Raw genomic sequence first — 57,671 nt, 5'->3', positions numbered from 1 at the left:
GCGCCCGGCACGGCGTCGCGAGCGGCCGCGGGCTGGGCCTGGAGGCGATGATCCCCAACCGGCTCTCGCACCTGATGGACTGGAACGGGCCGAGCCTGGTGGTCAACACGCTGTGCTCCTCCGCGCTGGTCGCGCTGCACAGCGCGGTGCAGCACCTGCGCTCCGGCGACATCGACACCGCCGTCATCGGCGGGGTCCACGCCGCGATCAGCCCGGAGTACTTCGCGTCGATGCGGGAGATGGGGGCGCTGTCGCCGCACGCGCGCTGCGCCACCTTCGACGACGCCGCCGACGGCTTCGTCCCCGGCGAGGGCGCGGCCGCGATCGTCCTGCGCCGGGCCGGTGACGCCCGGCGCGACGGCGACCGCGTCCGCGGCATCGTCAAGGGCGTCGCGGTCAACCACGGCGGCCGCACCACCCGCTACTCCGCGCCGAGCCCGAAGGCCCAGCGCGACGTGATCACCGCGGCGCTCGCCGACGCCGACGTCCACCCCGACTCGATCGGCATGATCGAGGCCCACGGCACCGGCACATCGCTGGGCGACCCCATCGAGATCGACGGTCTCACCCGGGCCTGGCGCCATCACACCGACCGCGCGCAGTTCTGCGCGATCGGGTCGGTCAAGACCAACATCGGGCACCTGGAGCCGGCCGCGGGCCTGGCCGGGCTGGCCAAGATCCTGCTGGCCCTCGAGCACGACACGATCCCGCCGACGCTGCACATCACCCGGCCCAACCACCACATCCGCTTCGAGGAGACGCCGTTCTACCCGGCCACGGAGCCGGTCGCGTGGCCGCGCGCCGACGGCCCGCGCCGGGCCGCGCTGTCGGCGTTCGGGATGGGCGGGGTCAACGCGCACGTGATCGTCGAGGAACCGCCCGCGCCCGACGGACGGGACCTGCCCGCGCAGGAGAGCCACGTCGTCCGGCTCACCGCCCCCACCGAGGACGGGGTCCGCGCGCTGGCCGCCGACCACGTCGAGCACCTGACCCGGCACCCGGACGCCCCGCTCGCCGACCTCGCCCACACCGCGACGCTGGGCCGCGCCCTGCACCGGTTCCGCGTCGCCACCCACGCGACGACGACCGACGAGCTCGTGGGGCACCTGCGCGAGATCGCCACCACGGGGCTGGCGCCGGGGTGGGCGCGACCGGGGCGTCCGGTCCCGGCGGGCACGCCCGTCGTCCGGCACACCGGTGCGGATGCGCCGCCGGTCGCGTTCCTGTTCACCGGTCAGGGCTCGCAGTACGCGGGCATGGGCCAGGGTCTCTACGCGGCCGAGCCCGTCTTCCGCGACGCGATCGACGAGTGCGCGGGGCACCTGCCCGGGCTGACCGACCTGCTCTACAAGGAGCGCTCGACGGAGCTCACCCGCACCGACAACGCCCAGGCCGGCATCGTCGCCACGCAGGTGGCGCTCGTGCGCCTGCTCGACGCGTGGGGCGTCCGCCCGGACCTGGTGGCGGGGCACAGCGTCGGCGAGCTGACGGCGGCCTGGGCCGCGGGCGTGCTCGCACTGCCCGACCTCCTGCGCCTGGTCGCGTGCCGCGGCGCCGCCATGAACGCCGCACCCGCGGGCGGCACGATGGCCGTGCTGCACGCCGACGCGGCCACGGCCCGGCACCTCACCTCGGCGTACCCGGACCTCGAGATCGCCGCGCACAACTCCCCCACCAGCACCACGCTGGCCGGGCCCGCCGACGTACTGGCCGGGTTCCGCGAGCAGCTCACGGCGTTCAACGCGACGCACGGCACCCGGTTCGCGCTCACCCCGCTGACCGTCAGCCACGCGTTCCACTCCCGCGACATGGCCGGTGCGGCGGCCCCGTTCACCGCGGCGCTGCGGGAGACGGCCTTCGGTGCGCCGCGCGTTCCGTTCGCCTCGACCGTCACCGGCACCCTGCACACGCCGCAGACCGCAGGCGACCCGTCGACGTACGCGGCGGCGCTCACGCAGCCCGTGCTGTTCACCGAGGCGCTGCACGCATTGCACGCCGAGGGCGTCCACACCTGGTGGGAGATCGGGCCGCAGCCGGTGCTCGGCGCCTTCACGGCCGCGCTGCCGGAGCCGGGCACGGTGCGGTCGACGCTGGCCCGCGGCGTCGACGACCAGTCCCACCTGCACCACCACCTCACCGCGCACCACAACACCACCGGCGCCGACCTCGACTTCGCCGGCGCGCAGCGCGGCAAGGACCGGCGCACGACGACCGCCCCCGGCTACCCGTTCGACCGCGCCCGCTTCTGGGTGCAGAACGGAACAGTCGACCGAAAGGGGATCAATAGCGCACCTGCCTAGCGTTCGGCCCGCACGCTCGTCGAGGGGAAGAGGCGGCACACGATGGCAGGCGAGTACGGGCTCAAACGGCACTTCGACGCGGGCGCGGCGCGGCTGCTCGGCGGCATGGTCGCCGAGCGGCACGCCGGGTTCGACGTCGAGGGCTACGCCGAGGAGGTGGCGCGCCGGATCCCCGAGCTGGAGCTCAAGGACCGGGTTCTGGTGCTCGCGGAGGGCCTGCGGGACCGCCTCCCCGCCGACTACCCCACCGCCGTCGCCGTCCTCCTCTCGATCCTCGGCGACGAGCTCGGCGAGGGCGGCGGGATGTTCAACACCAGCTGGTTCCTCATGCCGGTGGCCCGGTTCGTCGAGGAGTTCGGGCTCGATGACCCGGAGGTCTCCCTCGACGCCATCGAGGAGATCACCAAGCGGCACACCGGCGAGTACGCGATCCGCCCCTACGTCGAGCGCCACTACGACCTGACGATGGAGCGGGTCGCCCGGTGGGCCCGCGACCCCAGCCTCAACGTCCGCCGACTGGCCAGCGAGGGGGTGCGGCCGCGGCTGCCGTGGGCCCGCACCCTGCACCGCTTCGTCGACGACCCGCACCCGGTCCTGGAGATCCTGGAGCCGCTGCGCAGCGACCCGTCGGAGTACGTGCGCAAGTCGGTGGCCAACCACCTCAACGACATCGCCCGCGACCACCCCGAGGTCGCGCTGGCCACGGCCACCCGCTGGTCGCAGGAGAGCCCGACCGACGAGACGGCGTGGATCGTCAAGCACGCGCTGCGGGTCCTGGTGAAGAAGGGCGACCAGCGCGCACTGGCCCTGCTCGGCGCCACCGGCGGCGAGCACATCACCGTGCACGGGCTGCGGCTGTGGCCGCGCGACCTGCAGCTCCCCGGCACCGTCGCGCTGCAGGTCGACCTGGAGAACACCGACACCGCCCGGCATCGCGTCTCCGTCGACTACGTCGTGCACCACGTCCGCAGAGGAGGCCGCACGATCCCCAAGGTCTTCAAGCTCGCCACCGTCGACCTCGGGCCGGGCGAGCGGCGGACGCTGGAGAAGTCGCACACCGTCAGGGAGGTGACGACGCGCGCCTACTACCCGGGCGAGCACGTCGTCGACATCCAGGTCAACGGCCTCGCGCTGGCCTCCGACGCGTTCGAGCTGCGGACGTGAGCGCCGTGACCGCGGTGCACCTGGCCGCCACCGACCCCGCCGTCGCCGACCACCTCGTCGGCGGGCAGCCGGTCCTCCCGGCCGCCGCCCAGATCGACGCCGTGCTCTCCGCGTGCGCCGCGACCCGCCCCGGTGACCGCTGGTGGCTCGACCACGTCGCCTTCCTCGCCCCGCTGCGCGTCGGGCCCGCCGGCGTCGAGACCCGCACCGAGATCGCCGACGACGGCACCGCGCTGTTCCGATCCCGCGCACCGGGCGACGGGGAGTGGACGACGCACGGCCGCGCGAGCACGACCTCGGGCTCGCTGAACCTGCCGCGGTACCTCGACACCGCCGCCCTGCGCGCCCGCTGCACCGACGCCGTCCCGGCCGCGGAGATCGCGGCGTGGCGCGCGGCGAGCGGCATCGCCTACGGCCCCACCTACCGGGCGATCCGCTCCGCCCACCGCGGCGACGGCGTGCTGCTGGCCATGCTGCGCACGCACGAGACGGGTGCGCACGTCGTCCCGCCGTCGCTGCTCGACAGCGTGTTCCAGTGCCTCGGCCTGCTCGACGCCGGAGCCGCCGGCGCCTGCCTGCCGTGGTTCGTCGGCCGGATCGCGGTGCGGCGCCCGATCTCCGGCACGGTCCTGGCGCAGGTCGAGATCACGCCGGGCGAGGCGGCGAGCGGCGTGGTCCGCGGGCGCGCGGTCGTGTGCTCGCTGCAGGGCGAGGTGCTGCTGGAGCTGGACCGGATCGTCCTGAAGGCCGCCACCCGCGCTCCCGCCGACCCCGCCGCCGCGGGCCCCGCTTCCCCGGGCCCGGTGGCGGTGCCCCTTCCCCGCACCGCGCCCACCCCCGCCGGACCCGCGCCCGTCGCGGTCGCGGCGCTGCCGCCGGTCCCCCCGCCGCCCGCCACCGCGCCGCCCGCCACCGCGCAGCCCGCCACCGCGCAGGCCCCCACCGCGCCGGCCGCGCCAGAAGCGCGTGACGACCGAGAGCCCCGGGCCGAGGGGCGCCCGACCCGTGTCCTCGACCACCCTCCGACCGGCGACCCGTCGACGGACGCGGCGGCCACCATCGGCACCGTCCTCGCTCCCGGCTGGGAGGTCGTGACCCCGACCGCAGCGGCGGACACGGGCACCGTCCTGGTCGTCTCCGACGAGATCGACGGCGCCACCGGCACCGACGCCGTGCACGACGGGCGGCTCGCCGCGACCGTGGCGCAGGACCGCACGGGCCGCATCGTCTACCTCCCCCGCCCCGACGACGGCACCGCCGCGACCGCGACGCACGCCGTGCAGACCGCGTTCGCGCTGGTCCGCGCGCTGGCGGCGAAACCACCGATGGCGGGCCTGACGATCGTCACCCGCGGGGCGCATGGCCTCGGGGGCGGGGCGGTGCAGCCCTCGCACACGGCGCTGTGGGGGCTGGTGCGGTCGCTGCGGGTGGAGAACCCGCGCACCGCGATCCGGCTCGTCGACCTCGAACCCGACGCTCCGGCGTCCGTCGTGGCGCAGTTCGAGGACCCGGAGCTGGTCCGCCGCGGCGGCACCTGGTCCGCGCCCGTGCTCGCCCCGCCCACCGCGACGGGCCGCCCGTTCCCCGTCGACGGGGGGCGGTTCCTGATCACCGGTGGCATGAGCGGGATCGGGCTGCACGTCGCGGAGATGCTCGCCGACGACGGCTGCGCACACCTGACCCTCCTCGGGCGCACCGAACCCCGCGACGGCGAGCGCCGCCTCCGCATCGACCGTCTCGCGCGGCGCTGCGACCTGCGCATCCTCACCTGCGACGTCCGCGACCTCGCCGACGCGCTGCGCGACGTGCCCCGCTTCGACGGCGTCGTCCACTCCGCCGGGGTCCTGCGTGACGGACTGGCCCGAACGCTCACTTCTGAGCGGATCGACGAGGTCCTGGCGCCCAAGATCGGTGGTGCACACGCGATCGACGCGGCGTTCCCACCGGACCGCCGCCCGGGAGCGGTGGTGCTGTTCTCCTCCATCTCGGCGGTGCACGGCAACCTCGGCCAGAGCTCGTACTCCGCGGCCAACGCCTACCTGGACGGCTTCGCGGCCGCCCGGCGGGCGGGCGGTGAGTCCTGGTTCAGCCTCGGCTGGGGCCTGTGGAACGTCGGGATGGGCGAACAGATCGTGCAGGGAGCGGCCGCACGCGGGATCCCCGCGCTGTCGGCCGACGAGGGCATCGCGCTGCTGCGGACCGGCCTCGCCCTCCCTCCCGCCCACTACGTCCTGTCCGCTGCCCATCGACCGAAGGACGAACCGATGACGACCGTGGCTCCCGAAGGACGGCTGTGGCCGTCACTGGCCTCGATCCTGCAGACCACCCTGCACGTGCGGGCGGTCTCCCCCGACGACAACCTGCTCGAGCTCGGCCTCGACTCGATGATGGCCGTCGAGGTGGCGGCCGCGCTGTCCCGCGAGGGTCTGGAGGTCGACCCCGGCACCTTCTTCGAGCACGCCCGCGTCGACGAGCTGGTGGCGCACCTCGACACCCTGCCCCGCACCGGAGCGCCGGCGCCCCACGCCGCGACACCGGCGCCCGCCCCGGCCCTGCCTGCGGTCCCCGCACCCGCCTCCCCCCAGCCGGTCACCGCGCCCGTCCCCCACCAGCCGATCCCCCAGCAGCCGATCCCCCACCAGCCGGTCGCCCAGCAACCGGTCGCCCATCAGCCCGTCACCGCTCCCGGCGACGCCTTCGTCCCCGACTGGAACCAGTTCCGCGACCTCGACGGCCCCCGCCCGGCCGCGAGCGGCACCGCCCCGGCGCCCCCGGTTGCAGCCGCAACGCCCGCCCCACCGGCCCCGATCCACCCCCGCCCGGTCCCCACCCAGCAGCGACTCGGGGGCGGAGAAGTCCCGACTCGCGGGGTGGGGGCACCCCGGCCGCCGCAGGGTCCGCCCGGACCGTCCGGTGCCCCGACCCCGCGCCGCACCCTCCCCGGCCGCCTCGCCGACCGCCCCGACGGCACGTTCCTCGACCGCCGCATCGACGCCCTGTCCGCCGAGGACCGCACGATCGTCGCCCAGGACGACTACTTCTACGAGCCGGTGATCGAGGAGGCCGGCGGCTCGTGGATCAAGTTCGACGGCCGCTGGTTCCTCAACTTCGCCTCCTACTCCTACCTCGGACTGATCGGGCACGACTACATCGACACCCAGGCGGTGCGGGCGGTCGAGAAGCACGGCACCGGCGCCCACGGCGTCCGGCTGCTGGCCGGCACGCTGCACCTGCACCGCGAGCTGGAGCTCGCACTGGCCCGCTTCCTCGGCACCGAGGACGCGATCGTCTACTCCAGCGGCTACATGGCCAACGTCGCCACGGTCGGCGCGCTGGTCGGGCCGGGCGACGTCGTGATCGGCGACGTCTACAACCACGCCAGCATCCTCGACGGCTACCGGCTCTCCGGTGCGAAGGTGATCACCTACGCGCACAACGACCTCGACGACCTGGAGCGCGCCCTGCGCAAGGTCGGCGACGCCGGACGCCTGGTCGTCACCGACGCGGTGTTCAGCATGGACGGCGACATCGCGCCGCTGCCGCAGATCGTCGAGCTGTGCGAGCGCTACGACGCACCGCTGATGGTCGACGAGGCCCACAGCCTCGGCGTGCTCGGCGCGACCGGCCGCGGCATCACCGAGCACTTCGGCATCGACCCGGCCCGCGTCGCGGTGAAGATGGGGACGCTGTCGAAGACGGTCCCGAGCGCCGGCGGCTACGTCGCGGGCTCGGCGGACCTGGTGTTCGCGCTGAAGAACAACGCGCGCGGCTGGATGTTCTCCGCCGCGGCGACCCCGGCGCAGGTGGCGGCGGCGAAGGCGGCGATCGACGTGATCGCGGCCGCCCCGTCGATGGTCACCGAGCTGCACCGGCGCACCGAGCGCTACCGCGGGCTGCTGCGCGGGCTGGGCTTCGACACCCTCGCCAGCGAGACCCCCGTCGTCCCGGTGATCTGCCGCAGCGCCGAGCAGGCCCAGGAGATGGCGCGCCTGTGCCAGGCCGACGGCCTGTTCGTCCAGCCGATCGTCTACCCGGCCGTGCCGAAGGCGCTGCCGCGGCTGCGCACGATCGTCAACCTCAGCCACTCCGACGAGGACATCGACCTCGCCGTCGCCGCGATCGAGCGGGCCGGGCGGCGCATCGGGCTCATCGCATGAGCCCGCGACACCCCACCGAGAAGGAGATCACGATGGACGAGATCGACGGAGCGGCGTTCTTCGGGGCGGTCCTGCGCGCCGTGGCCTGCACCCGCAACCACAACGAGGACCGGGCCGAGTACGCCGCGGGCGTGCTGGCCCCGGCGGGGCGGATCCGCGAGTTCGAGACCGAGGTCGCCGGGCGTCCGCTGACCCGGTCCGACGCCGAGCAGGTGCTGTCCTGGCTGGACACGATCCTGCGCACCAAGCGGACGCCGGACGAGGAGCGCGAGCACCACACCTCCTACATCGCCCGCGTCTCGGGCCTGTCCCTGGTGCGCGCGGACGTGGCGGCCTGAGATGTCGCGCACCGGTCCCGCGTGGTTCAGCCACGAGCTCTGCTTCTGGCACGACCCCGGTGCCGGCTCCGGCCACGTGCCGGTCGGGCCCGGGGTGGAGCCCCTGCGGCAGCACGCGGTCGATCCCGACCTGCGTCGCGCCGAGGGACTGGTGCGCGTCTCCGGCGTGCTGGAGCACTTCGTCGCGCGCACTCCCACCCCCGCCACCGACGAGGACCTCCTGCTCGTCCACACCCCAGGCCACGTCGACCGCGTCGAGGCCGCATCGGCCCTCGGCGCGGGCGACGCGGGGGTGTACGCGCAGGTCAACCACCACAGCGCGCTGGCCGCCCGGCTGGCGGTCGGGGCCTGCGTGCAGGCCGTCGACGACGTGCTGGACGGGCGGCACGACCGGGCGTACTGCCTGGTCCGCCCGCCCGGGCACCACGCCGAGCCCGACCGGGCGATGGCGCTGTGCCTCTACAACAACCTGGCGATCGCCGCCCGGTCCGCGCAGCGCCGCGGGGTGGGGCGCGTCCTGGTCCTGGACTGGGACGTGCACCACGGCAACGGGCTGCAGGACGTCTTCTGGTCCGACCCCGACGTCCTCTACGTCTCGATCCACCAGGAAGGGCTGTTCCCCCCGGGGGCGGGCCTGGTGACCGAGACCGGCGGGGGCGCCGGGGCCGGCCGGAACCTCAACGTGCCGCTGCCCGCCGGGTCCGGGCACGGGGCCTACCTGGCCGCGATCGAGCAGGTCGTCGCCCCGGCGGCCCGCGCGTTCGGGCCGGACCTGGTCCTCGTCGCCGCGGGCGTCGACGCGGGCGGGCACGACCCGATGGGTCGGATGCTGGCCACCAGCCGCACGTTCCACGCGATGACGGCCGCCCTGTGCGACCTCGCCGACGAGCTCGCGGGCGGGCGGATCGTGCTGGCCCACGAGGGCGGCTACTCCGCCTGGTACCAGCCGACGCTCGTGCTCGCCACGGCCTGCGCCGTGGCCGGGCTGCCCGCCCCGGCCGACCCGTTCCTGCACTCGCTGGAGCACCTGCCGGGCCAGCGGGTCCGCCCGCACCAGAGCCGGGTCCTGCAGTTCCTGCGCGAGCACCACCCCCTGCTGAGCCCGGAAGGAGCGACCGTCCGATGAACCACTGGCTGCTGAAGGTGGGCGCGCGCCGCCGCTGCGCCGCCGCGGTCCGTCCGGTGGCGCGGGTGATCGGCCTGCCCCACGCGGGCGGCTGGCCCTCGGCGTTCCAGACCTGGCGCCGGGTGCTGCCCGAGCACGTCGAGCTCGTGGTGGCGCAGCTGCCCGGGCGCGGCATGCGCAGCGACGAGGCACCGCTGCGGCGGGTGGCCCCGATCGTCGCGGGCCTCGCCGACGCGGTCGCCGACCTGGAGCCGCTGCCGACGGTGGTGCTCGGGCACAGCTTCGGCAGCGTCCTGGGCTACGAGCTCACCAAGCGGATGGAGCAGCGCGGTCTCGCACCGGAGCTGCTCGCGGTCTCCGCGCGGCAGCCGCCGTGCTTCCCGAGCCGCGCCCCGTTCGCCCACCAGGGATCCGACGACGAGCTGATCGCGCACCTGGTGCGCATCGGCGGGGTGTCGGCGGACCTGCTGACCCGCCCCGGCCTCGTCGACACCGCGCTCGGGGCCATCCGGGCCGACCTCGAGGCCCTGGAGACCTACGACCGCCCGCCGACCGGCACCGCGGTCCCGATCCTGTCCCTCGGCGCGTCCGACGACCCCGTGGTCGTCGCCGAGCGGCTGCACCTGTGGTCGGTCGAGACGACCGGCGCGTTCCGACGTCGCATGTTCACCGGCGGCCACTTCTACCTCTACGACACGACGACCGCGACGACCATCGCCGCGGAGCTCCTCGCCGCCCTGCCCGACCCGGTCACCGCCGGGCTCGGACAACCCGCCTGACCCTCCCCGCCCCGACATACGATTGGATCGATCATGGACACGTCCACCTCCGCCGAGCCCCGCGCCGGCATGCGAGAGTGGCTGGGCCTGGCGGTGCTGGCCCTGCCCACCCTGCTCGTCTCCATGGACGTCAGCGTCCTGCACCTGGCCGTCCCCGCCATCACCTCCAGCCTGTCGGCCGACGCCGGGCAGATGCTGTGGATCATCGACATCTACGGCTTCATGATCGCCGGCTTCCTCGTCACGATGGGCACGCTCGGTGACCGCATCGGCCGCCGCAGGCTGCTGCTCATCGGTGGTGCGGCGTTCGGCGCGGCGTCCGTGCTGGCCGCGTTCGCGACCTCCCCGGAGATGCTGATCGCGAGCCGCGCACTGCTCGGCGTCGCCGGCGCCACCCTGATGCCCTCGACGCTCTCGCTGATCGTCAACATGTTCCGCAGCGACGCCCAGCGCGGCGTGGCCATCGCCGTCTGGGTCACGATGTTCTCCCTCGGCACGGCGCTCGGCCCGGTGGTCGGCGGCGCGCTGCTGGAGTTCTTCTGGTGGGGCTCGGTGTTCCTGCTCGCCGTGCCGGTGATGGTGCTGCTGCTGATCGCGGGCCCGATCCTGCTGCCCGAGTACCGCGACACCGACGCCGGCCGGATCGACCTGGTCAGCGTCGTCCTGTCCCTCGCCGCGCTGCTCCCGGTCATCTACGGCCTCAAGGGCCTCGCCACCGGCGCGTCGGTGATCACCTCGATCGCCGCGATCGTCCTGGGCGTCGTGTTCGCCGTCGTGTTCGCCCTGCGCCAGCGCACCCTGGCCAGCCCGCTGCTCGACATGACCCTGTTCAGGCAGCGCGCGTTCGCCGTCACCGCGGTGGCGATGCTGGCCTCGATGTTCATCGCGGGCGGCACCTACCTGTTCGTCACCCAGTACCTGCAGCTCGTCACCGGCCTGTCCCCGATGCAGGCCGGGCTGTGGCTGCTGCCCGCCGCGGGCGCGCTCATCGTCACCTCGATGCTCGCCCCGGCGCTGGCCGCGAAGATCAAGCCGCACTACGTGGTGGTGGGCGGCCTGCTGATCTCGACGGTCGGCCAGGTCATGCTGGCGACGCTCGGCACCGACGACCTGACGATGCTGGTCGTCGGCTTCATGCTGGTCTACGCCGGCGGCGGCCCGATGATCTCGCTCGGCACCGACCTGATCATCGGCTCGGCACCGCCGGAGCAGGCCGGTTCGGCCAGCTCCATCTCCGAGACCGCCACCGAGCTGGGCATGGCCCTGGGCGTCGCCGCACTGGGCAGCCTGGGCACCGCGGTCTACCGCGGCCTCGCCGTCGTCCCCGCCGGCACGCCCGCCGACCTCGCCGCGGCCGCCCAGGACACCCTGGCCAGCGCCGCCGCCGCGGTGCAGGGCCTGCCCGCCGAGGTCGCCGCCGCACTGCTCGACCCGAACCGGGTCGCGTTCGTCGGCGGCCTCAACGTCCTCGGCTGGGTCAGCGCGGTGCTGTCGATCGCGCTCGCCGTGCTGATGGTCGTCGGGAACCGGGAGACCCCCGCCACCGCCGAGACCCCGCTGGAGGTGCGCGACGAGGTGGGCGCCGTCTAGTCCCCCGCCCGGACCGGGCCCGGCACCGCGCTCCCCCGCGGTGACGGGCCCGTCGGCGTGCCCGGCGGCTCAGCCCTGACCGGCACCCGCGAACGCGGCCGCGAACTCCGCCGACGGCGGGATGGGCGTGATCACGTCGATCAGCACCCCGCTCGGGTCGGCCACGATGAAGTGCCGCTGCCCGAAGTCCTCGCTGCGCAGCTCCTGCTCCGGCACCAGCCCGCCGCGCACGACCATCCGCTCCCACTCCGCGTCGACGTCGGTGACCTCGACGTTGAGCAGCAGCCCCTGCACCGGCTTGCGGTACGCGTCGGGGACCGTCGGGTGGTCCTGGTCGAGCAGGGCCAGCTCCTGGCCGTCGGGGCGGCGGAGGCTGACGTACCAGTCGGCCTCGAACACCGTCTCGAACCCGAGCATCCCGGTGTAGAAGGCCTGCGACTCGCGGATCCGCGACGTGCAGAGCACCGGGTACATGCTGGTCAGCTTCATGCCGCCGACGCTAGCGACGTCCATCCCGTCATCGGTCGGGTGGTACCGGGCTCACTCACGGTGAGTGCAGGGCGCTCCGCTCGGCCCCGATCGTCGACCAGCCGCGGTCGACGTAGGGGAACCCGTCGAGCTCGGTGGTCTCCGGGCGCTGCTGGTAGTAGGAGCGGATCTCGACGATCCGGCCGTCGGGGGCGAAGACGAACCACTCCGCCCCGCGGGTCGCCACCCGCTCGGCATCGGGGGTGGGCCGCCAGAACATCGTCCACTCGATGACGGCCTCGGTGTCGCCCAGCAGCGCGTGGTCGACCACCCAGCGCGCCCCGATCCGGCCCGCGACCTTGCGCCAGTACCGCGCCAGGTGCTCGCCGCCGCGGACCGCCGTCGACCCGACGTTGGGCGCGAGGAACCAGTGCACGACGTCCGGGTCGAGCGTGCCCAGCATCTGCTCGACGTCACCGGCGGAGCAGCCGTCGTAGTAGCGGGTGATCGTCTCCAGCGCGCCCATCGCCCCAGTCTGGACGACCCGTATCCTGGGCGACATGGCCGGTGGGAAGCCCGACAAGGCGCCGAAGCTCGACAAGACAGCGAAGAAGGCCGCCCGGTTGGAGAAGCGGGCCGCCTCGAAGGCGCGCCGCCAGCAGATCTGGCAGGCGTTCCAGATGCAGCGCAAGGAGGACAAGGCGCTCATCCCGTGGATGCTCGGCGCCTTCCTGCTCTCCGTGGCGCTCGCCGTCGGCATCGGGGCGATCTTCGGGATCTGGCTGATCCTGCTGCCCATCGGCATCGCGATCGGCATCCTGGCGGCGATCAGCGTCTTCGGCCGCCGCGTGCAGCGCAACGTCTACACCAAGGCCGACGGGCAGCCGGGCGCCGCGGGCTGGGCGCTGGACAACCTGCGCGGCCAGTGGCGCGTCACGCAGGGCGTTGCGGGCACCACCCATCTCGACGCCGTGCACCGTGTCATCGGCCGTCCCGGCGTCATCCTCGTCGCCGAGGGGGCCCCGCACCGCGTCAAGGGCCTGATCGCGCAGGAGAAGAAGCGCACCGCGCGCGTCTCGGGCACCACCCCGATCTACGACGTGATCGTGGGCAACGACGAGGGGCAGATCCCGCTCAAGGGCCTGCAGCGCCATCTCATGAAGCTGCCGCGCAACATCACCGTCAAGGAGATGGAGACGATCGAGGCGCGCCTGGCCGCCCTCGGTTCCCGCGCCGCCGCGATGCCCAAGGGCCCGATGCCGGCCGGGGCGAAGATGCGCAGCGTGCAGCGCACCGTCCGTCGCCGCTAGGGCACCAGCGCCACCGCGATCCGCGTCACCGGCTCCGCACGACGTCGGGCTCCGCCCCGGGGGCGCCGACCGTCACCTCGAACCCGTCGGTCAGGTCCAGCGGGAACACCGCCACCAGCGGCTCGCGGCCGTGCGCAGCAGGGTGCGGCACAGCGCAGCGGTGTCCCCCGTCGAGAGCCGCCGCCCGCACCGGCCCGCGCAGGGCCACCGGGGCGCGGTCGGCGATCGTCACGTCGTAGCGCACCGCCCGGTAGCGCACCGCCCGGGCCTCCGCAGCAGGCCGTCGAGGCTGCGCAGCAGCTCCTCACGCCGGGCCGGCTCCGCGCGGAGCTTCTCGCGCTCCCCGGCCAGCACGGCGGCCACCGCGTCGCCGTCGAGGGCGCGCAGGACCTCGCGCACCACCGGAAGCGGCACGTCGAGGCCGCGGAGCAGCGCGATCGTGGTGGCCGTGCCCACCTGGCCGGCCCGGTGGTAGCGGTAGCCGGAGTGCGGGTCGACGTGGGACGGCACCGGGAGCTCCTGGGCGTCGTGGTGCCGCACGGCCTTCACGGTGAGCGGGGCCAGGCGCGCGAACGCGCCGAACACCGGGGTGCACGGGTTCCGCCACCCGCTGCGCCACAGCAGCACGCAGCTCCACCGGCGCCCCGGAACGCGCCGAGGCCGTCGAGACCGCCTCGACGGTGCGGCCCTCCGGGGCGGGGACGGCGAGGGTCCGGTGCCAGGCGTGCGGGGCGTCGAGGTCGAAGCGCAGCGGGTCGCCGTCCTGGGCGTAGGTGCCTTCCATCAGGATGTCGGTGAGATGTCCACGACCCGAACGCTCGGGCCTCCCCCACGGGGAGGGTCAAGCACGGGTCCGGACGACGATCGTGCGGGCCGCGCGGTCGTGCCAGCCGCGGCCGTCGGCGTCGCGCATCAGGGGCGGCAGCACCAGCGCGATCAGCGCCGTACGCAGCACCGCCCGCGGCACCCCGACGACCGGCTCGGACCCGATCGACGCCACCCGGATCCCGAGTGCCGTCATGCCCGCGCTCGCGCCGAACACCGCGACCGGCACGGCCGTGAGCACGAACCAGATCGCCAGCACCGTGAACGGCGACGACGTCACCTCGGCGCCGAGGAACAGCGCGGTGACCCCGTAGCCGAGCAGCCAGTCGACGGTGAGCGCGGCGAGCCTGCGGCCGAACCCGGCGACGGCGTTGGCCCCCTCGGCAGGCAGCCCGTACCGCTCCCCCGGGTGGTCCCCCGCGGGCGTCGTGGGCGACGAGCCGGGGAGCCAGGTGTCGATCCATCGGGGCATGTCACCAGCCTAGGCGAGGTGGATGTGACCCGAGCGACGGTTGGTCCCGTTAACCTCTGTGAAACGAGCGAGTGACCGCTGGGCAACACCGTCGTCCTAGCGTCGCCGCAACCCGAGAACCGTTCGAAGGAGTCACCAAGGGTGTTCAGCAACTCCGAAGAGGTCCTGAAGTTCATCAGTGACGAGAAGGTCGAGTACGTCGACATCCGCTTCTGCGACCTTCCCGGCGTGATGCAGCACCTCACCGTGCCCGCCACCGCCTTCGACCAGGATTTCATCGACGGCGGCATCGCCTTCGACGGGTCCTCCGTGCGCGGCTTCCAGGCCATCAACGAGTCCGACATGGCGTTGTTCCCGGACCCGGCGACGGCCCGCCTCGACCCGTTCCGCAAGCACAAGACGCTCAACATGAACTTCTTCGTGCACGACCCGATCACCGGCGAGCCCTACAGCCGTGACCCGCGCAACGTCGCCCGCAAGGCCGAGGAGTACCTGGCCGCGTCCGGCGTCGCCGACACCTGCTTCTTCGGTGCCGAGGCGGAGTTCTACATCTTCGACTCCGTCAAGTTCGGGTCCGACCCGCACCAGCAGTACCACCACATCGACTCGATCGAGGGCTGGTGGAACACCGGCCGCGACGAGGTCGGCGGCAACCTCGGTTACAAGGTCCCCTTCAAGGGCGGCTACTTCCCCGTCCCGCCGGTCGACCACTACGCCGACCTGCGCGACGACATGGCCACCAACCTGATCAACGCGGGCTTCGTGCTCGAGCGCGGCCACCACGAGGTGGGCACCGCGGGCCAGGCGGAGATCAACTACAAGTTCAACACGCTGCTGCACTCAGCCGACGACGTGATGCTGTTCAAGTACATCATCAAGAACACGGCCTGGCACGCGGGCAAGACCGTCACCTTCATGCCGAAGCCCATCTTCGGCGACAACGGCTCGGGCATGCATGCCCACCAGTCGCTGTGGAAGGACGGCGCGCCGCTGTTCCACGACGAGTCCGGCTACGGCGGCCTGTCCGACATGGCCCGCTACTACATCGGCGGCCTGCTGCACCACGCGCCGAGCCTGCTGGCGTTCACCAACCCGACCGTCAACTCGTTCCACCGGCTCGTGCCGGGCTTCGAGGCGCCGGTCAACCTGGTGTACTCCGCGCGCAACCGCTCCGCCTGCATCCGCATCCCGCTGACGGGCAACAACCCCAAGGCCAAGCGCCTGGAGTTCCGCTGCCCCGACTCGTCGGGCAACCCGTACCTGGCGTTCTCGGCGATGATGATGGCCGGCATGGACGGCATCAAGAACAAGATCGAGCCGGCGGCCCCCGTCGACAAGGACCTCTACGAGCTCCCGCCCGAGGAGGCCAAGGACATCGCCCAGGTCCCCACGAGCCTCGACGCGGTGCTCGACCGGCTCGAGGTCGACCACGACTACCTGCTCGAGGGTGGCGTCTTCACCCCCGACCTGATCGAGACGTGGATCAACTACAAGCGCGACACGGAGATCACCCCGCTCCGCCTGCGTCCGCACCCCTACGAGTTCGCCCTGTACTACGACGTCTGATTCCAGCGGTTTCCTGACCTGCTGAGCGGACCCGAAAACGGTGGTTGACCTGCGCAGATGCCTTTCGGCGTCTGCCATCGTCAACCACCGTTTTTCGTTCTCGTGTGCCACGGATGTGCCACACCGGAGATCAACACGGCATGACGAGGTGCGATGCGGGACCAGTCGTGGGGCCGACTGCGCTGGGTGACCGGAGTCGACTGGCCGCGCGGAAGGCCGTGGCTGTGGCGTGGTCGCCGCGTGGCCGCAGCCGGCAGCTGGCCACCGACGCGTGTCACCAGACCTCCGTGGGATCGGCAACAACAGCATCGAAGCGGCATCCGGACTGACCTCCGGGGTCAGGCGCGTTGGGTGCAACGATCACCAGCGGAGGTCCGAGCTGGTCACTGACTCACCGATCCTCCAGCCGGACGGCACGACCGGCCCACCGATTCAGCACGTCGCCCCACGGGACCCCTACTACTCCAGGGACGCACCCGTCTCCGACACTGCGCACGGCGGAGGGCCTGGCCACCGGATCAATCCAGACCGCGGTCGAGGCGACCTATCCGAGCTAGCTTGGCGAGGGACCGCCAAGCCCAGCTTGCGGAGCAAGATCGAGGCGCCCGCTCCGCGAAGTCACGCGGGCCTGCTCGTCGGCCATCCCGCGCAGCCGGACGGAGCCGGCCGTCGCCCGACTCGTGACCGCGCGGAGACGCGACCAGGACAGTCCGGCGAACCGAGCGGCGTGGACAGCGGCCTGGAGGCGTTCCTCGATTTCGGCGAGCTGCCTGGCCAGGTCGTGCACCGCGAGCTCGGGCAGGGCGCGGGCGAGGTGGCGTTGCCACTCGGCGAAGGTGGCGGTGCCAGATTCCCAGCCGTCGACGTCGTCCGAGGCGATGCCGCTCGCGCTGGGCCATTCGCTTCGCGGATAGAACTGCATTCCACGCCAGCCGCAGTCGCACGCCGAGCGCCAGCCGATGGCCTCGGCTGCGGTACGTGCCGAACTGCTTGCGGTCTCGGTGCCGTCGAGCAGGATGGACACGGGGTAGCCGGTGTGCTCATAGGCCGGCGCGTATCCGGTGTCGTGCACCCAGGCCATGTCCCTCACCCGCAGCCGCCTCGAGCCGTTGTCGTCAGCGCACCCTGAGGATCTGTCGCTGGGTGGGCGACTGCGTGGTCAGGGCGTGGTCGAGCCGTGGTCGAGCCGTGGTCAGTGGCGGCCTCCGGCTGGTGGCGCATCTGACGAACTCGGGGCTGGGTGGGCGGCCCGTGGCCGTGAACGCCCTGAACATGAGCCACGCGCCAACAACGCCTCAGCAGCGCGACGACCGGATGCTCCCAACGCAACGGAGGGAGGCACATCCGGTGACGACGGCAGAAGATCAACGCCCCGAGCACGGACGAGTCGGTGTTCGTGAACGGAGACGACGGCTGACCGTCGCCGGCGTAGCGGGCGGCGTCGGCGCGACCACGATCGCCACCGCGCTCGGCGCGGCGGACCGCGGCATCTTCGTCGGTCGAGCGGTCGACGTACTGGTGTGCCGGGCAACCGGCGACTCGCTGATCCGGGCCGGCCGCGCCGCCCAACTGGTCGCACAGGTGACCGGACAGCGGCCGGTGCTCGCGGTGACGGCAGCGGACGCGCGCGGCCCCAGCAGGCCGGTGACCACACGCCTGCGGCTGCTGGAACCACACGCTTGCGCGGTCGTCGTACTGCCCTACGTCCGCCGTTGGGCCGAGCTCGCCGCGCCGCTGGACGAGGTCCGGGGGCTGCTTGCTGCCCATCCTGCCGAGCTCCCCCGCCGGTTGCGCCGCTACGCCGACGCCCTGCGGGACCTCCGGGCCGCCATGGACGGCCGTTCCCCGGCCACGGCCCGCCCGGTCCCCGGGCGGGCCCCCCGGACCACGACAACAGCTTCGACGATCGGAAGGACACCATGATCACGTTTCGTGCATCGGTTCCGGACCCCGGCCCCGTCGCCCCGCCGGGCTTCGCCGACCTGGCGAGCGACCTGCTCGGTTGGCTCAAGTGGGGCGTGCTGGTCGCCGGCGTGCTCGGCATCCTGATCTGCGCCCTGATGCTGATCATCGGCCGCCGCAACCGGTCGGCCACCGCCTACGAAGGGCTCGTCGGGTCGGCATGGGTGATCGGCGGTCTCGCCCTCGCCTCGGTCGCGGCGCTGCTGGTCGGGGCGTTCCAACTATGAGCCGCGTTGTGGCCCCGGCGGTGTGCGCAGTCGCGGTGCTCGCCGCGTCGGTCAGCTGCGCGGCGCCGGCGACCGAGGTGGCGGCGGACCGGGTCGTGCTCGTAGCCGTGCCCGGCGGCACCGCCGCATCGTCCCAGCGGCACGGTCCGTCCGGAGAGGACGAAGAGCGGGCGTTCGAGTTCAGCCACGACGAGGTGGGCGCGGCGATCGCCGCGACGCACATCGGGCCCCGGATCGGCCCGAGCGCGGGCGCGGCCGTCGTCGAGGCGACCCTCGACGCCCAATGCTGGGGTGACCTCGCTACCGCCCGGGCGCGGTTCGCAAGCGCGCTACCGGTCCCGGACCAGCCCGGGCGGACGGATCTGATCCCGGCCGCGATCTTCTTCCGGGTGATCGCCGGCGACGGCCAGGGCGACCACGTTGTCGTGTCCCTGCTCGCCGACACACCTCAGGCCCGCGATCGCGGCGGGTACTCACGCGTAGACGCAGCGCTGCGCCGGGACGACGGCGACTGGCGCCTGCGCGTTCCCGTCCCGCGCCCGATCCTGCACCCCGACACGGCCGGACACGCCCTGTTGGGGCCCACGTCATGACCGCGCTCGCGCAGCCGCCTCCAGGGCCCGAGTGTGGCACGTTCGATCTGGGCTGCCAGGCCGGGCAGGCCGTCGGCTCGGCGTTCCAGGGCATCGTCACGGAGGTTGCCAAGGGCGCCGCCGAGCTGGTGGTGTCGTCGGCGGCGTGGTGGGTGGAAACCGACAGCGTCGACCCGCTCAACCCGGCCGTGGCCGCTGCGCAGGGTGCCACCCGCGATCTGATCTTGATCATCCTGGTCGGGTCGGTGCTGGTGCAGTCGATCCGGATCATCCTCTCCCGCAAGGGCGAACCGCTGATCATGGTCGCCACCGGACTCATCCGCTACGCCGTGGTCTCAGCCCTGGGGCTGGTCGTGTTGCAGATCGCGCTGCGCGCCGGCGACGCGTTGGCCACCGAGCTACTCGATGGCGCCGCAGGCAACTTCGCACTGCTGATGCAGGACGTCCTGGTCAACGGCGAGGGCGACGCGGTGTTCCTGGTCCTGCTGGTGTCGCTGATCGCCGCGGTGCTCTCGCTGGTGCAGTGGGTGCTCATGGCGATGCGCCAGGCCGGGCTGCTCGTGCTGGCGGCGATGCTGCCGCTGGCCGCGTCCGGGTCGTTGACCCGGTCGACTCGGGGCTGGTTGGACAAGATCCTGGTGTGGCTGATCGCGATGGTCGTCTACAAGCCCGCGGCGGCGTTCATCTACTACATCGGGTTCTCCTACCTGTCCTCGCCGAGCGCCACCGACGCGGGCAGCACCGGCACGATGATCACCGGGATCATGGTGCTGCTGCTCGCGGTGATCGCGATGCCGGTGCTGCTGAAGTTCTTCGCCTGGTCCGGCACGCAGATCGGTGGCGGGGGCGGTGGCGGGTCCGGGTTCTTGGGCGCGGTCGGCGCCGTGGCCATGACGCAGGGCTATGGGCGTGGCGCGGTCGACCGGGCCGCGGCGATGGAGGCGAACGGCCCCGGGTCCTACGCCACCTTTGGCCAGTACCCGCCCGTCGGCGGCGCTATGACGCCGACCGGCGCAGCCCCCACGGCCGGCGGAGTCAGTTCCGGTGTGGGCGCGGCCGGGGTCGCGGCGGCGGGCGTCGCGGCAGCCGGCACGGTCGGAGCAGCTGCCGTGCGCACCGTCGCTGGAGGGATGACCGGCGGCAGCGACGGCGGCGGTGACCCACGATGAGCATCGGTCGGGGGGCCGTTGATGACGGGCCCCGCCTCTACGGGAACTGGCGCGCCGAGCGGGGCTGGGGTATCGGGTCGCTGTCGACGACCGCGACCCTCGTGCTGTTCGCCGCGGTGCTCGTGCCGCTGCTGGCGGTGTCGGCGTTCCCGTCCGCGACGCTGCCGCTGCTGGGTCTGTCGGTCGCGGTGATCGGTGCGGTCGTGGTCCGGGTGGGCGGGGTCAGCCTTACCGACGTGGTCGTGCGCCGGGCCCGGTTCCACCGCGCCCGAGCCGCCGGCTGGACCGAGCTGTCGGGCGGGATCCTCACCGAGCACCCCCGCGGGACGGATTTGCCCGGCGTGCTCGCCCCCCTGCGCCCGCTCGATGTCGACGACGGCCGGGGTGGACGGCACGCGCTTTTGTGGCACCGCCGCACCGGCACGCTGACCGCGGTCCTGCGCTGCTCGCCGATCGGGCTCGACCTCGCTGATCCCGACCGCGCCGACTCCTGGGTCGCGGCCTGGGGCGCGTTGCTCGCCGACCTCGGGTACCTGCCGCTGATCCGGCACCTCGCGGTCACCGTCGACACCGCCCCGACCGGCGGCGCCACCGTGCGCGACCACATCGCCTCGGCGCTCGACCCGACCGCACCCGCCCTGTCGCGTCGGATCATGGCCGAGCTCGCCGAGCTCACCCCGGCCACCGCCGCCGAGGCCGACGCCAGGGTCGCGATCTGCCTCGACCCCGCACGCGCGACCCCACGCCCGGCCGACCTGCTCGCCGCCGCGGTCGAGGTCAGCCGGCGGCTGCCCGCGATCGAGAACCAGCTCGCTGCTTGCGGTGTGGCCGTGCTCGGCCGTGCCTCCACCGGATGGCTGACCACCCGCATCCGCGCGGCGTTCGACCCGCACCACCGCCCCCACCTCAACCAGTCCGATGCAGTGCTCGACTGGCGCGACGCCGGACCGGTCGCCGCCCGCGAGCGCTGGGAGACCTACCGCCACGAGGGCGGGCTATCGGTCACCTGGGCGCTGCGCGAGGCGCCGCGGCAGGCCGTCGGATCCGGAGTGCTGGTTCCGCTGCTTGCGCCGGGCGCGTTCCCGCGCCGCACGACGTGGCTGTATCAGCCCTACCCCGCCGAGCAGGCCGCGGCGAAGGTCGAGAACGAGGTCACCTCCGGGCAGGTCCGCCGCGCCTGGGCCGAACGGACCCGGCGTGATGAGACCCAACGCGAACGCGACGACCGCGACCGCGCCTTGCAGTCCGCCCGCGAGGAAGCCCAGGGCGCCGGAGTCGGCCGCTTCACCCTCTACGTCACCACCACCGTCCTGCACCACGACGACCTGCCCGCCGCGATCGCCGACGTCGAGCAACGCGCCGGCCAGTCCAAGCTGCGCCTGCGCCGACTGCGCGGTGCGCAGGCGGCCGGGTTCGCCGCCTCGCTCGGCATCGGGATCGACCCCGCCGACCTGCTCGCCCACCGCCGCGGACGCTGAACGGAGTAAACATGACCAGCGCAGATCCAGTGCCCCGTTCCTGGGGGTGGCCCGTGCGCGACGGCGGCCGGGCCGGGCACGTCGAGGGAGGCAACCGGTTCGCCGGCACCACCAGCCAGATCTGCGGCCTGTTCCCGTTCGCCACCGCGTCGGGCTCCGACGTGCGCGGCGTCCCGATCGGCCGCCACCTGCACACCGCCGAACCCATCGGGCTCGACCCCGCCCACTGGCTACGCACCGGGCTGGTGTCCAACACCGGTGTGTGGGTGCAGGGCCAACCCGGCATCGGGAAGTCCTCGATCACCAAACGCATGCTCGCCGGCCTCGTCGCGTTCGGCATGCGCGCGGTCATCCCCGGCGACGTCAAAGGCGAGTACACCCCGCTCGTCACGGCCCTGGGTGGGTCGGTATGGCACCTCGGCCGCGGCCTGCAGGCCCTCAACCCGCTCGACGCCGGCCCGCTCCGCGCGGCGCTGCTGACAGCCCCGGCGGCGGATCGCACCCGGCTGCTGGAGACCCTGCGGGCCCGGCGGCTGACCCTGCTCGAAGCGCTGATCACCATCGTCCGCCACGACGAACCCGACGTCACCGAACGCCGCCTGCTCGGGGCAGCGCTCGACCTCGCCGTCGACACCGCCGGCGACCGCGAACCGCTGATTCCCGACGTCCTCGCCGTCCTGCTCTCCGCCGCCACCCCACTGCTGACCATCGCGGCTACGCAGGACGACATCGAGTTCCGGCGCACGTCACGTTCGCTGGTCAACGCGCTCGGGTTGCTGTGCGAAGGCGCGATCCGCGGGATCTTCGACCGCTCCAGCAGCGCCCGCTTCGACCCCGACACCCCCGCCCTCTCCCTGGACATCAGTGCGCTCGACGACGATGACGACGACGTCGTCGCCGCGGCGATGCTCTGCTCCTGGGCCTGGTCGGCCGCGCTGGCCGATGCCGCTGCCTACGGCGAGCGGCGCCGCAACGTCGTGCAGGTCCAGGACGAGCTGTGGCGAGCGCTACGCGTTGCCCCCGGTCTGGTCGAGCGCTCCGACCGGATCACCCGCCTGGGACGGCACCGCGGGGTCGTGTCGTTCCAGGTCACCCACTCCTTAGACGACCTCGAAGCGTTGCCCACCGAAGCCGACAGGGCCAAGGCCCGCGGCATGGCGTCGCGCAACGGAGTGCTGCTGCTGGGCGGGATGGCGGAGCAGGAACTCGACGGGCTGCGCCGCATCACCTCGCTCAGCGAGGGCGAGGCCGCGTTGATCACCTCGTGGGCGGCGCCGCCGACCTGGCACGCCGGTCGGGTCCATCCCGGCCGTGGCAAGTACCTGATCAAGTCCGGGCAGCGGGTCGGGCTCCCGGTCGCGCTCACGCTGACCCCCAGCGAGATCGCGCTGCACGACACCGACCGCGCGTTCCGCCGGAGCACGCCGTGACCCCGGGGCTGCTGCGCGAGGCGGCCGCACCGTTGCTGCTGCTCGGCGCCATCGCCGCGACGGCCCTGCTCGCCGCTGACGTGTCGGTGGCGGCCGGAGCCGCCGCCCTCACCGGCACCGGGCACTGGACAGCGCCAGCAGTCGGTCCGGCCACGCTTTTCGCGCTGCTGAGCAGCGGCCCCGACGGAGTCCTGACGGAGAGCGCCAGCGCGCCGGTGTTCGTCACCGTCATGGTCACGTCCGTGACCCTGGAGGTGGCCGTTGCCGTAGTAGTGATCGTGCTGGTCGGCCGTACGAGTGGATCCGGCGGGCCGCAACGATCGCTGCTCCGGGCCCGGGAGCTGGGCGACCTCACCGGACAGCCCGCACGAGCCCGAGCACGGACGCTACGGCCCGCCGTCGACGAACTCGGCCCGTCGGATCAGGGGCTGCGGCTGCTGACCATCCAGCGCCGCGAGGTCTGGATGTCCTGGGAGGACGTCGCCCTGGTCATCATGGGCCCCCGGTCGAACAAGACCAGCGCCATCGCCGTCCCCACCGTGCTCGCCGCCCCCGGCCTCGTCGTCGCGACATCGAACAAGGCCGACCTGTGGGCGCTCACCGCAGAGATGCGGGCGAACGCCGGCCCGGTGCGGACGTTCGACCCGCAGCGCATCGCCCATGTCGAGCAGACCTGGTGGTGGGATCCGCTGCGGTCCATCGCCGACGCCGACCCCGCGGAACGCGTCGAGGCCGCCGCACGTCTGGCCGGGCACTTCGTCGGCACCATCGGCGGCGAACGGCGCGACCCGTTCTTCCACGCCGCAGGGGAACAGGTCCTCACAGCCACCCTGCTCGCCGCGGCGATCAGCGACGGCACGATGCGCGATGTTTTGGCCTGGCTGCAGCCCGGACGCCGTGACGCCATCGCCGCCCTCGACAAGGCCGGCGCCGACGCCGAGGCCGCCGACCTCGAAGCCACGCTGTCCGGAGCCGACGTCACCACCAAGGGCATCTACCAAACCGCGCGCACGGCCACCAAGGCGCTGACCTCCGAGCGACTCATGCGCTGGATCAGCCCACCCGACACCTGGCGCGACCCACCCGTACCCGGGAAAGGGACGCCCGTGGAGCTGGACCTCTGGGACCTCCTCGCCGCCGCCCGCCACGGCCGCGCCACCATGCACCTCCTGTCCAAGGAAGGCGCCGGCACCGCCGCACCGGTCGTCACCGCGCTGGTCGACCGCATCCTGGAAATCGCCGAACTCCTCGCCCAAGCCTCGGGCGGGCGCCTCGAACCGCCCGTGGTCGCGGTCCTCGACGAGGCCGCGAACATCTGCCCCATCCGCGCGCTTCCTCAGCTCTACAGCCACTACGGCTCCCGCGGCATTCAGGTCCTCACCATGCTGCAGAGCTATCAGCAAGGCGTCGGGGTCTGGGGCGAGCAAGGCATGCAGGCCCTCTGGTCCGCCGCCACGATCAAGCTCGTTGGCGCCGGCGTTGACGACCACGCGTTTCTGCAGAAGCTCTCCGGTCTGATCGGCGACCACTACGTCGAGCGGGTCTCCACCAGCATCGACCGAAGCCGCATCTCGCGGCAGTACGCGCAGGCCCGCGAACCCATTCTGCCTGCCTCGGCCCTGCGCGCGATCACCCGCGACCACGCCGTCCTGCTCTCCACCGGCCGCCGCGTCGGGTTCGGCCGGCTGCATCCCTGGTACCGCGAGCACGACCACGCCGACATCAGCGCCTACGCAGACACCGCGCTCACCGAACTGCGGCACGCCGCCGCTCTCGCGCTCGGGCCCGATAACCCGATCAACCAGGCCGAAGGAGACCGACCGTGACACCCCACGACCCGCCACTGACGACGGACGCCCGGCTGCTCGCCGAACTGTGCGCACGTGTTCAGGCTCTGGAGGCCTGGCGCGCCCACCAGACCGACCTGCTCGACGAGCTCCTCAACGGCATCCCAGCGACCGATCAGACCCAGCCGGTAGCCGACGAGGACGACGACCCCGACGAGGACGACCTCGATGTCGACGCCCTCATCGTCTGGGTGCACGACACCATCACGTCGATGATCGCTCGCCCGCTGCGCGGAGAGCTCACCTGGTGCCCGCTGTGGTGGGAACACCCCGAGGCCGTGTTCCGCCTCGAAGCGCTCCGGCGGGCCTGGACCGAGCTCGCCCCTGAACCCGGCGCCGCCATGTCGATCTGGATCCGCGACCACCTCGACCCCTGCCTGCGCGAACTGCTCACCCCACTGGGCCCATTCGCCGACTGCGCCCACAACGAGCGCTACCGCGCCCTCAGCGGGCACACGCCGATCGCGACGCTGCCGACGCGGACACCTGAGTGACGGCGTGCGCGGGCCGATCATCGCGGGCGGCGGCCTGGTCGCCAGCCTGCTCCTCCCCCTGCTGCTGATCGCCGCGCTGCTCGGCGGGCTCTCCAAGGCCGCACCGGTCCCGGCGGTGAACACCGCGGCCATCCCGCCGCTCGCCGCACAGCATCTCGAGACCATCGCTGAGGTCACGACGACCACCTGCCCGGAGCTCCCGCCGCTGTGGGTCATTGCCCACGTCGAGGCCGAGTCAAGCTGGGATCCCACTGCCTTCAGTGCCGACCGCAATGGCGGCGCCGCCGGGCTCTACCAGCTCAATGAGACCAACTGGACCGACGCCGGCGGCGCGCCCTGGGCCGCGGCACCACCGCCGGCCGACGCCGACATCCTGCAACCCGACGAGCACCTGCGCCGCGCAATCCCGTGGGTGTGCGCCAACCTGCGCGCCGCCACCGCGCACATCGACGCCAGCGGCAAACCCATCAGCGCCCTGGACGGAATGCTCGTGTGCCACATCGCCGGCTGCGGCCGGCTCACCGGGTCGACCACGGGCACCCCCGCCGAGGGCGAAGCCGGTTGCGACCGATCCTGCGCCGATCTCGTCGCGACCTACATCGACCGCGTCCACAGGCTCGTCCAGCAGTACGGCACCGCGTCAGGACCGATACCCGTCGACGACCTGCCCGTTCCAACCCCGTTTGCTGGCGTGAGCGCCGTCTGCAGCGCCACCGACCCCACGGGCGGCCGCTGCCTCACCCCGGCCACACGCCACGCCTACGACGAGATCATCCGCGTCTTCGGCCCACCTGGCCCGGGAGCACCGATCCGCTCGGCAGGCTGCTGGGACGAGCACGCGTGGAACCCCTCCAGCGACCATCCGCAGGGCCGCGCCTGCGACTACTTTCCCGATGCCGTAGGCACCTTCCCGCAGGGCCAGGAACTTCAGAACGGATGGCGACTGGCCACCTGGCTCCGCACTCACGCCGTGACGCTCAAGGTCAAGTACCTGATTTGGCAGGGCCGCATCTGGTCCCCCGGCACCCCCGACAGCGACGACGCCTGGGGACGCCCCTATACCGGCGGCGGGGTCTACAACCCAGACGACGCCACCGGCGGTCATTGGGATCACGTGCACGTTTCCATCGCCAGTTAGCAACGGGATGCCGTCCGTTAGATTCTTCCCATCCGTTGACCAAGGGTGGCAGGGAGTGCGCGCACGTGACGCAGGTGCAGGGATTCATCGACGGAGCCAGCCTCAGCTGGCCGGTCCCGCGCAACCGGACCGCGCCGTGATCGACTCGATCGAGGCCGTCGTGTTCGACGTCGGTGAGTGCCTCGTTGACGAGACCCGGGAGTACGGGACGTGGGCGGACTGGCTCGGCGTCCCCCGGCACACGTTCGCCGCCGTGTTCGGATCGGTGATCGCCCGTGGCCTCGACTACCGCGAGACCTTCCAGGTCTTCGCGCCCGGATTCGATCTGGCTCAGCAGCGGCAGGCCCGCACGGAGGGCGGCAAGCCCGAGTCGTTCGACGAGCAGGACCTGTACTTCGACGTGCGGCCCGCCCTGGGTGCTCTCCGCGAGGCCGGGTGCTGGGTGGGTATCGCCGGCAATCAGACCGTGCGCGCCGGCATGATCCTCCGGTCCCTGGACCTTCCCACGGACATGATCGCCACCTCCGACGACTGGGGCGTGTCCAAGCCGGACCCGGCGTTCTTCGACCACGTGATCGACGCCGCGCCCTGCGCGCCCGACCGGATCCTCTACGTCGGCGACCGGCTCGACAACGACATCCGGCCGGCAGCGAGCCGTGGCCTGCGGACTGCTCTGATCCGCCGCGGCCCGTGGGGCCTGATCCAGCAGCACGAACCGGACGCGGACCGCGTACCGACCCTGCGCATCGACAGCCTGGCCGAACTGCCCGTCCTCATCGGCCCGAGATCGCGTTGAGCGTCGTGGCCCAGCCGTAGAGACGGTCGTCGAGCGCCCGGACGCAGGGTTGATCCTGCCACTGGCGCAGGGATCGCCGAACGTCCCGGATGCGGTCCATTCCGGTCTCGTACCAGGTGCGGGAGAGCTCGTCCAGCGCTGCATCCGCAGCACGACAGGCCTCCTCGACATCACCGGCGGCCACGGCGACAGCAGCCAGATCACCGAGGACGACCGAGCGCTGCTTCACGTCGGCCGCCGGTAGCGCGTCGAGCACGGCGGTCAGGGTCGTCCGCGCCCGCTTGATATGCCCGGCAGCCAGCTCGGTGTTGCCCTTGAACGCCGCGAGCCGGACCGGGGTGAACCAGTTCATCCAGTCCGGCACAGGGTGCAGGCCGGCGTCGACATCGACGGCCAGTTCGGCCTCGGCTCTGCTGATGAGCCCGAGCGCCGCATTCGGGTCCCCGCACCGGCTTACACATTCCGCCTCGACGGCGTCGATCCACGCCCGCATCAACGCGGGCGCGGAGCCTCGTCGCCCGTACGCGCGTGCCGCGGCCAGGCGCTCGGTCGCGCCCTCCCGGTCTCCTGCCCAGCCGGGCACGAACGCGGCGTGGGCCAGGATCGCGGCGCCGAGCAACTGGTCGTCGGCCTCGCCGGCGAACTGGAGTGCGCGGACGTATGTCTCCGCCGCAGCATCGGTGCGCCGCAGGTCGAAGAACTCGATTCGGCCCACGAGCAACGCCGACTCGGCGAGTGCGCGGGTGATCCGATCGCGCGCGGTGCCGTCGGTCTCGCGCAGCAGTAGCGCCCCCAGCCCGACCTGCTCCGACGCCGATGCGAGCAGGCGTGCGGGATCCACCGACCAGTACATCCGGCGATGGGCGGCGGTGACGGCCACGTAGTCCGAGGCGACCGACGGCGGGTGGGTCGGCCGCTGCCGCGACCCGCCCGAGGTCGGACGTCGTGATGTGGACAGTCGACCAGGATCAGGAAACGGTTCACCCTCCGACCAAGGTGCGACGAACCCGAGCTCATCCATCCGCAGGCCGAGCACGTGCATGAGGATCTGCTGATGGTGAGGCTGCGGCCACGGCGGATCGGCGGACTCCCACCGGCGCACCTGCCGCGGTCCGATGCTGACACCACGCAGCCCGAGCTCCTCGGCAGCAGCGCTGAGCGCAGCGGCGAGACCTTCCTGCGAGCCGAACCCGCTCGCCAAGCGGGCAGCCTTGAGCAGTCGGTTCCCCGGCGGTCGCGGCACGGGCACCTCCGTCTGTTCGCATCATCGAGGACTCAAGTCTACGCAGTGAAGTCCGCTCGATGTCCGCTGCACGGCCTATTCCAGACGGAACCTGCGACCGATAGTGGTACTACCTCCACAGATCGGCGACCGATGACGCCCGCCCAGCCTTCGTCCAGACCGCGTGAGCACAGCTGCATCTCCGAGGCAGCCTTGCTGCTTGCGCGCGACCACGGCGCCGCCGAACGACTCCTGGCCGCGCACCGACCGCTGCCGGACGGACGCTGTGCTGGGTGCGGCCGCTCGCCGTCCCGGTGGCCGTGCGTACTGGTTGTGATCGCCGAGCAAGCTCGGAGTCTGACCGTCGACGTGCGCACTCGCACGGCAGCCGCTTCGGTCGCGAGGCGAGTTGCAGCCGGTCCACGGGCGAGTTGTCCACAGCGCTCGGAGTGAATGCTTGCGGTCCCGACGATCGCTTTCCAGCCTGGGTGGATGATCCCGATCGCTGCCGCCCGAGTCGGCACCTTCATCGCCGTGGCCATCCTGCTCACGGTGGGATGTTCGCGGTTGTCGACGTCAACGGGTGATCTCGATCTGCGAACCGGGTGCTCGTTCGTTGTGGCCGAGCGGATCATGGTCGGGTCCGACGTGGTGGTGGACGTGCAGGCAAGCGACTGTCGCAACCCGGACGGTTCCTTGTTGCCGAGTGACCAGGCTGTCGACCGGCTCGCGCAGGCTGTCTGGCAGTCGCTCGAACTCCGGGTGAACGCGATACGCGTGAAGTTGGGCGGGACGGCTTCGCAGAGCGACGCGACCACGACCATCCCGAGCGAGGAACTGACCGAGCGCTTCGGTCAGGGCCCGACCGGGGTCGTGTGGCCCGTATCTGACCCGCCCAACGAGAGTATCTGGGTCGCGCTTCCGATCGGTTACCTCGCTCTCGGCTTCATGATGCTCCTGCTCGCACGGCGGTTGCGGCGTGCCGGCGTGGTAGTCGTACTCCTTCGGCGTTGACGACTGCCGCCGTCGGCACCTTGTACGGATCGACGAACTCCCGCGTGGATCTCGCAACGTTGCCATCGGTGAGGAGCCGGGCGACGGGGATCAGAGCTGGTGACGCCGCCACGAGCGGATCACCCCGCGCAAGCCGATAGTCCATTCGAGGGACCCGGTCCCGTTCGCCCACGAAGTCGCGGGCGCACTGGTAAGTCTGCGACCGGTGTCTCGATCCTGCGGTGACCACGCGGAAACCACGGGAAAGCAACACAACGACCACGCCCCGACCACAGCATCGACTCGAACAGGAATCGAGGGGTCGCGTGACCACATCGCAACGGATCGCGCTGCTGTCGTCCGTGCTCACGGCGGCGCTGCTGACAAGCTGCACTGCGACCGCGCCGCCGGTCGGTACACAGCCGGCCACGCCGTCACAGGACGCATTGCTGTCGTACGAGCGCTACTGGTCCATTTCCCAGGAAGCCTTCTCGGCGCCGAGCGCGCGCGACTGGACGGCGGAGCTGGAAGAAGTGGCGTCGGGGTCCGCGCTGGACAGCCTCATCGATGACGTTCGCAACTATGCCGACTTCCCCGCTCACACCGAAGGGGCCGTCACCCGCTCTCCGACGGTCGGTACCGCGACGGACGATCGGGTGGAGATCGTGGACTGCGTGCAGCTCGGCGACTCGCGCCTGATCGCGGACGCCACGGGCGAGGTTCTTGACGACCTGGCCAACCGGGCGCCGCGCTACCGCTTCCGCGCCGAGGTCGTGTTGCGCGGCGACGAGTGGCTGGTGGACCGCGCCGAACCGGCTTTGGACGAGCCGTGTTGACCGCGACGGGGTTGGGCGTCGTTCTCCCGATGCTGTTGCTAACGACCGCGGGCGACCCCGAGCCGCCTGGATGCGCCGTGTCCGACAGCCACGGGCGATGCCTGGTCATCGCCGTGGATCCGGGTCGGCCGGGGCGGCCGTCGAACCCGGATCGCGAGGAAGCCTCAACACGGCCAGAGACCGACGAGGGGATCGCCGACGACGACGCCGGTACGTCATCGGAGCCCGAACGGCCGCGGTTGCAGGCTCTGCCGTTCGGCGACGGCAGTTGGGTCCGGCAGGAGGTACCAGACCCCGCCGACTTCCTCGACGCGCTACCAGCCGACACCGAGCCGGCAATCGACCCGGCCACGATCGCGCAGGTCCTGGCGCAGCGGGCTGTCGAGCAGTTGACCCTCGACCCGCCCGAACCACGCACCTCGGCCGACGGCCCCGGGTACGTCGGGGTGCCGGTGTGGCTGTGGATCGAAGACGGTGTCGCCTCGACCGGTCCGGTATCGGCCACGGCGACCGTCGGTGCGGCGCGGGTGACCGCGACCGGGCGGCTGTCGGCGGTGGAGTGGTCCATGGGGCCGGCCGGAGCCGACGTGCGCTGCACGGGCCCAGGGACGCCGTGGACCGGGCAGGCCGGGTCGTCGCCCGACTGCGGCTACACCTACGAACAACGCTCCCTGCCGGAGCGGACCGGCGGCACCGGCCGGTGGACGGTGATCGCCACCAGTGTGTGGACGGTGATGTGGACCGGGGTGAGCGGCGGCCTGCCGGTGGCCGGTGAGGAGACCGTCCGCGTGTCCGCGGAGACATCCCTGGGCGTCGGAGAGATCCAGGTACTGGTCGGAGGCGAACGATGACCGCAACAGTTGCCCGCCCGCCCGAGCGGGTTGAAGCGGCGACCCCACGTCCATTACGACCTCGCCGCTCGTCACGGCGTCTGCTCCTGGCCGTGACGTTGGGCCTGATCGGTGCACTGCTCGGCGCCTACGCGTACCGCGGAGCGGTGGTGCGTGAAGGCGTGGTGGCGATGGCGCGGCCGCTCTCGTTCGGCTCCGTCGTCCAGCTCTCCGACCTGCGTGAGATCCAGCTACCGCTCGATTCGGGCCTGACCTGGGTGACGTGGGACGACGTCGGCACCGTACTGGGACAGCTCGCCGCCACCGATCTACGGGCGGGGCAGACGCTGACGCCCGACTCGGTCTCGCCGAACCGCGTTCCCGCTCCCGGTGAGGCGGTCGTCGGGTTGTCGGTGGAGGCGGGCCGGGTGCCGTCCGCGGCGCTGGCGCCACGCGACGAGGTTCTGATCATCACCGGTGCCGGGAGTCCGCCGAAACGCGCCACGGTCGTCAGGGCAGGTGATGTCGACGTGTCCGGCCGCCGCGACGTCGATGTCCTCGTGCCGCAGGCCGACGCGGAAGAGCTGGCGCTGGCGTCGGTCGACAACCGCGTGGCGATCGTGTTGCTGGGGCGGGGGTGAGCGACGTGCTCGTGGGACTGGTCTCGGCGAAGGGCAGCCCGGGCGTCACGACATCAGCGCTCGCCTTGGCGTCGCAGTGGCCGCGCGCCGCGCTGATGCTGGAGGCGGACCCGTTCGGCGGCGACGTCCGAGCGGGGCTCGGCAGCGGCGAGTGGCCTCCCGCCGCCGGGATCATGGAAGCGGTCGTCGACCTGCGTTCGACCGATCTGGACGTGGCTTTGGATCGGCGTGTGCATCGGCCTACCGAATACTCGCCGCCGGTGCTGGCCGGGATTGGCTGCGTCGGGCAGGCGTCGACATTGCCGTGGTCCCGGATCGGGGCGGCGTTGGCGCGACTGCCGGCGGCCGATGTCATCGCGGACTGCGGACGGTTCGCCGTCGCGGACGGGGTGACCCCACTGCTGCGGACGTGCGACATGATCATCCTGGTGACGGGCTCCTCGCTGCGGGCGACCCGCGCGGCGTCCCGGATCGCCCCGCTGTTGCAGGAGGAACTCGACGTGCGGCCCGGGGATCCGCGGGTATCGGTGCTTGTCGTGGACGCGGGCGCCCCTTACCCCGCCGCGGAGATCGCCGAGGCGTGCCGGCTGCCGTTGCTGGGCGAGCTGCCCGATGACCCGCGCGCCGCGGCCGTCTGGAGCGACGGGGATCGACCGGGACGCGGCTTCAGCCGCAGTCCCCTGCAGCGCGGAGCCCTCAGGCTCGCGGGGGCGCTCGCGACGTTCGGCGACGACCAGCGAGGTGTGGCATGACTCAAGAACTCAACGGCAAATCTCAGCACGCTGGTACCAGGAATACGGCCGGGTCCGTCGTGGGCCAGGCCTCGACCCGGCGGATCCACGACGCTGTGCTGGCCCGGCTCGCCGAGGAACTGGACGGCCGCATACTCGACCCGGCCGACCACCGTCAGCTTCTGCTGGCCTGGATCCAGGGAGAGCTCGACGCCGAGGCACGACGGCGCGCGATGAGCGGCGAACCACAGCTCGACCACGCGACGGAACGCGCCGTCGCCCGCGCGGTGGAGAACGCGCTGTGGGGCCTGGGCCGGATACAGGAGCTGCTCGACGTGCCCGGCGTGGAGGACATCCACATCACCGGGTGCGACCTGCCGGTGCTGCGGATGTCCGACGGTTCGGTCCGCACGGCGGGCACACCCGTCGCCGACACGGACGCCGACCTGGTGCAGCAACTGCAACACATCGCCGCCCATCACGGCAGCTCGGAGCGCGCGTTCTCGCCAGCCCAGCCGTGCCTGAACATGCAGCTGCCGGACGGGTCCCGGCTCGCCGCGATGCGCGAGGTCGTCCCCCGTCCAGTCGTGACGATCCGCAAACACAAGCTCGTCGACGTCCGGCTGCGCGACCTGATCCGCCTGGACACCGTGTCACTCCAGCTCGCGCGCTTCCTCGCCGCGCTGGTGAACGCCCGGCAGAGCATCCTGGTCACCGGGATGCCGTCGAGCGGGAAGACGACCCTGCTCAGGGCGCTTGCGCGCGAGATCGCTCTGGACGAGCGATTCGCGACGCTGGAGACCGAGTTCGAGCTGAACCTGCACCGCCTGCCGGACAAGCACCCGCTGCTCTACGCGGCCGAGTGCCGTTCCGGGTCGACCGAGCGCGACCCGGCGACCGGCCGTCCGGCCGGTGAGATGACGCTGTCGGGTCTGCTGCACCAGACACTGCGTATGTCGGTCACCCGGGTGATCGTCGGCGAGGTACGGGGCGCCGAGGCGCTGCCCATGCTGGAGGCCATGAACGCCGGCATGCCCGGCTCGATGTGCACGTTGCACGCCGGATCGGCGGCCGAGGCGTTCGAGCGGCTCGTCACCGCGACGATGAAAGGCGCCGGGGCGGGGTGGTCCGACACCTTCGTAACGAGGTTGGCCGCTCAGGGCATCGACTACGTCGTCCACCTGCGCCACGCCAGGACCACCCCGGAGGGGCTGCGGACACGGTTCGTGGCCGAGGTCGCGGAGGTGACATCGGTCGGTGAGGGCGGTGGGGTCGCGATGAACCGCGTGTTCGCACCCGCACCGGGTGGTGATCCGCGCGCAGTCTTCCAGCTGCTGCCCCAGAACCGCCGCCCCTTCGACGAAGCGGGCATCGACCTGGGATTCCTTCACGAGTCGGGCGGGTGGACCCGGTGACGCCGGCGGAGCTGGCGGCCGGCGTCGCGGGTGCCTGCGTCGCCACGGCAATCGCACTGCTCGTCGGGGGCCGACGCAGCGCGAGCGACGGCAGGCCCGTCGCGGCACCCGCGTCGCCATGGACACGGCGGCTCCATCGCGCCTGGGTCGCCACCGGTGACCCTGCGCGACCCCACGCCGATCGCCGCCGCCGGGCGCTGGCATGCGCCGTCGCGGGAGTCGTCGTGTGGGCACTCTCGGGTTGGCCGGTGGCGGGGCTGGCAACGACCGTTGCCGGGCTGTGGCTCCCGTGGCTGCTGGGATCCACCCGGGTCGTGCGCGAGCGGATCGAGAAGCTCGAAGCGTTGGAGGGCTGGTGTCGGCGCATGGCCGACACCCTGACCGGCGGCGGGGCGATCGGCCTGGCACAGGCCATCGTCACGACCGCGCCACGGGTCGACGAACCGATCGCCCCAGCGGTACACACGCTCGCTCGCCGCATCCGCGACGGTGCGGGACGCCAGAGCAGCCACCACGCCGCCGCGCTGCGCGAGTTCGCCGACGCCGTAGACGACCGGACCGGCGATGTCGTCGCAGCTGCCCTGCTGCTGGCCCTGCATCAGCAGAGCGGCGGCATCGCCGGGGTTCTGCGCCAGCTCGCCGACGGGGTCGCGCGCGACGTCCGTGCCCGTCGCGACATCGAGGCCGCCCGCGCCGAGTCGAGGCAGTCGATCCGCATCCTGTTGATCATCCAGGCCGCTCTGCTCGTACTCATGGGTGTCGTACCGAGCTTCGCCGCGCCGTACGGCACGCCGGTCGGGCAGGTGGTGATGGCAGTACTGCTGTCCGCATCGGGCCTGTTGCTGGTCTGGATGCGCAGGCTGGCCATCGGCCGGACCGCGCCTAGATTCTTCGGAGTCTCTGCACTGCCCGGCGAGCGGGGTGCGTCATGAACGGCGTGCTGGCACTGGTCGGCGGCGGCCTGATGGGCGTCGCGTTGGCGCTCGCTCTCGTCGCGGGCAACCGCCGGCATCCGGTGCTGGTCGACGCGCTCGCCGCGCTCGACGAGCGCAGCTACCGCCCCAACGCCACGGACAGCGAGGAGCGGGCTCGACGGCGGATCCTGCTGCCGCTGCTGCGCCGGCTACCGGTGGACGTACCGTCCGCCGATCTGGAGCTGCTCGGGCTGGGCCGGGATCGCTTCCTCGTCACCGCCGCCGGGTCTGCAGCGAGCCTGGCCGCGGCCGGGCCGGTGCTCGCCGCGGTGCTGACCCTTCTCGGCACCGGTGTAGGCGTGGTCGTGCCCGTCGGTGTCACCCTCGTGGGACTGCTGGTCGGCTGGACCGGACATGCCCACCGCGTCCGCGACCGCGCCGACGATGCCCGCGACCAGCTCCGCTCGGCACTCGTCGCCTACTTGCAACAGGTCAGCCTGCTGCGCCGGGGCGGCGCCGGAGTCTCGACCGCCCTGACCGTGCCGGGACGGCTGCTGGCCGAGAGCTGGCCGATGCGCCGCCTGCGTGACGAGCTCGAACTCGCCGAACGTGCCGGCGACATGCCGTGGGACGGGTTGCGCAGGTTCGGCGAGCGCATCGACATCGACGAGCTGACCGACCTGTCGGCCATCGCCGCCACCGCCGGTCAGGACGGCGCCGCCGTCGTCGGGACACTCCTGGCCCGCGCGGAGAGCCTGCGCGACGAGCTACTCGCCGACGAACACACCGAGGCCAACCGCGCGAGCGGCCAGATGAGCACCCCGGGCGCGCTGCAGGTATTCCTCATCGCGGCCTGGGTGCTCTTCCCCGCAGGAACAGCACTGCTGACCAGCGTCTGAACGCATCAATCCGACTGGGAAGGAACCCGCCATGATCCAGGAACTCAGAACCCGAACTCGCATCTGTGCCCACCACCTCGCCTGGGCGGTCCGACTGCGCCTCGAACCGCTCGACGAACGCGGCGGCGGCCGCAACTCCGACGAAGGCATGCACATCGGTGCCGGCGCGGTGATCGCCGGAACGATCGCCGCCGGGGTCGGCGCATTCATCGCGAGCAAGCTCGGCGCCCTGAAGTAGGTGCCCCCGCGATGGACGGTCTGCGCCCGGACCAGGTCGACGATGGCGAGCGTGGTGGCGCCACCGGCGTCGAGATGGCGCTGCTCTGGATCGTCCTGATCATGCTGATCCTCGCGGTGGTGCAGGTCGCGCTGATCTTCTACGCCGGACAGCTGGCACTGACCGGCGCCCAGGACGGACTGCGGTCTGGCCGCGCCTACCTGTCGGAGTCAACCACCGCTGCCGCCCGGCGCGACGCGGAGGCATTTCTCGCCCGCGCCGGTGGCACCGTCCTCACCGACGTCGTCGTGTCCGCTTCGCTCGACGACAGCGGCGGGATCTTGCGCGTTCGGGTCACCGGGTCGGCTCTTTCCCTGGTGCCGGGCGTACCGGTCGCGATCAACCGGGAGGCGGTTGGTGGCGTGGAGATGGCCACCCCATGAGGGCGCCGGTTCCAGGACATTCGGGCGAGCGGGGAGGGAGCCCGTCCGTCGAAGCGGCCGTCCTCGTCGTCGCGCTCGGACTGCTCATCGCGTTCGCCGTCGCGGGCGGTCGCCTGGTGGCCGCAGAGGCGGCCACCGACCACGCGGCGCGCTCCGCCGCTCGGGTGGCATCACTGCACCGGGAGCCGGGCACGGCCGCCGCCGCAGCTCACCTGGCGGCGGAGAGCAGTCTCGCCGAACAAGGCCTGCGCTGCGCCGATCTGCGGATCACGCTCGACACGGCGGGCTTCGCCGCGCCGCTCGGGACGCCCGCCTCTGTCACCGCGACGGTGCGATGCGACGTCGACTGGTCCGACCTCGGCCTGCCCGGCGCCAGCACAACCCGGGTCATCGAGTCCACATCAGCCAGCCCGATCGATCGTTGGCGGGAGAGGGCATGACGACGAACCACCAGGAGCGAGGCGGCCGGGAACGCGGAGGTGGCGCGGTCAGCGCACCGATGGCGATCGCCACACTCGCGCTGCTCGCCGCGATCGGGCTGGGCATCGACGGCGTGCGGGCGGCGCAGGGACTCGCGACCGCCGACTCGGTCGCCGAGGAAGCCGCACGCGCCGCCGGCCAGGCTCTCGACATCGACCAGTTGCGTCGGGGCACGACCACGGTCGACCCCGCGGCGGCCGTGGCGGCGGCCCAGGCGCATCTTGCCGCCGCCGGCGTCGAGGGCACGGTCACCGTGGTCGGTCCGCTGCGCATCCGGGTCGAGGCGCGCGTCACCCGCGCCACGGTCCTGCTGGGCCTGATCGGCCGCAACGAGATCACCAGCACCGGAGAGGCGGAGGCGCTGTTGGTCCCGGTCCCCCCGGAAGGAGGCGTGTCGTGAGGACTCTGTCCCGGGTCGGCGCCGCGGTGGTCGCGGCTGCGGCCACCATCGGCATCCTGTTCGGCGTCCCGATCACGCTGTGGCTGCTGAGCGGCTCCTTGCTGGACGGCGGCCTCCCGGCGGGAATCTCGGTCGTCGACATGCTCCTGGCGCCCGACGACGGCACCTTGCTGATCGGGTTCCTCACGGTGGTCGCGGCCGGAACGTGGTTGGTGCTGGCCATGTCGATCGTGATCGAGTTGACCGCCAGCTTGTTCAACCGGCCTGCGCCACGCATCGACCTGCCCGGCTTCCGGCTCGGTCGCACCATCGCGGTCGCGCTGGTCGCCACGATGGTCGGCGCGGGCCCAGCGATGGCCACCCCCGTCACCTCGGCCGCAGGGTCGGTCCTGACCGCCGCCACGTCCGAACCCTCGGCCGCCGATCCCGGTCGAGTCGCTGGGACAGAGCCGACGGGACCGGTGCACACCGTTGAACGCCGAGACACGCTATGGCGGATCGCGGAGACGAGCCTCGGCGATCCCCTGCGCTGGCGCGAGATCTACGACCTCAACGCCGGCCGGATCCAGGACGACGGCGGGCGCTTGACCGAAGCCTCCGAGCTCGTCGTGGGATGGCGCCTCGTCCTGCCACCCGACGCCCGGGCAATCGTGCGGGTCGAGCCCGGTGACACGCTGAGCGGAATCGCCGGTGGCCACCTCGGCGATCCCAGCCGAACCGACGAGTTGTTCGCGGCCAACGTCGCCGTGCCGCAACCCGGCGGCGAGACGCTCGCCGACCCCGACCTGATCCGGCCGGGGTGGACGCTCGTCCTTCCCGACCGCGCGCCCTCGCTGGAACCCCGACCCAATGACGAAGGCGCGCTACCCGACGACAGGGCCGAGGGAGCATCCCCGACGGGAGCCGTACCCGAACTGCCCGAACTACCCGAACCTGAGTCATCGCAGCCTCCGGAGCTCCCATCGACCGGCTCGCCGACGTCTAACCCCGCGCGGCCGGGGACCACGCCCGCCGAGGAACCAACCGGATCGGCGATCACCCCAGGCGACACCGGCGTGCAGGGCGACGACCCGGGCACGGCTCTCACGGTCACAGCACTCGGCGTGTCCGCGCTCGTCGCGAGCGGCGTCCTGGCGTCGCTCGTCGTGCGTCGCCGCCGGCAGCAACGACTCCGCCCACTGCGACACCGGATAGCCGTGCCCGCGGACGACGACGGGCGGGTGGAACGGTCACTGCCCGCACCCCACCCACACGACGGGGCGGCCCGCACCGCGCGGCTCCTGGACCTGGCCCTGCGCTCGCTCGCGCACCCCGACCGGGAGACGACCGACGGCACACCCACTCCGGTGCTGATCTCGGCGCGGTTGTCGTCCTCGGACATCGTGCTCACGGCCTCCCCCGAGACCCGGCTACCAACACCGTTCACGGAGGTCGAGCCGGACGGTGGTGTGTGGGGTCTCGATCCCGACGACCCGCTGCCGGTTCCCGACGCGGAGGCCGCCGGGTGCTGTGCCCCGTTCCCGGTCCTGGTGTCGATCGCCACCGACGACGACCGCACCCTCATGATCGACCTCGAACAGCGCGGAGTTCTGCGGATCGGCGGTGACCGGGCGCGCTGCATCGCGCTACTGCGCCATCTTGCCGCCGAGCTCGCTACAAGCAGCACGGCGGAAGACGTCGAGGTTCTGCTTCTCGGCCTCGGCGAGGAACTGATCTCCCTCAACCCGGATCGTCTGGGTGCTGCGCCCGACCTCGATACCGCGCTGGTGGAGATCGAACGTCGAGCCTCGACCACTCGCGGCGCGCTGGACCAGTGGCAGGTCGAGACTGTCGTGGAAGGGCGGCTGCACGACCTGGCCTCCGACTCCTGGCTGCCCACGGTGCTGCTCGCCGCAGCGGAACCCAACGACGGACACCGCGCCAGGCTGGAGGCCCTGGCCGCCGAACATCGCCGGAGCGCAACCGCGGTGGTCGTCATCGACACCGCCCACGCGGACCTGCAAGTCGGCGACGACGGGCTGCTCGACCTGCCGGACGTCACGGACGGGCCGTGGGAGGTCGCGCGGCTCACCGAGAACGCCGGCACCCACCTCGCGGCCATCCTGGGATCCACCAGCGCGCCAGCGGTTCCCGTCGGTGCGGCATCGTCCGCCGAACCGTGGGCTGCGGACATGAACGAGGACGGCTCTCTCGCGACCGGCGATTCCGTCCCGCGGGATCCGCCCGCGAATGGCAGACCCGAACCAGGCGGCGCGAGGGAGGTGGACGTGGAACCGGACCTGCCCCTTCCGCCGTGGTCCACCGGTTCCGCAGCCGAGTCGGCGGCCGCCCGGCGGCTCGCGATCGTCGACTACCAAGACCCTGGCCTGGACGACGATCTCACCGCCTGGCACGACGCCGGCCCGCCGTCCAAACCAATGATCGCGATCCTCGGCGAGCCCAGCATCACCGCGCCCGGTCCGACCCCAGGCACACGCAGGACCTGGTTCGCCGAGGTTCTGGTCTACCTGAGCCTGCACCCGGCCGGGGTGACTTCGGCGAAGGCCGTCACCGACCTGTGGCCCGACGGACGCCGGATCAGCCCGGCCACCCTCCGGCACGCGCTCTACGGAGCTCGCAAGTGGGCCGGCCAGGGCCTGAACGGCGACCCGGACGCGTTTTTCGTCAGCGACATGCAGAACGACAACAGCTACCGACTTCGCGGCTACCAGCTGGACTGGGACCTGTTCCGGCGGCTGCGCAAGCGCGGCCAAGCCCGCCACGAGGCCGGCCATCCCGGCGCGATCACTGACTACGAGGCGGCTCTGAACCTCGTGCGGGGGCCTGTGTTCAGCTCGTTGCGACCCGGTGGATACGGCTGGCTCAACAACCACGACCAGCGCCACGACCTGCAGATACCGGGCTTCATCGTCGACGCCGCGCACGAGCTCGTCGACATCGCCCTCGCCGCCGGCGACACCTCATTGGCCCGCTGGGCCGCCGAGCGCGCGCGCATGATCGATATCGATGTCGCCTTCGACCGGCCGCTGACCGATCTCATGCGCATCGCGCACGCTGAGGACAACCGATCGGAGCTCGAGCTTTACGCCGCGGTTCTGCTCGACGCTCGCGGCTTCGACGTGCCGGAGGAACTCGCGCCGGACAGCTTCGCCGTGCTCAACGACCTGCTGCCCGCCGGTCCGCGCCGTCCGCGGCCGTGAGCGGCATCGCGTGCGCGGCCCTGGTCGCTGTACTCGCCGGACCGGCGGTGCTGCTGATCGCCCGGCACACCGTGACTTCCGCCATCCGACTCCGGCCGATCGCGGTCACGGCCATCTCCGCGATGGCTGGGCTGCTGGTCGGTGTGGTCCTGGCACTCCCGCCGGAGCGCGCGATCCTGCTGCTGCCGCTCGCCGTGCTGGGGTGTGCCGCGGCGGTGGTCGACGCCCACGAGGGGCGGCTACCCGACGTTCTCACCTGGCCGCTGTTGGTCGTGACGCTGCTGGTCGGGATCGTGACCGCCAAGGGGAGCGGTGCAGTCGGCGCCACCGTGCTCAGCGCGCTGGCCGGCGGGTGCGTCGCGGTCGGGATGAAGGCGGCTGTCAGCGCAGGGTTCGGGTGGGGCGACGCCAAGCTCGTCCCGACGCTCGCCGTCGTCCTGGTCCGGCATGACGCGATCGTTACCGGCATCGTGTCGATGTCGGTGCTCGTCGCGGTCACCGCGTTCATCGTCGGCATGCGGGCGGCCGACCGCTCCGCGCTGGTGCCCTACGGGCCGGCGATGGTCGTCGGGACGGTGGGCGCCGCGGCGCTCTGACCGGGCGGCCGGTGGATACCCGGTGCGCGCGCGCTTGCCCTGGGGGCGGCCGGGCGGCGGGGCCGGGTCACGCGACGGGGCGCGGGGTCGGAGGGTGTCCCGGGTGGGGTGACGACGGCCGGGGCATCGAGATCGACACCGGTGAAGCGGCCGCGGATGGCCGCGTCCGTACGCCGGTTGTGGCCGCGCAGGTTGCGTGCCACGGCACGGTCGTCGTCCCGGGCGGGGTCGAGGTGTTCCACGAACGCGGCCAGGTCGACCTGCTGGGGAAGGGTCGGGACGCGCTGCGGGGTCTGCGTGACCGCCCACGGGGCCAGCTCGCTGGACGGCCGGGTGAGGAAGTGCGCGTGTAGTGCATCGACGATGTCTCTCGACGCGGCTCTGGCGCCGACGGCACCGAGACCCGGGACGTGCCCGACGACCGCGAACCCAGTCTGGCCCAAGCCCGCCAGCGCGACGACGTCCGCGGATCGCGGCCCGGTGGCGAGCAGCTGTCGCGCCGCAGTGAACGTGTCGGTGTCCAGGGTGCGAGGCAGATCGTGGTCCGGGATGGACCTGCCGGTGGCGTTGCTCAGCGCGGTGGCCGCCCCAGTGATGTCGCGCACCGCTTCCGCTCGCGCTGCGCGCCCGTCGCGACCCCGACCGGTCCTGTGGTGCCGGCCGAGCCGCTCGGCGATGACGGTGGCGATGTTCGCGAGCTGGTAGGTCTCGTAGCTCCCCAGCGCCATCAACGGGTAGTCCGGCGCCGTCACACCGCCCTCCCGATCGCCGTCCGGGCCGCGGGAAGCGCCCTCGCCGGCGCGGTCGGCCTCGACGAGACAGTCACCGGCTTGGCCGCAACACGGTTGGGGGTGGCGAACAATCGAGCCGCCGTGCGGGCGGCCTGATCGCAGGCACGCTCTTCGGGAGTCGGCGGGAACGCTGTCGCGGCCAGATTGTCGGCGCGCCGGAACGCTGCCATCGCCGAGCGGAGCGCAGCATGGTCACGCACGTCGAAACCGATCCGGCCGAGCGTGACCCACAGGCTGGTCCTACGACCCGGCGCCTGGTCCAGGCGGGCCCCGGCCGGCGGGGATTCCGCTGCTTCCATCATCACCGCCGGCTCGGCGACACCAGCAACCGGCATCACTCGCGTCGGATCCGATCGGACCGGCAACGACCTCGCCTGCCGGGCGCCGGACTGCCACGCCCGATGGAAACTGTTGGCGGTCTCCGCATCATGGATGTAGATCAACGATCCCCCGATGCGCACGCTGATCGCGGCGCCGTCGGTGCCTGGCCGGTGGGCCACGACCGCGACGTCCTGCGGGCCCACCAGCGAGACGACGACCTTGATCGCCTGGCCGCTGCCTGACATTTGCGCCACCACCTCCACCCGTTCGCCATCGGCTCGCGAAGACCCGACCCGGCGGCCGGATCAACCGCGCGGCATCGTGGAGGATCGCCGCGCCGCGCGGTCGAGGCGTGGTTCGACGCGTGGTCGACGCGCTGCGAATCCGTGGTCGACCGGGTCAGCGTCACCTGCACCCGGGGTGGTGCGGTTCGCCGCCCACCCGTCCAGTGTGTCCGCCGCCCTACAGGCCGCGGCCGCCTGGTGTGGCCGGCCGCCATCCTCTTGCCAGGCGGCGATCTCACGAACGAGCGCCGAAAGCGCCACGACCAGAGCAACCGCGGCCGCCCCCGGCTCGTCACGGACGCCGAGCATCCGGCGCTGCCGCACGAGCTGGCGCGCCACCCGCCGCAACCCGGCCGCCCGCGCACCCTCCCGGCTGCGCGCGCCCCGCGGTGGGCGCGCGGCACGATCAAAGGTCTCGGCCGCTGCGCCCAGCTCGTCGGACCAGAGACCGACGGCCGACAACACCGGGAACGTAGCCTGGGCGATGCCCTGCGCGTCGACCTCAGCCCCGCCCCGCCGGACCGAGCCGACCACCGCGCGGGCGGCATCGACGCGCCGTCGCGCGGCATGCAGCGGGGCCGCCACATCCGAACCCCGCCCCGCCGACTCCCACGCGCGCAGCAGCCGCGGCAACGACAGGTCGGCTGCCAACTTGCTGCCGCTGTAGAACACCGGCTCGCCGGAGGCGCTGACGTCCCCGGGCCGGGCGATCTTGTAGCCCAGCGGGTCACCGGACGGTGCTCGTCGCACCTCGACGAGGTAACCGGTAGCGCGCAGGGCGGCTAGGAACCCGACGAGACCCTCGGCCCCCACCGCCGCCGTACGGACCGCCCTGGTCAGCTCGAGCCGTGCGGGCAACCGCCCCTGCCGGCTGGCCTTCTCGATCTCTCCCCGCTGCGGAGCCTTCGCCGCCGTCCCGTCCGCGGGCGCCGTCACGGTCAGCCCCAACCGCCGCTCGACCCCACGCGCCGCCTCCCGAAGCCGCGGATAGTCGTGCGCGGGCCAGATGCGCCGGCCCGTGTCCTGCCGCACCAGCACCACCGCGATGTGAATGTGATCATCGGCATGCCGGATGGCCACCCACCGAGGCCCACCCGCGTCATCCCGCGCCGCCACGCCGGCACCGTCGAGCAGATCTCGCGCGACCTCTGCCCACTCGGCGTCTGACAGCACCCGGTCACCGCCCGCCACGCGCGCCGAGCAGTGCCACACGTACCCGCGCTTGCCCTCGTCGTCATGCTCGGGCAAGCCGGCGGCCACCGCAGGCGCGCGTAGCGCTCGGATCAGCGGTCCGAGATTTCGGTCGAACTCGCCGTCGCCCACCTGCGGTGGCTGCCACGCGGCGTCCCGCCCGTCCCAGCTCGCCACGACCCGCGGCCGCACGTGCTCCTGCGCGCGACCCCGCCCCATCAGGTAGGCGATCAGACCGCCAACCTTCCACCCGCGCACCACCTTCGTGATCATCGACGTGATCGGTCGCTCGCGGCGACGACCGCGTCGATGGCGGCGTCAAGCCGCACAAGCATCTCCGCGACGTCCTCAGGCCGGGTGCAGGAGGACCTCGCGGCGCGCTCGATCGCGACCACATCCGCGTGCAGCCGCACCAGATCCAGCAGACCGACCGAGTTGTCTGCACCGCGCGTCGCGACGCCGAGCACCGACTCACCGATCCACGCACCCACGGCCAGACCTGCCACCGCCGCACGGTCGCGGACCAGGACCAGCTCCGCATCGGAGAACCGCACCACGACCTGACGCCGCCGACGACTCTCGGCCCGCAGCCGACGACGCGCCGATCCAGGACCATCCCCAACGCGCTCCATGGCCGCCGATGGCACCATCCGGGCGCTACGGCAGCGTGGTCACCGGCGCGACCGGCACACTCACATGCGGAATCGAGCCCGCTCGATCTGCAGTGCACACCGCTTGGCGCTTTGCGCGGAAGCGCCGACCAAGGAACGCCCCCGTTCCGCGGTGACCACGCATCGACCACGCCGCCGAAGACTCGCAAGGACGATATCTCGCTGCGCCGTCCCCCGTGGGTTCAGCCTGATTGAACTGTCGTCAGAACGACCGACGACTGTCGGTCGTGTCCACGTCCGGTTCGATCAGACCGCCCGGTCGCAGAACAGCATGGGCGCCCGAGGCTGGCGGCTGCGCCGCCTTACTGTCGAGCGGGGGACCGCGCGGGGCCCTTCGATCGGTCGCTCGGGGACTGTCCGACGAACGGTGTAACTGGTCCGACACGCCGAGCGCAGCTCGGGGGAAGGACCAGCAATGACCGAGACGATCGAGGGTGTGCCGGATCGGATTGATCAGCAACAGCTCGCCCAGCAGTTGGTGGAGGCGGCCCGGGCCGAGGGGGTGGAGCTCGTCGGCCCGGGCGGTCTGCTCACCGGGTTGACCAAGACCGTGCTCGAGACCGCCCTGGAGGCGGAGATGACCGAGCACCTGGGCTATGACCGCCACGACCGGGCCGGGCAGGAGAACCCCAACTCCCGTAACGGGACTCGCGTCAAGACGGTGCTGACCGAGATCGGGCCGGTGCAGATCGAGGTGCCCCGTGACCGCGACGCCAGCTTCGACCCGGTCATCGTGCGCAAGCGCCAACGCCGTCTGGACGGGATCGACGAGATCGTGTTGTCGCTGACCGCGCGCGGTCTGACCACCGGTGAGGTGGCGGCGCATTTCGACGAGGTCTACGGCGCGAAGGTCTCCAAGGACACGATCTCCCGGATCACCGACAAGGTCCTCGAGGAGATGGGCGAATGGGCCCAGCGCCCGCTCGATGCGGTCTATCCGGTGCTGTTCATCGACGCCATCCACATCAAGGTCCGCGACGGCCAAGTCACCAACCGGCCCTTCTACGTCGTCATCGGCGTCACCGTGGACGGGCACCGCGACATCCTCGGGATCTGGGCCGGCGACGGCGGCGAGGGCGCCAAGTACTGGCTCCACGTCCTGACCGAGATCAAGAACCGCGGCGTCGCCGACGCCTGCATCGTGGTCTGCGACGGGTTGAAGGGCCTGCCGGAGTCGATCACCACCGTCTGGCCACAGGCGCTGGTCCAGGCCTGTGTGCTGCACCTGATCCGCAACACCTTCCGCTACGCCAGCCGCCGCTACTGGGAACAGATGGCCCGGGACCTGCGCCCGGTCTACACCGCGCCCACCGAGGCGGCCGCGAAGGCGCGGTTCGACGAGTTCACCGCGACCTGGGGCGGGCAGTACCCGGCGATCATCGCGTTGTGGCGCAACGCCTGGTCGGAGTTCGTGCCGTTCCTCGACTACGACGTCGAGATCCGGAAGGTCATCTGCAGTACGAACGCGATCGAGTCGATCAACGCCCGCTACCGGCGCGCGGTCAAGGCCCGCGGGCACTTCCCGACCGAGCAGGCCGCGCTGAAGTGCCTCTACCTGGTCACCCGATCGCTGGACCCGACCGGGAAAGGCCGGGCCCGGTGGGCGATGCGCTGGAAGCCGGCGCTCAACGCCTTCGCGATCACCTTCGCCGGACGTATCGTCCCCAGCAACGGAAACTAGCCATCATGACCGGTTACACCGTTCATCTGACACTCCCGTCGCTCGCGCAGGGCGCGGGCGATGTCTGCGTAGGTGATCGCGGTCGACGAGCTCAGGTTTCAACAGCGCGGCCAGCTGCAGCGGGTCGGCGGAATGCGAGCGCTTAGTGCCAAAGCCGTTCAGTTAGCGGTCGCGGCTGCTGGTCAAGGATCTTGTTGCGGCGTGTCGTTGCCGGAGATGGGAGCGGAGCTCCGGTAGGAGAGGGCGTCCTCCAAGACAGCCTCGACACCACCGGGAGCTCCGCTGAGCGCGAATTCTGTCATCACCCGGGTCGTCACCGTGGCCGGTGGGTGTTTCGCTCCTGGTCATCTGGGCGAGTTGACCCGGATTGTGCCCTTCGAGATGGTCGATGCCGCGTTGGTCGAGACCCACAGCGTGCAGCGGCGGCTGCGGTTGTTGCCCTCGCGGGTGGTGGTCTACCTCCTGCTCGCGGCCGGGTTGTTCACCGAGATCGGCTGGTCACAGGTCTGGGCGCGGCTGTGCACGGGCCTGGACGGGCTGGGGGTGGCCACCCCGAGCGCGAGCGCGTTGGCCGCCGCCCGAGCCCGGGTGGGGGTGGCGCCGTTGCGGGTGCTGTTCGACCTGCTGCGCGGCGCCGAGACCGGCTGTGTGCAGATCGGCGCCGCCCGCGCCGCCCGCCCGGGAGTGTTCTGGCGGGGCCGGTTGGTCACCGCGGTGGACGGCACCATCCTGTGCTGCCCGGACACCCCGGCGAACCTGACCGAGTTCAGCAAGGGCGGCAGCTCGCACGGCACCACCACCGGCTATCCGATGGTGCGGGTTCTGGCGCTGGTGGCGTGCGGCACCCGCACGATCATCGACGCGGTGTTCGGCACCGACCGGGTCGGTGAACTCGGCTACGCCCCACAGCTGCTCGCATCGACCCGGGCCGGGATGATCGTGCTCGCCGACCGCAACTTCGCCGCCGCCGACTGGATCACCGCACTGGCCGCGACCGGCGCGGACGTGCTGGTCCGGGTCAAGAACCACCGCCGACTCCCGATCTGCCGCACGCTGGCCGACGGGTCGTCGGTGTCCCGGATCGGCCGGGTCGAGGTCCGAGTGGTCACCGCCAAGGTCACGATCACCACCAGCGACAGCGCCCGGACCGAGACCTACCGGCTGGTCACCACCGTGCTCGACCCCGACGTGCCCGCGGTCGAGATCGTCGGGCTCTACCACGAACGCTGGGAGATCGAGACCTGCTTCGCCGAGCTCAAGTCCACCAGCCTGGGCGGGCGGGTCCTGCGCTCACGCACCCCGACCGGGGTCGCCCAGGAGATCTACGCCCTGCTGATCACCTACCAGGTGCTGCGGATCGCGATCAGCGACACCACTCTGCACCGAGCCGACGTCGATCCCGACCGCGGTAGCTTCACCGTCGCCCGCCACGCCGCCCGTGACCAGCTCATCGCCGCCGCCGGCATCATCGCCGACACCGTGCTCGACCTCGTCGGCACGATCGGCCGCCACGTCCTGGACCAGCTCCTGCCCGCCCGCCGAGTCCGAACCAACCCGCGCGTGGTCAAACGCGCGATCTCCAAGTACGTCGCCAGCACCGCCAAAGGCCGCCACCGCGGCCCCAGCCGCCCCGCGCTGATCACCATCGAGATAGAACCGATCTTGACAGCCCAGCCACCGGACTAACTGAACGGCTTTGCGCTTAGTGCAGGACGCGATCGGCACGAATCTGCTCGAGTTGGACACCCGCGAAGCAGCAGGAGCCAGCTCAAGGTTGTAGTCGCTGGCTGGTGCGATGTCGGTCGCGCTGACCTGAGAGGGCAGGACGTGGGGAGTGCGGCCAGGCGCGCTGCCGAGGCTGCAGCCAGTCGAGCCGCGCGCGGTGCGCGAACTCGCCGAGCCGTTGAGGGCAGCCGGCCAGGATGATGTGTCGGACGCCGAGGTCTACGACGTCGAGGGTCAGCTCGCGGATGGCTGCGGCGCGGGCGGCGTGCACCGCGGTCAGGGCGACGACCCGCCTCTGCGCGGGGGTGCCCCCTGCAGCCGCCGTCCGCGCCCGAGGCTGTAGCAGATCTTGCGCCAGAAGCGATAACACTGTTGGCTTGGTCGGTCACACAGGGTTAGAAGCAGGGAGGCGCATGGATACGGCTGCAGAGGTTGTTGCAGCCGTCCCAGCTGGTGACGATGCGGGTGCGCGCACTGCCGATCTCTACGACTGGCAGGCCGCCATGGCAGCAGTCGACGGTTTGCGGATGTACGTCGATGCCCTGGACCACGAAGGTCAATTACGGCCGAACGCGGCAGGTCAGGTGATCTGCGAGCACCACGAGGACTGGACGTTGGTGCGGCAGCCCGACGCGGAGCTGGTCTCGTGCAAGCATCGTGAGCTTTCGTCCGGTGCGTGGACCACGATCCCGATGCTGGTGGACAAGGGTGGTCTCGCGCACTTGTTCGGTCGCTGGCTCGCGCTGGATGAGAAGCCAAATGTGCGGCTGGTGACCTGCGCTGGCCTTGCCGCAGGGCTCCCGCGCAAACTTGCTACCGCCACGAATCTCCTCAGAGACGAAGACACTGGCCGCAGCCTTGACGCAGCTGCCCTGGCTGCGATCGAGGAGATCACGGCTCTCTTCGCTCGGGAGCTTCTATTTCATCGCGACGGCCTGCCGAAAGAGTGGCAGGCGCCCGCAGATGCCAAGGCAAAGACCTATGTGGTGCTCGATGATCATATTGTGAAGGCGCGGCGGTTCCTCGCCCAGCTTGTCATCGAGGCACCTCGCCCTAACCGTGATGTCATCGCGCATGCGGCGCCAACCATGTTCGCCGGTCCAGCTGTGCAGAAGATCGGCGCCCCAGAGGACGCTTGCTCAGCCGTGTGGGAAGCGGTACTGCAGCTGTTTCGGGCACGGATGCGCGCCCGCGGGCCAAGAGAGTATGGCGACCTTCCCGTCGTCTTCGCCGCGTCTCCGGGCTCCGACAGTGCAACATCGGAAGCTGCGACCAAGGGCGCGCTCGAGGGCCGGATCGTCGACCTTAACGATATTGATATCGCCATCCGCGTCGCCCTGCGCAATCCCCGGGGCTACATGCCACTCTCCGTCCCCGCCCAGCACACCAGGCTTAGTGTCAAGATGGCTCGCGGAGGATGCTCGGAGACTAGCATTGCTCGGGCAGAACAGTTGCGGACCGCCTTCAAACGGTATCGACGCGAACGTGACACCAGTGCGCCCGGCGCCATCGCCGAACAGCGAAACCTAGAACGCCACTTGATGCGCATCGCGGACGATGCGACGCACATCGCGCGGGCCCCCACAGGCACTTGGGGTACCCCGCTGTGGCACTCCCTGACACAACTGCTCAACGATGCTTCTACTGCGGAGTGGCTCGACGGACTAGATGACGACCTCGCGCTCGGAGGGATCTGCGACCTTACCGCGCAATGCCAGATTTGGTTTAGCCCGTACTTCGATGTCAAGGCGGAAATGAAGCGTCTACGCGGCGAACGGGTGGACAGCCGTGACATCGCCTAGCCGCGCCGAGGTACTCGAAGTTGTGCGCGATGATCTTGCATACCATCAAATGCGCGTATTGCTGCTGGTCGCAGCAGTTGCTGCGAGCGACGGTCACAGCCGAAAGCTCGATGGCCTGACCAAGTTGGCCAAGCTGGACTTTCTTGTGCGATACCCCTCCCAGGCGCCACGGGTTCTCGATGATCTCGACGCCACAGACGGGCGCCTCCACATTCCAATGGACGCCGACGCCACCGACGTTGAGGCGCCTATGACCCGGTACAAGTACGGACCTTGGGACGATCGATATTACCCCGTCATCGGCGCCCTCGTGGGACGTGGCCTACTTCGATACTCAAAAGGGCGGCGCGGAAGCGTTGCCCTGGCACCCACACCGGCTGGCCGGCGACTCGCCGAAAGTCTCGGCCGCTCGGAGGCGTGGCACGAAATCAGCGATCGATGTGACGCCATCGCACAGGCATCTGGCGGCCTTACAGGAAACGCCCTGAAGGATCTCATCTACCGCCACCTGCCCGAGCTCATGGACCGCCCCCAACGGCAGGTAATTTGATGACTACGCGCTTCCGTATCGACGTCGTGCGCCTCGACACCACGCAAGGGGATGTCACCTACCGATTCCCGTCTCCCCTCACCGTGCTGGCCGGGCCTGTAGGAGTCGGCAAGAGCACCCTCTTTGAACTGATCAAGTTCGCAGTCGGCGGGAACGCTGAACTCACTCCTGTAGTTGACCAGTACGTCCGCGACGTCGAGGTACACCTCACGGTGGGACAGGAACGGTACGGCCTTACCCGCAGCCTCGATTCCACCAAGCGCAACACCATCCGCGTCACCGACCTCATCACTCGAGAACGCCTCCCCGACCGGTTCGTCTCCCGCGAACCCATGTTGAGCACGCTGCTTCTTGAAGCGCTGGGCTTACCGACTGATATGCGTGCGGCGGCGCGCACGAGACCGACGACCAACGCTGGCGACCGGATCTCGTTCGCTGACATCTTCACCTTCATGTACGTGCGCCAGGCCGATATTAACCGGGATATCGCGTCCAGCCAGGAAAACTACCGAGAGCCCAAACGCAGGTCGGTGTTCGAGGTGCTGTTCAGGATTACCGACGCGGCCATCCTCAAGACCCGATCTGAAATCGCCGAACACAACGCCGAGCTACTTAAAGCCGAGAACAACTACGAGGTCGTACTACAGTTTCTCCGCGACAGCAACACAGCCAACCGCATCGACGCCGAAAACGCCCACGCCACAGCAGTTGAGGCGGAGGCCGCGGCAGATACACGGCTACGCGAGTTGCGCGAGTCGCTTGCCCCCGTTGAGGACCGCGCGACACAGACACTGCGTGATCTATTGAGCGAAGCCGAACGAACCACCAATGATGCCCGCCAAACGGCCGTCGTGTTAGCGCAGCAGCAAATTGACTACACTAAGGAACGCCGCCGGATTGTTCAAGAACTAGATCGACTCGGACGGCTCAAAGACGCCGGCGAGCGCCTCGCTGATTTCGAGTTCAAGGTCTGCCCACGGTGCATGCAAGACGTTGGTAGGCGCCACGCAGATACCGACCTATGCCGCCTCTGCCTTCAGCCCGATCCCTTAGAGGCTCAAGTCTCGCCAGAGGGTGCGGCCAGCTACAGCTACGAGCAACGTCAACTCACTGAGCAGCTTGATGAGCTCGACGACCAGGTCGCTGCAAGCGCTGACCGGCTGGTCGAAGTGCAACGCGTCGTCGAGCACCGACAATCGTTGATCTCCCAATTGACATCCGACCTCAGCCTCAGAACCAGGGATAGAATCACACCTCAGCTGCAAGTATTCAACGATGTGACCCAGGATTTAATGGAAGCGCGCGCTCGCCAATTAGCGCTCGAGGGTGTCCTACGGCAATGGGATCGAGCGGACGACCTCGGAAGTGCCTCCGACCGGATCAGGTCCGAAATCGAGCGCCTACGCGCGTCCCTGCAAAGGGATGAAGAACGACTTGACGATCGCAAGACAGAGATCTTCAATGAACTCGATGCAGAGTTCTCCGCAACAGTCGCAGCAATGGGCGTGCCGGGAATCGAGCAGGCACGTATGGACCGCAACACCTACCTGCCTCTTTTGAACGGAACGCCTTACAAGAGGGTAAGTCCTGCTGGAGGTATTCGAACAGCGACCCAAGTCGCTTACTGGCTGACTCTCATGACGGTTGCATTGCGTCGACGCGACACCGAGTACCCTGCGTTCTTACTCATCGACAGCCCCCGGACGTCACTAAATGACGACCAACTGGCAGCAGCCCTCTATCGACGCATCGTCACAAGAGTCGCGGCGGCAGAGGATCGACTGCAAATCATCATGGGCGACAACGAGCTGCCCAGCACCTACCGGCGCCAGTACGAACAGATCGACTTCACCTACGACAACCCGACAATTGGCACAGTTGCCCATCCCGGTCCCGCAGTTGAAACCCTCACGCCGGACGAGGTCGAAGATGTGGATTAGCTTCGCCGGAGCCGACCCTCTTGGTGCTCACAGCAGGTTTACGAGCCGGGGGAAACATCAACAGGACGCGCGATGATCACCGTTCAGTAGCGCCCGATGCGGCATCCGGCCTGGCGACTGCACTGTAGGTAGGCGCGGCGGACACTATTGACGACCCACCCGAGAATCAGTGTCCGCCACACGTGGTCGCTCTGTTATCGCACGATTCCGTCCCGCTCGTGCGCCCCAAGCGCGCCGTAGACCACTAGCTGATCTTCATTCGCGCAGCTCAGAAAACGTACACGCCCGTCCATTATGACGGCCTGACCGACTACGGATCGATCACGGTCCGACCACAGTACGAGCAGCCGAACGAGGGCCATGGATGCCGACGTAGCCGGCGAGTCCTCAGCCGCCGTTGAGGGGCTCGAACCGGGCGTGGATCACGCGCGACTGAGGGGGGCCTACCTGAGGGCCAATCGACACGCACCAGTGTGGTCCTGTAGGGACGTCGACGGGCGACGCGAGTCGTTGACCTGCGCACACTTGGTGCTAAGGGATGCAGCCGACCTGCTTGTCACGAGGGGGGTCATACGGCCACCGGGTCCGCTCCAGCGGAGCGGACCCGCCCGTGCTGGTCAGCGCGGGCTGACTTCGCCGGCGAGGCAGCTGAGTTCCTGCAGGGTGTGCTGCAGCAGCGTGGCGAGCTGCTCGGTGGCGCTGAGGGCGTAACCGATGTCGGCGTTCGCGGCGGCGTAGACGAGGTCGTCGCGGGCCTGGCAGACCTGGGCTTCGAGGGCCTGCAGGCGGGTGGCGCGGGTGTCGGTCTCGGTGATCTCGCGGGTGGTGGTCATCAGGGCCTCCGGTGCTCGGTGTCGCTGGAACGCGGCTCTGCCTCAGCGCGCCGGGGTGGGGGCCCGCAGGGCCGGCGGGGGTTCTGGGCTCGTCCGAGCGGGTGGGAACGCCGCAGGCGTCCGAGCGCAGCGAGGCCTGTCCCACCCGGTCGGATGGGCTCGGGTTCATCGCCGCTCGCCCCACCGCGGTGTGCTGACCCTCGGGGCGATCCATCGGTGCCGTGCGCCGGAGGCACGTCCAGTCACTTCCCGGCGGCACCATCAAACTCGAGCGCGAGGTGTTCAGACCGAGCAACCACGGATCAGCCACGGGGAATCCGGGACTCCCGACACCCGGAGGTTGACGGCCAGCTGGTCCCGTTCCGCACTCCTTCCGCGGTCAGCGGTGGCGGGGGTCGACGAAGACGACGATCGCTTCGGCGACCCGCTGCGGGTCGTCGCCGAACCCGTGCTCGACGGCCAGGGCGGTGCCGAGTTCGGCGGCGCGCCGGTAGTGGCCTCCGAGGCTGCCGTCGAGGGCGAGGTCCAGGAACCGTCGGGCGGCGTCGTGGTCGAGGTTCGCAGCGTCGAAGGGCCCACCGTCGTCAAGATCGTCGTATCGAGTCGTGGTGACGGCTGGCGGTCGAGCAGGCTGTCCGCCCGGTTCGCCCGCGGCCGGTGCGTCGGTGCGGCGGGACCGGGTCCAGCGGCGGCCAGGGCCGAGTGCGGCCAGGACCTCGGACAGGTCGGGCTTGTGATCGTTGGACCAGCTGAAGTTCACCAGGTCGGTGATGACGAGCACTGTCACGGCCGCCCGAACGACGGGTGCGCAGCGGCGTCGAGCGGGGCGGTGGGGTGCGGGCATGGCGGGTCTCCGGGGCATGCGGTCGGGTGGGGACGCCGCCGGTGCCCCGAGCACGCCGGCGTCGGGGTCCCGCAGGGACGGCGCAGGGGTGGGGGCTCCTTCGAGCGGGGGCAACGCCGGCAGGCGTCCGAGCGGAGCGAGGCCTGTGCCGCCGCCTCGGACCGGGGCCCTGCCATCCCTTGGGTCGCCATGGCCCCGCGGCCGGTGTGCTGGCCTGTCGGCGGACCCGCCCGGCGCCCCGGGACCCGCGACCGATCACTCGTCGGTGACGCGGTGCGGGAATCGGTCGAGATGACGGGGCCGGTGGGTGCCGTACGCGAGGCCGTCGGTGATGTCGCGATCGACCTGCCGGGCGGTGTAGCCCTCGACCCCGAGGAAGTGGTTGGCGGCGTCGGTGAGAACGGCACGGGCCTCGGGAGCGGTGAGGGCGCCGCCTCCGACCCACTGCCCGAGCCGGCGCGCGGCCCGCAGCAGGGTTCGGTGTCGTTGCCCGACCAGTGCGGCGGTCACGTTGCGCCGCTCCCCCTCGACGACCGCCCGCAGATAGGCCTGTGCGCGCCACCCCGACAGCGCGAGCTCGTCGACGTACAAGCTCGTCGTGGCCGGAGAGTCGGACTCGGGTCGGGGGGTGAGGGCGGCGGCCAGCCAGCCGGGCAGCTGTGCGACGGGGCGCCGTAGCTCGCGGTAGGAGCCGGAGGTCAGGCGGGACCCGGCGGCGAGCACGTACCCGCCGTGACCGCGGGTGTCGATGCACCAGCCCAATGCACCCTGGGTGTTGCGCAGGGTCGCGCCGTTGGGTTGGTGGAAGTACAGATGCCGCCCACCGGACGGAGTCACCACCGTGTAGGTGACCGGGAGCGGCTCCCCGGCAGCGGCCGCCAGGCGCGCGAGGACCTCGGCGCCGTCGTGGACACCGGCCCACTCCCTAGGCGGGTCGCGGCCGTCGCGGTCGAGGTCGACGACCAGCAGACCCGCCTTACCGGTCGCGAGTCCGATGTTCCACGCGCGTAACCACCACTCGGTGATCTGGTCGGGATCGGTGGTCGCCGCGTCCTCCCAGCCGGTGATCGCCGGGACCTTCGCGCGCGGCCGGACAGGGAACACCGGCCACCCGAGACCGGCCGCATGAAGCGCGGCCCGAGCGAGCCACCCGAGCGGCTCCGCCGATACGGCCGGCGCCCGAGCGCCGTGCCGGGGGCCGGTGCCCAACGGGGCCGCTCGAGCGTCGCGGTGCGCGGCTGTCGGTCGGCCGGGCTCCTGTCGGATGTGGTTGTGCATCGGGTTGTCCTCCTCGCGTCGGAGCGCCGGGACGGCCCGCGGGCGCGGGCCGCGCGCCACACCGTCGCCGCGGAGCGTGGTCGTGGCGTGGCTGGCGCGTGGTCGCGCTCGTGGGCACGGTGCGGTGTCGACGCGAGGGGGCCCCGACGACGTCGGACTGTGCGCGTGCCGGTGGGCCCGGACCGTCGTGGTCCGGGCCCACCGGCTGTCGCTCAGTCGGACCCGACGAGTTCGAGCGGGGGACGCTCGGCGTCGCGGTCGGGTGCGGTATCGCTGTCCGCGGCCGGCGGCTCGGCGTCGGGCGGCGGGGTGGTGGTGGCGCGCGGGTTGCGGACCAGGGTGGCGGTGGCGTAGCGCAGGCTTGCGGCGATGTCGGCGGCCTCGATCTGGATCCGGCGGATGCTGGTGCCGTCCTCGCGCTTGTAGGTGTCGTCGGCGAACTCGCCGGTGACTGCGACCGGGGTGCCCTTGTCCAGGCTCGCGGCGACGTTCTCGGCCAGGGCGTTGAAGCACACGACCCGGTGGAACACCGCGGGCAGGTCCACCCAGTTCCCGGTCTGCCGGTTGAGCCGGCGGCGGTTGGCGGCGATGGTGAAGGTGGCGACAGGGACGCCGGCGCGGGAGTGGCGCAGTTCGGGCTTGCCGGTGAGGTTGCCGTGGACGGTGATCTTGTTCATGACGGTTGCTCCCTGGTGCTCGGTGGTTGGTGGGTGACGCGGCCCTGGCCTCAGCGCGCCGCGGGCGGGGTCCCGGTAGGGACGGCGGGGGTTCCGGGCTCGTCCGAGCGGGGTGGGAACGCCGTCAGGCGTCCGAGCGCAGCGAGGCCTGTCCCACCCGGTCGGACCGGGCCGGGGTTCATCGCCGCTCGCCCCGCCTGCGGTGTGCTGACCTTCGGGCGTCTCCTGCCCACGCCGTGCCCCAGGACGCCACCGGCGGGCACACGTCATCACGACACGCCGCCAATGCCCACGCGATGCGCTCCAGCCGCGCCTCGGTCAGCCCGACGTCGCTCGGCGCACCAGCCGGTGGACGATCCAGCCCTGCACGGGCGGAGACGGCGGACGCCTCCGGTCCTCGCCGGTGTACACCACGCCGTCGATGCTGATCGACCAGTCGCCGTCGCGGGCGTCGTCGTGGCGACGGTGCTGGGCGCGGGTATGCACGGTGAGTGGTTCGTTGGTGGGCAGGTGCGCGGTCGCGGTGACGTCGACGACGATGATCGCGCCGTCGCCCAGCACGGTCTCTGCGTAGTGCAGGCAGGTCGGGTGGGCGCCGGTGTGGCGGCAGGTCTCGACGAGTAGGCCGCGGGCGACGTTGTGGGCGCCGAGCATGCCGACACTGCCGCGCAGCGGGATGTTGCTGCGCACCTCCGGGCGCAGCAGGTAGCTGCGGCTCCAGTCGTACGGGGTGAAGCAGCCCGGCCCAGGGACATCACCGGTCCTCCTCTCGGTGGAGAACCGGGTGGGTCGCCGCAGCGGCCCCACCCGGCGTAGATCAGACGGCGGTGGACGTCTCGTCGGCGGCCGTCATGCCGTCTTCGGCGATGACCTCGATGTCCGCACGGTCCTGCGAGCCGCCCTCGGCACGGACGGAGTCAGTCGGCGTAGGGGTGTCGGCGGCCCCAGACGGCGTGGCGTCGTCGTCGGAGAGGACGAGTTGTTCGACCGGGGACAGCGGGTAGCCCCAGTCCCGCAGCGCGGTGAAGTAGCTGCGGTTCTCCCGGGTCGGGTTGCGCCAGCTCTGGCGGCCGGTGGCGTCCTCGGCCGCCCCGAGCAGCACCGCGAGGATCAGCTGCGTGGCCCTCGCCGGGGTCGCGGTCGCGGTGAGGGATTCGATCGGGTTCGTGCGCCCCACATAGACGCTGCCGGTGGCGGTCAGGCCCAGCAGCTCGCACGCGGTGGGGTGGCCCGATTCCATCGCCCGGCGCAGATCGTGCCCGGCGCGGGCAAGTGTCGACGCGATGAAGGGCAAGGCGTCGCGCGGAGCACTACGGCGAGACAGGAAACCGCGCAGCCAGTCCCGGCGCACCGTCGCGGCGGAGTCCCAGTCCTTGTTGTTCGCGATCACCCGGCGCCGTTCGGCCTTGGCCTGCTTGGCGGCCTGGGCGAGCTCGCGTGCCACCGCGCCGTCGCCCCCGCCGTCCCCGGCGTCGGTTAGCGCGACATGGCCCCAGCGGGCGATGTGGCCGTGCTCGTCGGGGGCGGTGCACCAGTGGACGACCTTGACCTGGGGCTCGCGGTCCCAGCCGCGGTGCACCTCGACGGTGGCCGCGTGGCCGGGGCACACGCTGTGGGTGTCGGCGTCGAGCTCGGTCCTGCTGGGTGTCTGCGCGTCGAGCCGCAGCCCGCTGATCTGCGCCGCGGTCCCAGTGTTGTCGGGATCGAGGACCCGCACGCCCTGCCCGGTGAGTTCGGCGACAGTGTCGGCGACCTGACGGGCGTCGGCGCGCTGATCGCGCAGCCGCTGCGCGACGTGCGCGAACTGCGCGGGCTCCTTGGCCGCGGTCACGGTGAGCACCTTGACCGCCTCGACATCCGGGCCGTCCGGACCGTCGAACTCGGCGATGACCGCGACCTGGTCCAGGGTGAGGTCGTAGCGCTCCATCGCCGCGGCGGCGAGCTCGCTGCGCGCGACCGTGGTGGTCAGCTTGACTCGGGCGGTCGGGACGTGGGTGCGGCGGGCGATCTGCCCCGCAGTCAGACCCAGGTCGAGCA

At 71.5% G+C, this 57,671-nt stretch carries 54 protein-coding genes (2 of these 54 only partly in view); 37 read left to right on the top strand and 17 right to left on the bottom strand.

Going from position 1 to position 57,671, the window contains the following annotated elements:
* The 7 genes in view from I4I81_RS03580 to I4I81_RS03550 are tightly spaced (at most 42 nt apart) and all read left to right on the top strand, a layout consistent with a single transcriptional unit that may run on beyond the window.
* Positions 1-2,300, top strand: the 3' end of a protein-coding gene (locus tag I4I81_RS03580) for a type I polyketide synthase (protein WP_218615801.1). The gene continues 4,006 nt to the left of window position 1, outside the view; 2,300 of the gene's 6,306 nt are visible here — the last part of the coding sequence; its start codon lies beyond the left edge, outside the window; the stop codon is at positions 2,298-2,300.
* Positions 2,301-2,342: 42 nt separating this feature from the next.
* On the top strand, positions 2,343-3,464 hold the full coding sequence (locus I4I81_RS03575) for a DNA alkylation repair protein (protein ID WP_218605776.1): 1,122 nt from the start codon (positions 2,343-2,345) through the stop codon (positions 3,462-3,464).
* Positions 3,461-7,621 (top strand): aminotransferase class I/II-fold pyridoxal phosphate-dependent enzyme, encoded by a 4,161-nt coding sequence (locus I4I81_RS03570; RefSeq protein ID WP_218615800.1) that lies wholly within the window; start codon positions 3,461-3,463, stop codon positions 7,619-7,621. Before I4I81_RS03575 ends, I4I81_RS03570 begins: the two co-directional genes overlap by 4 nt.
* Before the next feature lie 32 nt (positions 7,622-7,653).
* Complete coding sequence (locus I4I81_RS03565; RefSeq protein WP_226363725.1) at positions 7,654-7,959, top strand: hypothetical protein; 306 nt, start codon at positions 7,654-7,656, stop codon at positions 7,957-7,959.
* A 1-nt stretch (position 7,960) separates the two neighbouring features.
* Positions 7,961-9,085, top strand: a complete 1,125-nt coding sequence (locus I4I81_RS03560) for a class II histone deacetylase (protein WP_218603364.1) — start codon at positions 7,961-7,963, stop codon at positions 9,083-9,085.
* Positions 9,082-9,864 (top strand): thioesterase II family protein, encoded by a 783-nt coding sequence (locus I4I81_RS03555; RefSeq protein WP_218603363.1) that lies wholly within the window; start codon positions 9,082-9,084, stop codon positions 9,862-9,864. Before I4I81_RS03560 ends, I4I81_RS03555 begins: the two co-directional genes overlap by 4 nt.
* A 33-nt stretch (positions 9,865-9,897) precedes the next feature.
* A complete protein-coding gene (locus I4I81_RS03550; RefSeq protein WP_218603362.1) occupies positions 9,898-11,454 on the top strand; it encodes an MFS transporter in 1,557 nt (518 codons plus the stop codon).
* A gap of 69 nt (positions 11,455-11,523) precedes the next feature.
* Here the strand turns inward: I4I81_RS03550 and I4I81_RS03545 are convergent, their stop codons facing one another.
* Positions 11,524-11,943 (bottom strand): VOC family protein, encoded by a 420-nt coding sequence (locus I4I81_RS03545; protein ID WP_218603361.1) that lies wholly within the window; start codon positions 11,941-11,943, stop codon positions 11,524-11,526.
* Positions 11,944-11,998: 55 nt separating this feature from the next.
* Positions 11,999-12,448, bottom strand: a complete 450-nt coding sequence (locus I4I81_RS03540; RefSeq protein WP_218603360.1) for a nuclear transport factor 2 family protein — start codon at positions 12,446-12,448, stop codon at positions 11,999-12,001.
* A 34-nt stretch (positions 12,449-12,482) separates the two neighbouring features.
* Here I4I81_RS03540 and I4I81_RS03535 point away from each other — a divergent pair, with 34 nt between their 5' ends.
* Complete coding sequence (locus I4I81_RS03535) at positions 12,483-13,232, top strand: DUF4191 domain-containing protein (protein WP_218603359.1); 750 nt, start codon at positions 12,483-12,485, stop codon at positions 13,230-13,232.
* Between the two features lie 25 nt (positions 13,233-13,257).
* Here the strand turns inward: I4I81_RS03535 and I4I81_RS03530 are convergent, their stop codons facing one another.
* The 3 genes from I4I81_RS03530 to I4I81_RS03520 form a co-directional block, all read right to left on the bottom strand.
* Positions 13,258-13,476 (bottom strand): hypothetical protein, encoded by a 219-nt coding sequence (locus I4I81_RS03530; protein WP_218603358.1) that lies wholly within the window; start codon positions 13,474-13,476, stop codon positions 13,258-13,260.
* A complete protein-coding gene (locus I4I81_RS03525; RefSeq protein ID WP_218603357.1) occupies positions 13,461-13,859 on the bottom strand; it encodes a MerR family transcriptional regulator in 399 nt (132 codons plus the stop codon). Before I4I81_RS03525 ends, I4I81_RS03530 begins: the two co-directional genes overlap by 16 nt.
* Before the next feature lie 214 nt (positions 13,860-14,073).
* Entirely contained in the window at positions 14,074-14,529 is a 456-nt protein-coding gene (locus I4I81_RS03520) for an RDD family protein (RefSeq protein WP_218603356.1), read from the bottom strand.
* Between the two features lie 141 nt (positions 14,530-14,670).
* Here I4I81_RS03520 and glnA point away from each other — a divergent pair, with 141 nt between their 5' ends.
* A complete protein-coding gene (gene glnA / locus I4I81_RS03515; protein ID WP_218603355.1) occupies positions 14,671-16,095 on the top strand; it encodes a type I glutamate--ammonia ligase in 1,425 nt (474 codons plus the stop codon).
* A gap of 553 nt (positions 16,096-16,648) precedes the next feature.
* On the opposite strand, the gene I4I81_RS03510 is transcribed toward glnA, so the two are convergent.
* A complete protein-coding gene (locus tag I4I81_RS03510; protein WP_218603354.1) occupies positions 16,649-17,176 on the bottom strand; it encodes a hypothetical protein in 528 nt (175 codons plus the stop codon).
* Between the two features lie 131 nt (positions 17,177-17,307).
* Here I4I81_RS03510 and I4I81_RS03505 point away from each other — a divergent pair, with 131 nt between their 5' ends.
* The 10 genes from I4I81_RS03505 (at position 17,308) to I4I81_RS03460 (ending at position 27,229) form a co-directional block, all read left to right on the top strand.
* Entirely contained in the window at positions 17,308-18,018 is a 711-nt protein-coding gene (locus tag I4I81_RS03505) for a hypothetical protein (protein WP_218603353.1), read from the top strand.
* Entirely contained in the window at positions 18,015-18,284 is a 270-nt protein-coding gene (locus I4I81_RS03500) for a hypothetical protein (protein ID WP_185718635.1), read from the top strand. The genes I4I81_RS03505 and I4I81_RS03500 overlap by 4 nt, the downstream gene beginning before the upstream one ends.
* Complete coding sequence (locus I4I81_RS03495; protein ID WP_218603352.1) at positions 18,281-18,877, top strand: DUF8175 domain-containg protein; 597 nt, start codon at positions 18,281-18,283, stop codon at positions 18,875-18,877. Before I4I81_RS03500 ends, I4I81_RS03495 begins: the two co-directional genes overlap by 4 nt.
* Complete coding sequence (locus I4I81_RS03490) at positions 18,874-20,046, top strand: hypothetical protein (RefSeq protein WP_218603351.1); 1,173 nt, start codon at positions 18,874-18,876, stop codon at positions 20,044-20,046. Before I4I81_RS03495 ends, I4I81_RS03490 begins: the two co-directional genes overlap by 4 nt.
* The gene (locus I4I81_RS03485; protein ID WP_218615799.1) at positions 20,043-21,524 is read left to right on the top strand and encodes an SCO6880 family protein; all 1,482 of its coding nucleotides are present in this window, start codon (positions 20,043-20,045) and stop codon (positions 21,522-21,524) included. Before I4I81_RS03490 ends, I4I81_RS03485 begins: the two co-directional genes overlap by 4 nt.
* Positions 21,525-21,535: 11 nt before the next feature.
* A complete protein-coding gene (locus tag I4I81_RS03480) occupies positions 21,536-22,954 on the top strand; it encodes a putative type IV secretion/conjugal transfer ATPase (protein WP_218602252.1) in 1,419 nt (472 codons plus the stop codon).
* Positions 22,951-24,780 (top strand): type IV secretory system conjugative DNA transfer family protein, encoded by a 1,830-nt coding sequence (locus I4I81_RS03475; RefSeq protein ID WP_218602253.1) that lies wholly within the window; start codon positions 22,951-22,953, stop codon positions 24,778-24,780. Before I4I81_RS03480 ends, I4I81_RS03475 begins: the two co-directional genes overlap by 4 nt.
* Positions 24,777-25,295, top strand: a complete 519-nt coding sequence (locus I4I81_RS03470) for a DUF4913 domain-containing protein (RefSeq protein ID WP_218602254.1) — start codon at positions 24,777-24,779, stop codon at positions 25,293-25,295. The genes I4I81_RS03475 and I4I81_RS03470 overlap by 4 nt, the downstream gene beginning before the upstream one ends.
* A 4-nt stretch (positions 25,296-25,299) precedes the next feature.
* On the top strand, positions 25,300-26,433 hold the full coding sequence (locus tag I4I81_RS03465) for a VldE C-terminal domain-containing protein (RefSeq protein ID WP_218602255.1): 1,134 nt from the start codon (positions 25,300-25,302) through the stop codon (positions 26,431-26,433).
* Positions 26,434-26,569: 136 nt separating this feature from the next.
* On the top strand, positions 26,570-27,229 hold the full coding sequence (locus I4I81_RS03460; protein ID WP_226363724.1) for an HAD family hydrolase: 660 nt from the start codon (positions 26,570-26,572) through the stop codon (positions 27,227-27,229).
* On the opposite strand, the gene I4I81_RS03455 is transcribed toward I4I81_RS03460, so the two are convergent.
* On the bottom strand, positions 27,207-28,472 hold the full coding sequence (locus I4I81_RS03455) for an NsdA family TPR-like regulatory protein (protein ID WP_504958854.1): 1,266 nt from the start codon (positions 28,470-28,472) through the stop codon (positions 27,207-27,209). The genes I4I81_RS03460 and I4I81_RS03455 overlap by 23 nt on opposite strands.
* A 471-nt stretch (positions 28,473-28,943) precedes the next feature.
* Between I4I81_RS03455 and I4I81_RS03450 the strand changes: the two genes are divergently transcribed.
* The 14 genes from I4I81_RS03450 (at position 28,944) to I4I81_RS03385 (ending at position 41,046) form a co-directional block, all read left to right on the top strand.
* The gene (locus I4I81_RS03450) at positions 28,944-29,465 is read left to right on the top strand and encodes a hypothetical protein (protein WP_218602258.1); all 522 of its coding nucleotides are present in this window, start codon (positions 28,944-28,946) and stop codon (positions 29,463-29,465) included.
* A gap of 305 nt (positions 29,466-29,770) precedes the next feature.
* Entirely contained in the window at positions 29,771-30,280 is a 510-nt protein-coding gene (locus I4I81_RS03445) for a hypothetical protein (protein ID WP_218602259.1), read from the top strand.
* Entirely contained in the window at positions 30,274-31,131 is an 858-nt protein-coding gene (locus tag I4I81_RS03440) for a hypothetical protein (protein WP_226363722.1), read from the top strand. Before I4I81_RS03445 ends, I4I81_RS03440 begins: the two co-directional genes overlap by 7 nt.
* On the top strand, positions 31,128-31,751 hold the full coding sequence (locus I4I81_RS03435; RefSeq protein WP_226363721.1) for an SAF domain-containing protein: 624 nt from the start codon (positions 31,128-31,130) through the stop codon (positions 31,749-31,751). The genes I4I81_RS03440 and I4I81_RS03435 overlap by 4 nt, the downstream gene beginning before the upstream one ends.
* Positions 31,748-32,503: a CpaE/TadZ family protein gene (locus I4I81_RS03430; RefSeq protein WP_218602262.1), complete on the top strand. Its 756-nt coding sequence runs from the start codon at positions 31,748-31,750 to the stop codon at positions 32,501-32,503. The genes I4I81_RS03435 and I4I81_RS03430 overlap by 4 nt, the downstream gene beginning before the upstream one ends.
* Positions 32,500-33,897, top strand: a complete 1,398-nt coding sequence (locus I4I81_RS03425; RefSeq protein ID WP_226363720.1) for a TadA family conjugal transfer-associated ATPase — start codon at positions 32,500-32,502, stop codon at positions 33,895-33,897. The genes I4I81_RS03430 and I4I81_RS03425 overlap by 4 nt, the downstream gene beginning before the upstream one ends.
* 248 nt (positions 33,898-34,145) lie before the next feature.
* Entirely contained in the window at positions 34,146-34,829 is a 684-nt protein-coding gene (locus I4I81_RS03420; RefSeq protein ID WP_218602264.1) for a type II secretion system F family protein, read from the top strand.
* Positions 34,826-35,710 (top strand): type II secretion system F family protein, encoded by an 885-nt coding sequence (locus I4I81_RS03415; protein ID WP_218602265.1) that lies wholly within the window; start codon positions 34,826-34,828, stop codon positions 35,708-35,710. Before I4I81_RS03420 ends, I4I81_RS03415 begins: the two co-directional genes overlap by 4 nt.
* A gap of 31 nt (positions 35,711-35,741) precedes the next feature.
* Positions 35,742-35,948 (top strand): hypothetical protein, encoded by a 207-nt coding sequence (locus I4I81_RS03410; RefSeq protein ID WP_218602266.1) that lies wholly within the window; start codon positions 35,742-35,744, stop codon positions 35,946-35,948.
* An 11-nt stretch (positions 35,949-35,959) separates the two neighbouring features.
* On the top strand, positions 35,960-36,370 hold the full coding sequence (locus I4I81_RS03405; protein ID WP_218602267.1) for a TadE/TadG family type IV pilus assembly protein: 411 nt from the start codon (positions 35,960-35,962) through the stop codon (positions 36,368-36,370).
* Positions 36,367-36,810 carry a hypothetical protein gene (locus I4I81_RS03400; protein ID WP_218602268.1) on the top strand — a complete coding sequence of 148 codons (444 nt, stop codon included), beginning with the start codon at positions 36,367-36,369 and terminating at the stop codon, positions 36,808-36,810. Before I4I81_RS03405 ends, I4I81_RS03400 begins: the two co-directional genes overlap by 4 nt.
* Complete coding sequence (locus I4I81_RS03395; protein WP_218602269.1) at positions 36,807-37,250, top strand: hypothetical protein; 444 nt, start codon at positions 36,807-36,809, stop codon at positions 37,248-37,250. Before I4I81_RS03400 ends, I4I81_RS03395 begins: the two co-directional genes overlap by 4 nt.
* Entirely contained in the window at positions 37,247-40,450 is a 3,204-nt protein-coding gene (locus I4I81_RS03390; protein WP_218602270.1) for an AfsR/SARP family transcriptional regulator, read from the top strand. Before I4I81_RS03395 ends, I4I81_RS03390 begins: the two co-directional genes overlap by 4 nt.
* Positions 40,447-41,046, top strand: coding sequence for a prepilin peptidase (locus I4I81_RS03385; protein WP_218615796.1), 600 nt, complete (start codon positions 40,447-40,449; stop codon positions 41,044-41,046). Before I4I81_RS03390 ends, I4I81_RS03385 begins: the two co-directional genes overlap by 4 nt.
* Here the strand turns inward: I4I81_RS03385 and I4I81_RS03380 are convergent.
* Genes I4I81_RS03380 through I4I81_RS03365 form a run of 4 tightly spaced genes read right to left on the bottom strand, consistent with a single transcriptional unit; the run spans position 40,998 to position 44,190 of the window.
* Positions 40,998-41,798 carry a hypothetical protein gene (locus I4I81_RS03380; RefSeq protein ID WP_218615795.1) on the bottom strand — a complete coding sequence of 267 codons (801 nt, stop codon included), beginning with the start codon at positions 41,796-41,798 and terminating at the stop codon, positions 40,998-41,000. The two genes, I4I81_RS03385 and I4I81_RS03380, sit on opposite strands and share 49 nt — an antisense overlap.
* The gene (locus tag I4I81_RS03375) at positions 41,795-42,421 is read right to left on the bottom strand and encodes a hypothetical protein (RefSeq protein ID WP_218606017.1); all 627 of its coding nucleotides are present in this window, start codon (positions 42,419-42,421) and stop codon (positions 41,795-41,797) included. The genes I4I81_RS03380 and I4I81_RS03375 overlap by 4 nt, the downstream gene beginning before the upstream one ends.
* A gap of 42 nt (positions 42,422-42,463) precedes the next feature.
* A complete protein-coding gene (locus I4I81_RS03370; RefSeq protein WP_218606016.1) occupies positions 42,464-43,906 on the bottom strand; it encodes a relaxase/mobilization nuclease domain-containing protein in 1,443 nt (480 codons plus the stop codon).
* Positions 43,903-44,190, bottom strand: coding sequence for a hypothetical protein (locus tag I4I81_RS03365; protein WP_218606015.1), 288 nt, complete (start codon positions 44,188-44,190; stop codon positions 43,903-43,905). Before I4I81_RS03365 ends, I4I81_RS03370 begins: the two co-directional genes overlap by 4 nt.
* A 529-nt stretch (positions 44,191-44,719) precedes the next feature.
* Between I4I81_RS03365 and I4I81_RS03360 the strand changes: the two genes are divergently transcribed.
* The 4 genes from I4I81_RS03360 (at position 44,720) to I4I81_RS03345 (ending at position 52,002) form a co-directional block, all read left to right on the top strand.
* Positions 44,720-45,985 carry an IS256 family transposase gene (locus I4I81_RS03360; RefSeq protein WP_218606459.1) on the top strand — a complete coding sequence of 422 codons (1,266 nt, stop codon included), beginning with the start codon at positions 44,720-44,722 and terminating at the stop codon, positions 45,983-45,985.
* A 318-nt stretch (positions 45,986-46,303) separates the two neighbouring features.
* Positions 46,304-47,671 (top strand): IS4 family transposase, encoded by a 1,368-nt coding sequence (locus tag I4I81_RS03355; RefSeq protein WP_226363566.1) that lies wholly within the window; start codon positions 46,304-46,306, stop codon positions 47,669-47,671.
* A gap of 452 nt (positions 47,672-48,123) precedes the next feature.
* Positions 48,124-49,512 carry a DUF4297 domain-containing protein gene (locus I4I81_RS03350; RefSeq protein WP_218605548.1) on the top strand — a complete coding sequence of 463 codons (1,389 nt, stop codon included), beginning with the start codon at positions 48,124-48,126 and terminating at the stop codon, positions 49,510-49,512.
* Positions 49,513-50,061: 549 nt separating this feature from the next.
* Positions 50,062-52,002, top strand: a complete 1,941-nt coding sequence (locus tag I4I81_RS03345; RefSeq protein WP_218605549.1) for an AAA family ATPase — start codon at positions 50,062-50,064, stop codon at positions 52,000-52,002.
* 617 nt (positions 52,003-52,619) lie between these two features.
* Here I4I81_RS03345 and I4I81_RS03340 read toward each other — a convergent pair.
* The 6 genes from I4I81_RS03340 to I4I81_RS03315 form a co-directional block, all read right to left on the bottom strand.
* Positions 52,620-52,835 (bottom strand): hypothetical protein, encoded by a 216-nt coding sequence (locus tag I4I81_RS03340; protein WP_218615794.1) that lies wholly within the window; start codon positions 52,833-52,835, stop codon positions 52,620-52,622.
* Positions 52,836-53,214: 379 nt separating this feature from the next.
* Positions 53,215-53,622 (bottom strand): hypothetical protein, encoded by a 408-nt coding sequence (locus I4I81_RS03335; RefSeq protein WP_218615793.1) that lies wholly within the window; start codon positions 53,620-53,622, stop codon positions 53,215-53,217.
* 312 nt (positions 53,623-53,934) lie between these two features.
* A complete protein-coding gene (locus I4I81_RS03330; RefSeq protein WP_225924475.1) occupies positions 53,935-54,888 on the bottom strand; it encodes a bifunctional DNA primase/polymerase in 954 nt (317 codons plus the stop codon).
* Positions 54,889-55,169: 281 nt separating this feature from the next.
* Positions 55,170-55,634, bottom strand: a complete 465-nt coding sequence (gene ssb / locus I4I81_RS03325; RefSeq protein WP_218606396.1) for a single-stranded DNA-binding protein — start codon at positions 55,632-55,634, stop codon at positions 55,170-55,172.
* Positions 55,635-55,952: 318 nt separating this feature from the next.
* On the bottom strand, positions 55,953-56,441 hold the full coding sequence (locus I4I81_RS03320) for a hypothetical protein (RefSeq protein ID WP_218602670.1): 489 nt from the start codon (positions 56,439-56,441) through the stop codon (positions 55,953-55,955).
* A 10-nt stretch (positions 56,442-56,451) separates the two neighbouring features.
* Positions 56,452-57,671: the 3' portion of a ParB/RepB/Spo0J family partition protein gene (locus I4I81_RS03315; protein WP_218602671.1), read on the bottom strand. It continues 421 nt past the right edge of the window; 1,220 of the gene's 1,641 nt are visible here — the last part of the coding sequence; the start codon falls outside the window, past its right edge; the stop codon is at positions 56,452-56,454.

This window comes from Pseudonocardia abyssalis (assembly GCF_019263705.2).
GTDB classification, from domain to species: Bacteria; Actinomycetota; Actinomycetes; order Mycobacteriales; family Pseudonocardiaceae; genus Pseudonocardia; species Pseudonocardia abyssalis.
The sequence above is the reverse complement of the archived record's forward strand: the minus strand, read 5'-3'. Positions and strand labels throughout refer to the sequence as shown.

Excerpts from the sequence above, each read along its gene's own strand:
- I4I81_RS03535 (WP_218603359.1), top strand. The coding sequence starts at position 12,483 with ATGGCCGGTGGGAAGCCCGACAAGGCGCCGAAGCTCGACAAGACAGCG.
- I4I81_RS03395 (WP_218602269.1), top strand. The coding sequence starts at position 36,807 with ATGACGACGAACCACCAGGAGCGAGGCGGCCGGGAACGCGGAGGTGGC.
- I4I81_RS03405 (WP_218602267.1), top strand. The coding sequence starts at position 35,960 with ATGGACGGTCTGCGCCCGGACCAGGTCGACGATGGCGAGCGTGGTGGC.
- I4I81_RS03500 (WP_185718635.1), top strand. The coding sequence starts at position 18,015 with ATGATCACGTTTCGTGCATCGGTTCCGGACCCCGGCCCCGTCGCCCCG.
- I4I81_RS03345 (WP_218605549.1), top strand. The coding sequence starts at position 50,062 with ATGACTACGCGCTTCCGTATCGACGTCGTGCGCCTCGACACCACGCAA.
- I4I81_RS03575 (WP_218605776.1), top strand. The coding sequence starts at position 2,343 with ATGGCAGGCGAGTACGGGCTCAAACGGCACTTCGACGCGGGCGCGGCG.
- I4I81_RS03490 (WP_218603351.1), top strand. The coding sequence starts at position 18,874 with ATGACCGCGCTCGCGCAGCCGCCTCCAGGGCCCGAGTGTGGCACGTTC.
- I4I81_RS03450 (WP_218602258.1), top strand. The coding sequence starts at position 28,944 with ATGATCCCGATCGCTGCCGCCCGAGTCGGCACCTTCATCGCCGTGGCC.
- I4I81_RS03560 (WP_218603364.1), top strand. The coding sequence starts at position 7,961 with ATGTCGCGCACCGGTCCCGCGTGGTTCAGCCACGAGCTCTGCTTCTGG.
- ssb (WP_218606396.1), bottom strand. The coding sequence starts at position 55,634 with ATGAACAAGATCACCGTCCACGGCAACCTCACCGGCAAGCCCGAACTG.
- I4I81_RS03425 (WP_226363720.1), top strand. The coding sequence starts at position 32,500 with ATGACTCAAGAACTCAACGGCAAATCTCAGCACGCTGGTACCAGGAAT.
- I4I81_RS03415 (WP_218602265.1), top strand. The coding sequence starts at position 34,826 with ATGAACGGCGTGCTGGCACTGGTCGGCGGCGGCCTGATGGGCGTCGCG.
- I4I81_RS03435 (WP_226363721.1), top strand. The coding sequence starts at position 31,128 with ATGACCGCAACAGTTGCCCGCCCGCCCGAGCGGGTTGAAGCGGCGACC.
- I4I81_RS03400 (WP_218602268.1), top strand. The coding sequence starts at position 36,367 with ATGAGGGCGCCGGTTCCAGGACATTCGGGCGAGCGGGGAGGGAGCCCG.
- I4I81_RS03350 (WP_218605548.1), top strand. The coding sequence starts at position 48,124 with ATGGATACGGCTGCAGAGGTTGTTGCAGCCGTCCCAGCTGGTGACGAT.
- I4I81_RS03520 (WP_218603356.1), bottom strand. The coding sequence starts at position 14,529 with ATGCCCCGATGGATCGACACCTGGCTCCCCGGCTCGTCGCCCACGACG.
- I4I81_RS03540 (WP_218603360.1), bottom strand. The coding sequence starts at position 12,448 with ATGGGCGCGCTGGAGACGATCACCCGCTACTACGACGGCTGCTCCGCC.
- I4I81_RS03370 (WP_218606016.1), bottom strand. The coding sequence starts at position 43,906 with ATGATCACGAAGGTGGTGCGCGGGTGGAAGGTTGGCGGTCTGATCGCC.
- I4I81_RS03555 (WP_218603363.1), top strand. The coding sequence starts at position 9,082 with ATGAACCACTGGCTGCTGAAGGTGGGCGCGCGCCGCCGCTGCGCCGCC.
- I4I81_RS03340 (WP_218615794.1), bottom strand. The coding sequence starts at position 52,835 with ATGACCACCACCCGCGAGATCACCGAGACCGACACCCGCGCCACCCGC.
- I4I81_RS03565 (WP_226363725.1), top strand. The coding sequence starts at position 7,654 with ATGGACGAGATCGACGGAGCGGCGTTCTTCGGGGCGGTCCTGCGCGCC.
- I4I81_RS03545 (WP_218603361.1), bottom strand. The coding sequence starts at position 11,943 with ATGAAGCTGACCAGCATGTACCCGGTGCTCTGCACGTCGCGGATCCGC.
- I4I81_RS03410 (WP_218602266.1), top strand. The coding sequence starts at position 35,742 with ATGATCCAGGAACTCAGAACCCGAACTCGCATCTGTGCCCACCACCTC.
- I4I81_RS03480 (WP_218602252.1), top strand. The coding sequence starts at position 21,536 with ATGACCAGCGCAGATCCAGTGCCCCGTTCCTGGGGGTGGCCCGTGCGC.
- I4I81_RS03510 (WP_218603354.1), bottom strand. The coding sequence starts at position 17,176 with ATGGCCTGGGTGCACGACACCGGATACGCGCCGGCCTATGAGCACACC.
- I4I81_RS03360 (WP_218606459.1), top strand. The coding sequence starts at position 44,720 with ATGACCGAGACGATCGAGGGTGTGCCGGATCGGATTGATCAGCAACAG.
- I4I81_RS03550 (WP_218603362.1), top strand. The coding sequence starts at position 9,898 with ATGGACACGTCCACCTCCGCCGAGCCCCGCGCCGGCATGCGAGAGTGG.
- I4I81_RS03495 (WP_218603352.1), top strand. The coding sequence starts at position 18,281 with ATGAGCCGCGTTGTGGCCCCGGCGGTGTGCGCAGTCGCGGTGCTCGCC.
- I4I81_RS03485 (WP_218615799.1), top strand. The coding sequence starts at position 20,043 with ATGAGCATCGGTCGGGGGGCCGTTGATGACGGGCCCCGCCTCTACGGG.